Genomic DNA, 55,066 nt, shown 5'->3' on the forward strand with positions numbered 1-55,066 from the left:
CGCAACAAGATCAGCTGGGACTGCGCCGAGCAGCACGCGCCGCCGATCATCCGGCGTCTGTTGGAGGAGGGGATTCCCAAGGACATCCTGTTCAACCTCAACTTCCCGAATCTCCCGCCGGCCGAGGTCAAGGGCGTGGCGGTGACGGTGCAGGGCCGGCGCGACCAGGAACTGGTCAAGCTCGAGCCGCGCCAGGATGGCCGCGGCAACCCGTATTTCTGGATCGCCTTCCAGCGCTCGAAGCGCGACCCGGCGAACGGCACGGATCTGCGGGCGCTGGCCGAGGGCAAGATCTCGCTGACGCCTCTGGAACTCGACCTGACCCATGAACCGACACTGACCCGCTTCGCGCAGGTCTTCGCGTGATGGAGGGCGCCGGCTCGGCGGTGCTTGGCTGATGAGCTGTGACCGTCATGCCGGGCAAGCGGAGAAGCCGCCCAGCTCCGGAAATCATCGGAGGGCTCTGCGCCCTGCGATGATTTCAGGCGCTCCGCTGCGCTGCGGCCGGAATGACGGCATTTGGTTTCTGCTCGGCGAGCGACCACTCCGGTTCGGGACGGGAATGCGATGACCGAGGAGGGGGCCAGCAGCGAGAGCGAGCGCACCGTCGCCTTTCTTCTCTCGCTTCGCGCGCGCGGCGTGCGCGACCTCGCCCTGCTGCGCGCGATGGAAAAGGTGTCGCGCGAGCACTTCGCGCCGTCGCGCTTCGCCGATCTCGCGCGCCAGGACGTCTCCGTGCCCTTGCCCTGCGGCCAGACCATGACGGCGCCGCACACGGTCGCGGCCCTGCTCGGCGCGCTCGAGCTCAAGCCCGGCTGCCGGGTGCTCGAGATCGGCTCCGGCTCCGGCTATGTCGCGGCGCTGATGGGGACGATGGGCGCGCAGGTCGTCTCGCTCGAGCGCTACCGCACGCTCGCTCTCGCCGCCCATGAGCGGCTGGCCGGCGGCGGCTTTTCCGGATCGGTCGAGCTGCACCATGCCGACGGCTTCCAGCCCGATCGCGCGCTCGGCCGCTTCGATCGCATCCTCGTCAATGGCGTGATGCAGGTGTTGCCTGAGGCGCTATTGGCCCGGCTCGGGCAGGGCGGGCGCCTCGTCGCGGCGCTGCCGGGCGAGGGGGGCACCCGGCGCGTCGTGGTGACGAGCGGTGAGAACGGTTTCGAGCATGCGCTCGGCCCGGCGATCCGCCTGCCGCCGCTGGCGCCCGGCCTGGCGCTGGCGCTCTGAAGGCCGGTCGGGAAAGTAAGCCCTCAGCCTGAGGCGCCGTGCGGCAGCGTCTCGCAAGGATGCTTTGGATGGCTTTTCTGAACCTCCCGAGGCGTCCTTCGCCACTCCATCCATGCGGAACGGCTCCTCAGGATCAGGGCTGCGGGAAACTCGAACAGGCGCCGAGGCGGAGTTCGCCGGCTTCAAAATTTACGCCGGCTCCTCCTCGCGAAACGGTTTCGTAACCTAACCGCCGCTTTAATGCGGACCATAGAGTTGCGTCGTTCGCGAGTGCTGAGTCCATGCGTAAGCAAGTTGAGTTGGCAATGCCGAAGCCCCTGGTCCGCCTCGTGTCGGTCTGCGCCCTCACGGTCGCTCTCGGGGCCTGCTCGGAGGCTACGCGCTTCACCGAGGCGCCGTTCAGCAATCCCTTCAGGACCGCTCAGGCCCCGTCCGGCTACGATCCGGCCACGACCGGTTCGATCGGGCGGTCGTCTCCGCAGCCGGTTCCGTCGCGTTCCTACGAATCCGCGTCGGCCGCCCCTGCCGGAGGTGTTCGCAGCCAGCCGCTGCCGCCGCCCAGCTCGGCCGTCACCTTGCGCTCGGCTCCTGCGGCCTTGCCGTCCTCCTCTCCCGCCGTCGTCGGTTCTGCGGCGGGCTGGAGCGCCCAGGGCGGGACGCCGATCGTCCTGGCTCATGGCGAGACGCTCGATACGATCTCGGGCCGCTACGGCGTGCCGCGCTCGGCGCTGATGTCGGTCAACGGCCTGTCGAGTGCCGAGGTCACGCCTGGTACGCGCATCGTCGTCCCCGTCTACAATGCCAGCGGTAGCCAGACTGCCTCGCGTCAGCCCTTCCCGAACGAGAGCCGCAACGACGCCAACCGGTTGGCGCCGCCGCCCGCTTCGTCGCCGGCGGCGCGTCCGGTCGCCGCCATCCCCACCGCGCGTCCCGCCGCCGCCGCCCCGAAGGCAGTCAGTGCTGCCGAGGCGAAGGCGCAGGCCGCAGCCGAAGCCAGAGCAAAGGCAGCGGCCGACGCCAAGGCGATGAACGAATCGCGGGCTCGCTTCGCTGCCGAGGCCAAGGCCAAGGCGGCTGCGAAGCCGGTGGCCGAGGCCAAGCCTGCGACTCCGGCTCCCGTCGCTGCCGCCAAGCCGAAGGTCGCGACCCAGGTCGCCAGCCTGCCGGCCGAGCAGAAGCCGGTGGTCCAGTCCAGGCCGGAGCCGAAGCCGGTCGCCGAGCCGCAGACCACCGCCAGCCTGCCGCCCAAGGCGGAAGAGCAGCCTGCCGGCCCGAGTGCCGATTTCCGCTGGCCGGCCCGCGGGCGCGTCATCGCCGGCTACAATGGCAAGGGCGGCAACGAGGGCATCAACATCGCGGTGCCGGAAGGCACGCCGGTCAAGGCGGCCGAGGGTGGCGTCGTCGCCTATGCCGGCAACGAGCTCAAGGGCTACGGCAATCTCGTGCTGATCCGCCACCCGAACGGCTACGTCTCGGCCTACGCCCATAATGGCGAGATCAACGTCAAGCGTGGCGACCAAGTCAAGCGCGGCCAGGTCGTCGCCAAATCCGGCCAGTCGGGCAACGTCAACTCGCCCCAGCTGCATTTCGAGCTGCGCAAGGGTTCGACGCCGGTCGACCCGGTTCCCTACCTGAACAACTGAGCCGAATTTCACCATTCGACCGGATTCGCGAGACCCTGCCGGTCGACACGAGACGGGGCGGTCCCAGGAAAGGCCGCCCCGTTTTCTATGTGAAACACGTCATGGCCGGGCATGCTCCGGCCATCTCAGGCAGAAAGAGGCGCTTGCCCGAATCTGCCCGTCCTGAGATTCTCGGGTCTGTGCTTCGCTTCGCCCGAGAATGACGACCGCTCACCCCTCGAGCTTCTTCTCCAGCCGCCCGGCCAGGTCCTGAATGTACTGCCAGGCGGTGCGGCCGGAGCGCGAGCCGCGCGTCGTCGCCCATTCCAGCGCTTCGCGGCGCAACTGCTCAGGCTCGATCGTCAGGCCGAAATGGCTGACATAGCCGTCGATCATGGCGAGATACTCGTCCTGGCTGCATTTGTGGAAGCCGAGCCAGAGGCCGAATCGGTCGGACAGCGAGACCTTTTCCTCTACGGCCTCACCGGGATTGATCGAGGTCGAGCGCTCGTTCTCGACCATCTCGCGCGCCAGCAGGTGCCGGCGGTTCGAGGTCGCATAAAACACGACATTGGCCGGCCGGCCTTCGACGCCGCCGTCCAGCGCCGCCTTCAGCGACTTGTAGGAGGTGTCCTGTCCGTCGAAGGAGAGATCGTCGCAGAAGACGATGGCCGGATGAGGATCGGCCTTGAGCAGCCCCATCAGCACCGGCAGGCTCTCGATGTCCTCGCGATGGATCTCGATCAGCTTGAGCGGCCGCGCGCCGGCGGGCAGGCGCTGGTTGGTGTCGGCATGCACGGCCTTGACCAGCGAGGACTTGCCCATGCCGCGGGCGCCCCAGAGCAGGACATTGTTGGCGGGCAGGCCGCGGGCAAAACGCTCGGTGTTCTCGGCCAGCGTGTCGCGGACCCGGTCGACGCCGCGCAGCAGGGAGAGCGCGACCCGGTTGACCTTCGGCACCGGCGAGAGCGACTGCGTGGAAGCCTGCCAGACGAAGGCGTCGGCGGCGGTGAGGTCGGGCGCCCGCCGTGCCGGCGGGGCGAGGCGCTCCAGCGCGGCGGCGATCCGCAGCAGGGTGTCGAGGGTCTGGTCGGAGGCGATGTCGGTCATCGGAAAGGGCTTCCGCTGGTCTGGATTGTACCGAACGGTACGGTACGCTCCATAGATCGCAGCGCAAGCTCGAAATCAAGACCATTGCGCGAAGGGCAGGGACCTCATAGGTGAGGGCGGCGAAGGGGGAAAACCGTCCCCTCGCATTGATTTCAGCTCGCCGCTGACTATAGTCCGCCCGTTTTTGCAACCCCCGCGCCGGCCGGCCGAACACTCGGCCCGGCGACGTGAAGGAGCCTTCCCGTGATCACCCCCGCTTTCGCCCAGGGCCTTGGAGGCGGCGGCACCAACGACATCCTGATGTCGCTGGTCCCGTTCGTCCTGATCTTCATCATCATGTGGTTCCTGATCATCAGGCCGCAGCAGAAGCGGGTGAAGGCTCATCAGGAGATGATCAAGAACGTCCGCCGCGGCGACACGGTCATCACCTCCGGCGGCATCATCGCCAAGGTCTCCAAAGTGGTCGACGACAGCGAGATCGAGGCCGAGATCGCCGATGGCGTGCGCGTGCGCATCCTCAAGGGCATGGTCCAGGACGTTCGCTCCAAGGGCGAGCCGGTCAAGAGCTGAAGGCGCGCCGCGCGCGGCCGGAGCAGGCCATCCGAGGCGGGAGCCGGTCTGACGACCGCACCCGCCTTTAGCCTCCCAGGACCGCGCCGACGCAGAAAAGGCTTCCCAAGCAGATGCTTCGTTTCCAGGCCCGCAAGGTCATCGTCCTCCTCCTCGTCCTGCTCTTCGGCTGCGGGCTCGCATTGCCGAATCTGTTCTCGCCCGAGACCCGCAAGGCGATCGAGCAGGGCGCTCCGTCCTGGATTCCGAAGTTCCTGCTGCCGATCCATGCGGTCACGCTTGGGCTCGACCTGCAGGGCGGCTCGCACGTCCTGCTCGAGATCGACCGGGCCGATCTGATCCGCAGCCAGATCATGCAGCTGCGTGACGATGTCCGCCGCATCCTGCGCGAGGAGCGGGTCTCCTTCCAGGGCGGCATCGGCCTGACGCCGCGCGGCGTGCAGCTGCGCGTTCCGGATGCCGCCGACCGGGCCAAGCTGTTGCCGAAGTTCCGCGAGCTGGCGCAGCCGGTCGGGACCCTCGGCGCCTTCGGTCCCTCCGGCAACCAGACCATCGAGATCAGCGAGACGCCCGAGGGTGTGATCCAGCTCAACGTCACCGAGGCCGGATCGAACGAGCGCATCCGCCGCGCCGTCGAGCAGGCCATGGAAGTGCTGCGCCGGCGCGTCGACGCGCTCGGCACGACCGAACCGAACATCCAGCGCCAGGGCCTCGACCGCATCCTGGTGCAGGTCCCCGGCCTGCAGGATCCGCAGCGCCTGAAGGACATTCTCGGCCAGACGGCCAAGCTGCAGTTCCGCATGGTCGCGGATTCGCCCGGCGGCGATGTCGACATGCTGCCCTCGCAGGATGCCGGCGGACAGCCGATCCCGGTGCAGCGCCAGGTGATCGTCGAGGGCGAGGACCTGATCGACGCGCAGCCGGCCTTCGACCAGCGCACCAGCCAGCCGATCGTCAATTTCCGCTTCAACATCCGCGGCGCCCAGCGCTTCGGCCAGGCGACCACCGAGAATCTCGGTCGCGCCCTGGCGATCGTGCTCGACAACAAGGTGATCTCGGCCCCGGTCATCCAGTCGCCGATCACCGGCGGCTCCGGCCAGATCTCGGGCAACTTCACGGTCGAGGCGGTCAACAACCTCGCCATCCTGCTGCGCGCCGGCGCGCTGCCGGCGAAGATGACGATCGTCGAGGAGCGCACCGTCGGCCCCGGCCTCGGACAGGATTCGATCCAGGCCGGCAAGATGGCGACACTGATCGCGACCGTGCTGGTCATCCTCTACATGATCGGCACCTACGGCATCTTCGGAGCGATCGCGAGCGTCGCGCTGCTCGTCCATGTCTGTCTGATCTTCGGCCTGATGTCGCTGCTCGGAGCGACCATGACGCTGCCGGGCATCGCCGGCATCGTGCTCACCATCGGCACGGCGGTCGATTCGAACGTGCTGATCTATGAGCGCATGCGCGAGGAATCACATCTGGGCCGCTCTCTGGTCTCGGCGCTCGAGGCGGGGTTCACCCGCGCCTTCGCCACCATCATCGACTCGAATATGACCATGCTGATCGCGGCGGTCGCGCTGTTCTCGCTCGGCTCCGGCCCGGTGCGCGGCTTCGCGGTCGTCTTCATCCTCGGCATCCTCACCACGGTCATCACCGCGGTGACGCTGACCCGGATGATGATCGCGTTGTGGTATCGCCTGGCGCGGCCCAAGACCTTGCCGTTCTGACGCTGCTGATTCAGGAGACTTAAGAGCATGCGTCTGCTTCGCATCGTTCCGGACAATACCCGTTTCAAGATCGTCCGCTTCCGGCGGTTCTCGTATCCGTTCTCGGCGCTCTACTCGATCCTGACGCTGGTGCTCTTCGTCACCGTCGGGCTCAATTTCGGCATCGATTTCCGCGGCGGCACGCTGATGGAGATGCAGGCCAAGAACGGCAAGCCCGACATCGCCCATGTCCGCCAGACCGCGAACGCCTTCGGCTTCGGCGAGGTCGAGGTCCAGGAGTTCGGCAGCGGCGGCGAACTCTCCATGCGTTTTGCGCTGCAGCCCGGCGGCGAAGTGGCGCAGCAGGGCGTGGTGACCAAGGCGCGCGCCGCCTTCGCCCAGGACTATGATTTCCGCCGTGTCGAGACCGTCGGTCCACGTGTCTCGGGCGAGCTCGTCCAGGCCGGCACGATCGGCGTCGTGCTCGCGATCATCGGCGTGCTGGTCTATCTCTGGTTCCGCTTCGAGATGCAGCTCGCGATCGGCGCCATCGTCGGCACGATGCACGATATCGTCCTGACGCTCGGCTTCTTCCTGTTCACGCAGCTCGAATTCAACCTGACCTCGATCGCGGCGATCCTGACCATCGTCGGCTATTCGCTGAACGAGACGGTGGTGGTGTTCGACCGCACGCGCGAGCTCTTGCGCCGCTACAAGACCATGCCGGTCGAGGAGCTGCTCGATCTTTCGGTGAATTCGACCCTGTCGCGCACCGCGATCACCTCGACCACGACCGTGCTCGCGCTGATCGCGCTGGTGCTCTTCGGCGGCACGGCGATCGAGGGCTTCGCGCTCGTCATGCTGTTCGGCGTGGTGGTCTGCACCTATTCGGCGATGTTCATCTCGACGCCGGTGCTGCTCTATCTCGACGTCCGCGCCGGCCGGCTCGACCAGAGCGAGGATGCCGCGGAGGCCAAGGCCCGCGTCTGAGCGGGCTTCGCCGGGGCTCGAAAATGACGCGTTTCGACGGCTTCGTGCCCGGCAGGCACCTGATCGACGCCTTCGGCGCCGGCGGTTTCCGATTCGCCGAGATGAGCCATCGCGGCTCGATCCTGGCGACGCCGGGCGGGATCAGGATCTGGCCGGTGTTGCGCTTCGCCGAGCTGACGCTGGAGAGCCTCAAGCCTGTCTTCGACGAGGCGGAGGCGATCGACTTCCTGATCCTCGGTATCGGCCACGAGATCGCCTTCCTGCCGCCGAGCCTGCGCGATCCGCTGCGCGAGGTCGGGATCGCCGTCGAGGCGATGGCGACGCCTGCGGCGGCGCGGACCTATAATGTCCTGGTCGGCGAGGAGCGGCGCGTGGCGGCGGCGCTGATCGCGGTGGAGTGACCACGTCATGCTCGGGCTTGACCCGGGCATCTCGGGTCTGTGCTGCGCTTCGCCCGAGAATGGACGGGTGTCGATCAAATCCCATCGGCCATGCCCGGCCCGCGTAGCCAATCGGGAATGGTGGGCCTAGACTGCCGGCGACTTCGGATCGCGCTGCGGCGATCGCAGGAGGGCACATGACAACCGAAACCGAGCATCGTGCCGGCACCGCACCGGCACCGTTGTCGCAAGCCTATGCGCATTGCGCGGCGCTGTTGCGGGAGGCCGATCCCGACCGCTATCTCGCTTCGCTCTATGCGCCGGAGGCGCTGCGGCCGGGGCTGCACGCGCTCTATGCCTTCAGCCATGAGGTCGCGCGCGTGCGGGAGCTGGTCAGCGAGCCATTGCCGGGCGAAGTTCGCCTGCAATGGTGGCGCGACGTGCTGGAAGCTGGAGACAGCGGCGGAGGATCGGCACATCCGGTGGCCCAGGCGCTGCTCGACACGGTGCGGCGCTTCAGATTGCCGGTTGCGCCGCTCTCGGGGCTGATCGAGGCGCGCGTCTTCGATCTCTATGACGATCCGATGCCCTCGCTCTCGGATCTGGAAGGCTATGTCGGCGAGACCTCGAGCGCGCTGATCCGGCTCGCCTGCCTCGTGCTGGCGCAGGGGCGCGATCCTGGTGGTGCGACCGCTGCCGGCCATGCCGGCGTCGCCTATGCGCTGGCCGGGCTGATGCGTGCCTTTCCCTGGCATGCGGCGCGGGGACAGGTTTATCTGCCGGCCGACATCCTCGCCCGCAACGGCGTCACCCGCGAGGACATCGTGCGCGGGCGCGGCGGCCCCGGCGTCGACTACTCGCTGAAGGAATTGCGGGCGCTGGCGCGGATCCATCTGCGCAAGCTGAACGATCTCAGCGCGACCGTGCCGGCGGCGATCCGGCCGGCCTTCCTGCCGGTGGCGCTGGTCGAGCCCTATCTGAGGGTGATGGAGCGGCGCGGCTATGATCCCTACCGGACCATCGTCACGCTCTCGCCGCTGCGGCGGCAATGGACGCTCTGGCGCGCCTCGCGGGGGCGCTGAGGCGAAGATCGTCGCTACCTATGGTGGTTGTGCTCGCGGGAGGTAGCCATCGGCGCGCCTGCGACGCGCCGATGGCTGTAGGGTGGGCCGTTATTCGTGCACCGAGCGATTCTGGATGACCAGGATCGCGAAGATCGCCAACGCACAGCAGGCCATCAGATAGGCGGCGACATAGGTCGGCCGGCCATCGGCGGCGCCGACCAGCGCCTGGGCGATCAGCGGCGTCGGCCCGGCGACCAGCACTCCGTTGAGCTCGCGCGACATGGCGAGGCCCGAGAAGCGATAGCGCGTCGGGAACAGGTTGGTCAGGAAGGCTCCCTGCGCGCCGGCCATGGCGCCGAAGCCGATGCCGTAGCCGAGGCTGATGCCGAGCGTCGACCAGAACAGGCTGCCGGTGTCGAACATCCAGAACAGCGGATAGGCCAGCAGCAGCACGAACAGTGCGCCGCCCATATAGACCCTGGCGCTGCCGATCCTGTCGGCGAGCGTGCCCATGAAGGGCACGCCGGCAATGCCGAAGAGCGAGCCGATGGTGACGGCGATCAGCCCGTCAGTGCGGGCCATGCCGACCGTGTTGGTCATGTAGCTCAGCGAGAAGGCGCTGAGGATGTAGGCATTGGCGTTGTGGCCGGTCACCGAGAGGAAGCCGAACAGCACCTCCTTCGGGCTCTTGCGGAAGAGTTCGCCGAGCGGGACCTGCTGCTCGTGCTTCTTGGCTTCGGCGCGGGCCATGGCCTCGACATATTCCGGGGTCTCGTCGAGATGCTTGCGGATGTAAATCGCGACGAGGAAGAGTGCGCCGGAGAGCAGGAAGGGCACGCGCCAGGCCCAGCCGAGCAGCACCTCTTCCGGCAGATAGGAAATCACCAGGAAGGAGAGCGTCGCCAGCATGATGCCGACCAGCGTCGCCGCATTGGGCAGGCCGGTATAGAAGGCGCGCCGGTTCGCCGGGGCGTATTCGGCGACGAGGACGATCGCGCCGGCGAGTTCGGCGCCGGCGCCGAAGCCCTGGACCAGGCGCAGCAGCACCAGCAGGATCGGTGCGGCGATGCCGATGCTCTGATAGGTCGGCAGCAGGCCCATCGCGACGGTGGCGAGGCCCATCAGCAGGATGGTGAGGATCAGCGCCGGCTTGCGGCCGAACTTGTCGCCGATATGCGAGATCACGATGCCGCCGACCGGCCGGGCGAAATAGCCGACCGCGAAAGTCGCGAAGGCGGCGAGAAGGCCGGTGGCGGGCGACAGGTTGGGGAAGAACAGCTTGTTGATGATCAGCCCGGAGGCGGCGCCGTAAAGCGCGTAGTCATACCATTCGATGACCGTGCCGACCGTTGCGGCGGTCACGGCCTTGCGGATGTTCGCGGCGCTGGCCTGCGGCCGCGAGCTATGCGTACTAGTCATAATTTAGAGCGTCTCCAGTCCTTGGTCCTGCATTTGAAGCGGGACTGTTAGAGGCCTGGAGCAGGCGCAGCCACGGCCTCAGGGCCTGCCTGCCATGCATCGGGCGACCGCGCCGGAGGCGCTCGCGTCGCCGCCGGCGCATGCGCTGAGGAAGCCGCGAAGAGGTTCCTGGAAGCTATTGAATATCAAAGGCTTGCGAGCGCCGCTTGCGTACCTGATTCAGCTTACGGAAGGGCATGGTCAGCGCCGCCGCGCAGGGCGGCGGCGTTCACATTCGTGTGGGTGTAGCCGCTGCTACTCGGCCGCCCGCGCTTGCGTGCCCGAGATCCAGCCGTCGAGCGCGCTCTTCGCCCTTGCCGTGAGCGCCTGCTTGCGGGCGACGCTCTTGGCCGGGCCTTTCAGGCGCTTTCCGTCCGGGCCATGGCTGGCGACGCCCTCGATATGCGGGAACAGGCCGAAATTGATGTTCATCGGCTGGAAGGAGCGCGGGCCCTCGTCGATGGTGACGATATGGCCGCCGGTGATGTGGTTGACCAGCGCGCCCAGCGCCGTCGTCGCCGGCGGCGGCTCCAGTTCCCGGCCGAGCCGCTCGGCAGCGGCGAGGCGGCCGGTGAGCAGCCCGATCGCGGCGCTCTCGACATAGCCCTCGCAGCCGGTGATCTGCCCGGCGAAGCGCAGGCGCGGATCGGATTTGAGGCGCAGGGTCGGGTCGAGCAGCTTCGGCGAATTGAGATAGGTGTTGCGGTGAATGCCGCCGAGGCGCGCGAATTCGGCGTTCTGCAGGCCGGGGATCATCCGGAAGATCGAAGCCTGCTCGCCATATTTCAGCTTGGTCTGGAAGCCGCTCATGTTGAACAGCGTGCCGAGCGCATTGTCCTGGCGGAGCTGGACGACGGCGTAGGCCTTGACCGTCGGGTTGTGCTTGTTGGTCAGGCCGACCGGCTTCATCGGTCCCCAGCGCAGCGTCTCGCGGCCGCGCTCGGCCATGACCTCGATCGGCAGGCAGCCGTCGAAATAGGGCGTGCCCTCCCATTCCTTGAATTCGGTCTTCTCGGCGGCGAGCAGTGCGTCGATGAAGGCCTCGTACTGGTCGCGGTCGAGCGGGCAATTGATGTAGTCGGCTCCGGTGCCGCCGGGGCCCGGCTTGTCGTAGCGCGACTGGAACCAGGCCGTTTCCATGTCGATCGAGTCGAAATGGACGATCGGGGCGATGGCATCGAAGAAGGCGAGCTCGTTTTCGCCCGTCAACGACTTGATGCCCTCGGCCAGGGCCGGCGAGGTCAGCGGGCCGGTGGCGATGATGACCTTGTCCCATTCGGCCGGGGGCAGGCCGGCGATCTCGCCGCGGTCGATGGTGACCAGCGGATGCGCCTCGAGTGCCGCCGTCACCGCCTGCGAGAATCCGTCGCGGTCGACCGCGAGCGCACCGCCGGCCGGGACCTGATGGGCGTCGCCCTTGGCCATGATCAGCGAATCGAGTCGGCGCATCTCCCAATGCAGCTGGCCGACCGCATTGCTCGTCGAATCATCGGAGCGGAAGGAATTGGAGCAGACCAGCTCGGCCAGCCCCTCCGTCTTGTGCGCGTCGGTGCCGCGTACCGGGCGCATCTCGTGCAGGATGACGGGAACGCCGGCCTGGGCGATCTGCCAGGCGGCTTCGGAGCCGGCGAGGCCGCCGCCGACGACGTGGATGGGTGAGGTGCTCATCGCCGCGATGTGTCCGCGCGCGCGCGGAAGGTCAAGGGGCAGGAGGCGTGTCAGGCCCCAAAACGCAAAATGCCCGCTCGAAAGCGGGCATTCGCTCTTCGACCAGACCGAGGGGAGGACACGGTCCGGGAGAAATCAGGCGTCTTGTGTTCAGACCGCGGCGTGCGAGCGCGCGACGAACTGGATCTCGGAGCGCGAAAGGCCGAGATCGTCGAGCTCGCGGTCGGTCAGACGGGACAGCTCACGGACGGTCTCGCGGTAGCGAAGATAGGCGCGGATCTTGGCGGCGATCATGGTGACGAACATGGTGGTTCTCCTTGTTATTGCAGGGCTCAACCCCTGACAGCGATGAATTCGTTGTGCACTGCATATAGAGCGATCAGCCTGCTTATTGCAGGGGCTGTTCCATCAGTTCCGTTATGCTCTGGATGCATGGTGAATTAAGAGACCGTTTGGAAAGTTCCCCAGACCCGCGCAGGGCGCTTAACAATTCGGTAGGAACTGTGAAATTCGTGCCTTTAATCTGGGCAAATCGGGCGATCGGCGACGGTGCTTGAGGAAGATGCCCAAATATGCGTCGAAATGCCCGGATCTGCCATGCGATGTTGCGCCGCAATATGGCTGGGGCCGGCGCAGCCGCCGAAAGAGGGCGCTCACCATGACGGGTTTCGCATATGCGATATGGTCGCGAGGGCGCCGTTCGGCAATGTCAGGCCGGGCCTCGCAAGCGGGAGGCGAGGGCGCGGCAGGAGAGGGCGAATGGGCAGCTATGGCTATTGCGAGCGCACGGATCCGTCGTTCTGGGCCGAGCCGCTGAATGCGTGGAGCAACGGCGCCTTCCTGCTTGCGGCGCTGGCCGGTCTGATTCTGCTGTGGCGTGTGCGCCGCGCCGACTGGCCGGTCGCCATCTTGATTACCCTGGTCTTCGCCATCGCGATCGGCTCGTTCCTGTTTCACACCATGCCGCGGCGCTGGACGCTGCTTGCCGATATGGTGCCGATCCAGCTCTTCGCCTTCTTCTATTTCGGTCTGGCGCTGCGACGCTTCTTCGGGCTGGCGCCGGCGGCCGCGTTCCTCGGCACGCTCGCCTTCCTGGCCGCCTCCTCGGCGCTGGCGGCAGTTCTTGCGCTCTGGCTGCCGCCGGTCCTGCGCGGCTCGGCCGGTTATGCGGGCTTCGTGCTGGCGCTGTTCGGGGTCGCGGCGGCTCTGGCGGTGCGCGGACAGGCCGGCGCGACCGCCCGCCAGATCGGGCTGGCCGGCCTCGTCTTCGGGCTGTCGCTGACCTTCCGCTCGCTCGATGGTCTGGCTTGCCAGCACGTGCCGTTCGGGCTGCACTGGGCCTGGCATCTGCTCAATGCGACCGTGCTCTACCTGCTGCTGCGTGCGGCGCTCACGCATCGCAGCGCTTCAACTCGCATCTAGCACTGCCGCCGGTCGGGCGCTGCTCAGCGCACGACGACCACGCCGCGGCGCGCCGGCACGACGACGGTGCCGCGGCGGGCAGGGGCGACCACGACCGGGGCCGGGCGGCGGACCGCGACGGCACCGCGCGGGCCCGCGCAAGCGGCGCCGCGAACCCCGCGGGCGCAGGCCGTGGCGTCGGCCGGCGTCGAGATCGCTGGCGCCAGGGCTAAAAAGCCGCCTGTGGAGACGGTGAGCAGGACAGCGAATCTCAGAAGGCTGTGCATGGCGGCATCTCTCCGTTTCGGGGATGGTGAGCCTTGTTTCCTGCGTCGCGGCAACTGGCGGCGCTGCATCTGATGGTCTGCCCCGCTCTGGTGTTCCGCAAGGGAATTCTGTCTCGCTCAGGCTGCCGGGGCGCTTGACTATGCGTGATCTATTATATAACAAATTAATTATATAAGGAGATGGAGATGAATAGGCTCGATGCCGCCTTTTCGGCGCTCGCCGATCCGACCCGACGGGCGATCCTGGCGCGTTTGGCGCTGGGTGAGAGCACGGTGATGGAGCTCGCCCGGCCGTTCGAGATGACCCAGCCCGCGGTGTCGCGGCACCTCAAGGTGCTCGAGGAGGCGGGGCTGATCATCCGGCGCGCCGAGGGCACGAAGCGGCCCTGCAGCCTGGCGCCGACGGCGCTGAACGAGATCGACCAGTGGCTCGGAATGCTGCGCCGGGCACTGGAGGCGAATTACGACCGGCTGGACGCGGTTCTGGCCGAGATGGAGCCCGGCAAGGAGAAGGATGGCAGATGAGCAGACTGACCCTCGAGACCGAAGGCGACACCCATGTCGTCGTCACCCGCCGCTTCAGGGCTTCGCCCGAGGCGGTCTATCGCGCGCATACCGAGCCGGAGCTGATCCAGAAATGGCTGCTCGGGCCGGATGGCTGGACCATGCCGGTCTGCATCAACGAGGCGCGGGCCGGCGGCCGCATCCGCTATGAATGGAGCGACGGCAACGGCAATGGTCTCGTCCTCACCGGGGAATATGTTTCGCTCGAGCCTTTCGGCCGTATCGTCCATGTCGAGCGCTTTCACATGCCGGACCCGACGCCGGACAATCATGTCGAGACCCGCTTCGAAGCGGATGGAGCTGGCACGCTGATGACCATGCGTATGACCTTGCCGGACAGTGCGACCCGCGCCGCCATGCTGGCGACCGGTATGGAGGACGGCATGGAGGCGAGCTACGCCCGGCTTGACGCCGTGGCTGGCTGATTCTGTTCGCTTTCGGCGCGGTGTTCAGCACTTGGACGGGGCCTTTGCGGCCCTGTCCTCCTTTCGGCTGGGCCCGCAGCCCTGCGTTTCCCGCACTGCCCCAAGACGGTCCGGTCGGTTGACCCTTGGGGAGGGCGTCGACAAGCTTCCACAAAACATAGGGGGAAGCGATGTCCGACTTGGCTGCCACATTCGATCTGGAATCTCTGAAGACCCGACTCTATTCAGCCGTGCTTTCGGACGTGCTCGACCAACTCGGCTATCCGAGCCAGGCTGTGAAGCCCTTCGTTCGGCCGGTCGACGACAATGCGATCCTCTGCGGCTTCGCTCGCACCGGTCTCTACATGAAGCGCTATCACCTGCCCGAAGGGCATAATCCCTACGCGCTCGAAATGGACCTGATCGACAGCCTGAAGCCCGGTGAGATCCCGGTCCTGGCCTGCGACGGGCCGACCGACCGGATTGCGCCCTGGGGCGAATTGCTGACCACCGCCTCGATGGTGCGCAAGGCGGCGGGCTGCCTGACCGACGGGCTGGTGCGCGATGTCCGCCGCATCCGCGAACTCGGCTTCCCGCTCTTTCACGGTGGCATCGGCCCGCTCGACACCAAGGGCCGGGCCGAGATGATGGCGGCCGACGAGCCGGTCGAGGTCGCCGGCGCCCGTGTCGAGCCCGGCGATTTCATCTTCGGCGATGTCGACGGCGTCGTGATCGTGCCGCGGAAGATCGCGGCCGAGGCGGTCAAGCTTGCCCTCGAGAAGATCGAGGCCGAGGACAGCACGCGCGACGAGCTGCTGGCGGGCGCCAGCCTGCGCTCGGTGTTCGAGCGTCACGGCGTGCTCTGAACCTGCACGTCATGCTCGCCCTCGTGGCGAGCATCCATGTCTTGAGCGCCGCATGCGATCAGTGAAGGCGTGGATGGTCGGGATAGGCCCGACCATGATGGTGGCGCGGTTGACGGCCGCCCTCAGCTGCACTGATCGAGCAGGCGCGAGGCGGCGGTGATGCCGCTGAGCGAAAAGGTGTAGCTGGTGTCGTTGCCGCGGGCCGAGGTCGCCTCCAGCACCATGGACGAGCCCGCCTTCATCGCCGCGAGCAGGTCGCTCTCGCGCTCCAGCCGGTTCAGCCAGGCGCCCTTGCCGAGCGTCAGCATCTGGAATTCCGCATCGCCGATGGTGATGCGGACCACCGAATCCTTGGCGAATTCATAGCCGGTCTGGAAGCTGGTCTCGGTGTTACTTGTCTTGCCATCACTGGTCTGCACGAAGAAGAATACATCTCCATGTCTGAGTTGTTCAGGCTTTGCTGTTGTCGGAACACTCGAGATGTAGCAACGCTGGCTATTGCCGTTCTGATAGGACGCAGCGTTCCAATCCTTGAACTGCCCCATGGACTTGGCGGGGCTAGCCTGTGCCGTGCCGGCAGCGGCAAGAAGCAGGATCACCGCTGGCACCGTCAGTTTCATCATGGCCTCATCTCCTTTTCCTGCGCAAGGGATGAAACCTCGGAGATTAACGAGGCGTAAAAAAGATCGTCAAAAATGCGTGGGGTGACGATCCGCGTCAGGGGGACGGGGCGGCTGCGATGCGGGCCAGCGCGGCCTGCCACTGGTCGTCGTCGAGCACGATTCCGAAGCGGTTTTCGAGCGCCCGGCGCAGCGCGGCGTCGTCCGCGATTTGCTCCGGCAGCGAGGCTTCGCCGAGCCGGTGCTCGGTCAGCCGGCGGTCGAGCAGGGTCAGGCGGCCATGCGGCAGGATGCGGGCGGCGCGCAAGGTGAAGGTGAAGGCCGAGGCCGGATGGGTCGCGACATAATGGTTCGCCACCACCTCGTCGATCGCCGGCACCGGCTGCAGCGTGAAGCGGTAGAGCAGGCGCCATTCGCCTGATATCTCGGCGCGCAGCCACCAGTCCTCGCCGCCGCGGTCGAGCCGGTAGGGCTCGTGCGGCGTCTTCTGCGGGGCGCCTTCTGCGAGGCGCAGCGGCCCGGTCAGCGTCATGCCGCCAAAGCCGACATCGGCGATCAAATCCTCGCCCTCGCAGATGACGCGCAGCAGCTTGTGGGTGCGGGCGACCTGCGCATCCTCGGCCTGGCCCATCAGCACGCGTCCGCCGAGCGCCGTCACCGGAAAGCCGAAGGCCTCGAGCACCGCATGGAACAGGGTGTTGTGCTCGAAGCAGTAGCCGCCGCGCCGCTCGCGGACGAGCTTGGCGAAGACCTCCTTCAGCGCGATGCGCACGCCGCGGCCGGCGAGTGCGTCGAAATTCTCGAAGGGGATCGCCTGCGGGTGCAGGAAGTGCAGCCGCGCCAGGGCCACCCGGGTCGGCGCGACCTCGCCATCATAGCCGATGCGGGCGAGATAGGCGGAAAGGTCGTCCGGGGCGAGCATGGTTGCCTCAGCGCGGCGGCAGGGCGGCGTAATAGGCCGCGATCGCCGCGACCTCCTGGACCGTCATATGGCGGGCCATGAAGCGCATCTCCTTGTGCGGGCGCTTGCCGGCGCGGAAGGCCATCATCTGGTTGAACAGGTATTTCTCGTTCTGCCCGGCGAGATGCGGCACCTCGGTATCGCGCGCGATGCCGTCCTCGCCATGGCAATAGGCGCATTGCTCTATCGGCGACGAGCGCGGCTCGGCCATGGCCGGAGCGGCGCCCGTAGCCAGCACCACTGCCGCGGCCCAGCGCCGCACGCTCCGATATCGTCCCGTCAACGTTCGAATCCCCCGCTTGTCGTTGCGGCGAGATTAGACGGGCGGAGGGTAAATAAAACCGCTTCTTCGGACTGCGAGCGCGATGGCACGGCCGACAAGGCCCGGCGGGGCGGGGCGCGTTGCCCTTGACTTGATTAGGACTCCTAATAAAACTTCGACCTGCCCCGAGCTTCCGGGCCGGACCTTGCCGCATGAAGCGGCGGGCCGGCCCCAGAAGGCGGCGGGCGTCGACTGCCATCGGCGCCCGCCTGTGAGAAAACCCCGCGAAACAGGAGAAATCCCATGGCACGAGTTAATCTTGTCGATCCCGGCACCGCAAGCGGCGAGGCCGGCGGGCTGCTCAAGAGCATCGACCAGGCCTTCGGCGTGACGCCGAACATGTTCCGCGCCGTCGCCAATTCGCCGGCGGCGCTGAAGAGCATGTGGGGCTCGTTCGGCGCGCTCGGCCAGGGCCGCATCGACGCCAGGCTCGGCGAGCAGATCGCGGTGGCGATCGCCGATCGCAACGCCTGCGAATACTGCCTCTCGGCCCATACCGCGCTCGGCCGCAAGGCCGGGGCGAGCGCCGAGGAGATGGCGCAGGCCCAGGCCGGCCGCTCGGCCGATCCGAAGACGCAGGCGGCGCTCGCCTTCGCCCTCAAGGTGGTCGAGAACCGCGCCGCCGTCGCCGAGGCCGATGTCGCGGCACTGCGCCAGGCCGGCTTCGACGATGGCGCGATCGTCGAGATCCTCGCCCATGTCGCGCTCAACCTGTTTACCAACTACGTCAACGTCGCCCTCGACGTGCCGCTCGACTTCCCGGCGGTGAAGCTGCTCAAGGCGGCCTGAGCCGAAAGCGGGCTCCGGCAAGCGCCGGGGCCCGTTTTCGGCATGTGAAGCGTCGCCCTTGTCAGCCGACGTGCTTGGGCTTGACCTGAGCATGACGGGGCGGGAGCCGCGGCGCCTTTTGCCTTCTCCCGGATGGGAGAAGGTGGCGCGGAGCGCCGGATGAGGGCCTGCCGTCGCGGTAGAAGGCGCGGGGGCTCCGCTGCGGCCTCCCCACAACCGTCATGCTCGGGTTTTCGCGGAGTTTATCCTTGGGCCGACCGAAGGTCGGACCCGAGGGCTCGGCCCGAGAATGACGCATGAGCCTACCCGCCCGCAGGCCTGCCTGCGGGCGCTGAATCATACGGGGCTGGCGGAGCGCCGCGAGGCGCGTCGTGAGATCCGCTTCCGTTGAGCCAGGAAGCGGCGCGGATGAAGCCTCATCCGCACGCCCCGTGGCGCTCCGCCTTCGGCGATTTGAAAACTCCGGGCCGCGCTTCTGCGAAGCCGGCAGCGGGCTCAACCGCGAAGGTCCTTCGAAGCCAGTTCCCTTCTTCGGGCGTCGCCTCGTCGGTCCGTCGCAGCGGCTGGCGCCGCCGCTTCATCTAGCGAGCTCCTCGCGCAGGGGTCGTAATGCCCCCAGGTCGGTTCCCGAAGCCTCCCGGGAGCGGGGCGTAACCCCCGCCCGCAGGCGCCGACCCTCACCCAGCCTCTGGCATACCTCCGGACGGTCGCCCCGTATGGGTGATGGGCGAGGGGATTGTATGGGAGGTTTTGCGGGCGGGGATAAGTTCGGATTCCGTTTGGCTAGGCTTCGAATAAGCTCTCTTAGGGGGAGGGCGCGATTCGATGAGCAAAAGACTGCGGGATCCAGTGCATGGTCTTATCGTCTTTGACGAGACCGATCAGCTTGATATCGACCCTCTCGCTTGGTCTTTGATAGACACCCCAGAATTCCAACGTCTACGGCGCATCCGACAATTGGGTGTCTCGGAGTTTACATTTCCAGGCGCTGTGCATACGCGCTTTGCGCACTCTGTGGGTGTGTTTCACACCGCTCGTACACTCGTAGAGGTGATCGCTCGTGAGATGAAGCGCATTGGGCAGGGGTTTGAGCCAGAGAAGGCTCAGGTCGCCCTTGTCGCGGCTCTCCTGCATGATCTTGGACACGGTCCCTTCAGTCACACGTTTGAAGGCGTTCAGGAGTCTCGTGGCGTCAAAAAACGTCATGAGCAATGGACGGCGGATATCATTCGGAGCCAGCAAGGTCGGATACAGCCTATCCTTGAGGCTTATCGGCCGGGATTTACAGACGAGGTAGCAGGTCTTCTAGAAAAAGAAGACCCAGAAGACATTTATCATGCCGTTGTATCAAGTTCCTTTGATGCTGATCGCTTGGATTACCTCCGGCGCGACAAATTCATGACTGGAACGGGCGCCGGGGCGATCGATTTCGATTGGCTAGTCGAGAATGTTCGTGTTGCCGAGATCGAGATTGATGCTCCTGATGACAGCGATGCACAGGCGCGGCGCGTCCCCACATTCTGCTTACATAAAAAGGCCTTGCCAGCAGCAGAGCAGTTTTTGCTAGCGCGATACACGCTGCATCAGCAGGTTTATTTTCATAAAGCCACGCGTTGCGTAGAGCATATGATAGCAAAATTGCTTCGCGCCGTGGCCAAAGCTGCCTCTGGCAAGAAGGCCGACCTCAAGCGCACTGGCCTTCCAGATGGGCACCCGCTGCTGCGTTTTTTCGCAAGGGGCGGAGACACTGTCACCAACTACCTCGCGCTTGATGATACACTCGTTATTAGCGCGCTAGAATCAATGTCGTTTGCCGAGGATGGAGTCATTGCCGATACCGCCATGCGATTGCGGGAGCGGAAGCTATACAAGACCCTTGATCTGGCCGAGTTCGGAGAAAATGCGGGGGTGCAACGTTCGCGGCTGCGGCGAATTCAGAAGCAGTTTGAGGCCAAGCTTGCTTCGGAGGATGTGCTGCTGGACGAGAAGGCCACGGTTGGCATTTACGCCGAAATTGGTGGTGATGAAGAGCGAATGCACAAGAAACTTCATATCTTGGATGGAGTTGATCCGCGAGAAATCAGCGAGCTATCGCCCATGATCGAGGCGCTGGTAATGAAAAAAAAGCAGTTCACACGGCTCTATTTCCGAGAGGTTTCGGACCGTGATGACGCGCGTGGTTAGGGAGGACGCCATGGCCTATGAACCCGAAAATCGTGTCGCCGACATTATCACGGCTGCGGGTGGACGACTCGCGAGCCGCGTGCGTCTCCAAAAAATTGCATATCTTCTTGATAAGTTGGGCGCAGAAAGTGGTTTTTCCTACACCTATCATCATTACGGGCCATACTCCCGTGATCTTGACAGCGCAATCTTGGATGCAGAGGCATTCGATAAGATCGAGGAGAAGTTTGAGCGACGGAAGTCTGACGGCGCGCGCTATAGTGTCTTTCTTTCAAAGATTAGAAACGACGCATACGATTATTCGTTCCTTGCCAGGCCCGAACTTCGAGCCCGGGTGCTCGAATTGGCTTCTGTCAATGTCACAGTTCTTGAGCTTGCGGCTACAGCTCACTGGCTTTTCAAAGAGGAGAAAGTCTCCGATTGGAAAGCCGAAATTGTTCGTAGGAAAGGTTCAAAAACGGAGGGAGGGCGTCTTGACGATGCGACTCGCCTGCTTGGACGACTCGGCCTTGAACCAGCTACGGCTTAAAATCAGCGGCCGCTAGCTTTCCCAAATAGAACGGCGGAAATTACTCCGCCGCCTGTCTTGCCCCCTTGCCCTTCAACGGCCGCCGCTCCAGCACCTCCTTGAGGAAGCGCGCGGTGTGGCCCTTGCCGATGCGGACGACATCCTCCGGCGTGCCTTGCGCCACGACCTCGCCGCCGCCGTCGCCGCCTTCGGGGCCCATGTCGATGATCCAGTCGGCGGTCTTGATCACTTCGAGATTGTGCTCGATCACCACCACGGAATTGCCCTGCTCGACCAGCTCGTGCAGCACCTCCATCAGCTTGGCGACGTCGTGGAAGTGCAGGCCGGTGGTCGGCTCGTCGAGGATGTAGAGGGTGCGGCCGGTGGCGCGCTTTGAGAGCTCCTTGGAGAGCTTGACGCGCTGCGCCTCGCCGCCCGAGAGCGTCGTCGCCTGCTGGCCGACCTTGACATAGTCGAGCCCGACGCGGGCGAGCGTCACCATCTTATCGCGGATCGAGGGCACGACCTTGAACAGGTCCTTGGCCTCCTCGACCGTCATGTCGAGCACGTCGGCGATCGAGCGCTCGCGGTATTTCACCTCGAGCGTCTCGCGGTCATAGCGCTTGCCCTTGCAGACATCGCAGGTGACGTAGACGTCCGGCAGGAAGTGCATCTCGATCTTGATGACGCCGTCGCCCTGGCAGGCCTCGCAGCGGCCGCCCTTCACGTTGAAGCTGAACCTGCCTGCTTGATAGCCGCGCGCCTTGGCCTCGGGCAGGCCGGCGAACCATTCGCGGATCGGCGTGAAGGCGCCGGTATAGGTCGCCGGGTTGGAGCGCGGCGTGCGGCCGATCGGCGACTGGTCGATGTCGATGACCTTGTCGAGATGCTCCATGCCCTCGATGCGCTCATGCGGGGCAGGGTGCTCGATCGAGCCGTTGAGCTTGCGCGCGATCGCCTTGTAGAGCGTGTCGATGACCAGCGTCGACTTGCCGCCGCCCGACACGCCGGTGATGCAGGTGAACAGGCCGAGCGGGATGTCGACGTTGACGTCCTTGAGGTTGTTGCCGCGGGCGCCGACGATCTTCAGGCTCCGGCCCTTCTGCGGCTTGCGGCGCTTGCCGGGCACCGCGACGCTCATCTCGCCGGTGAGGTATTTGCCGGTGAGCGAGTTCGGGTCACTGAGGATGTCCTGCGGCGTGCCCTTGGCGATGATCTCGCCGCCATGGATGCCGGCGCCGGGGCCGACATCGACGACATAGTCGGCGGTAAGGATCGCGTCCTCGTCATGCTCGACGACGATCACGGTGTTGCCGAGGTCGCGCAGGCGGCGCAGCGTGCCGAGCAGGCGCTCATTGTCGCGCTGGTGCAGGCCGATCGAGGGCTCGTCCAGCACATAGAGCACGCCGGTTAGGCCGGAGCCGATCTGGCTGGCGAGGCGGATGCGCTGGCTCTCGCCGCCCGAAAGCGTGCCGGAGGCGCGGGCGAGGGTGAGGTATTCGAGCCCGACATCGAGCAGGAAGGTCAGCCGGTCGCGAATCTCCTTCAGGATGCGCGGGGCGATCTCGTTCTGCTTCTTCGAGAGCCGCTCGGGCAGGGCGCTGACCCAGGCGAGCGCGTCCTTGACCGAAAGCCGCGAGACCTCGCCGATATGGCGCATGTCGATCTTGACCGCCAGCGCCTCGGGCTTCAGGCGAAACCCGTTGCACGCCGCGCACGGCGTCTCCGACATGAAGCGGCCGATCTCCTCACGGGCCCAGTCGCTCTCGGTCTCCTTCCAGCGCCGCTCCATATTGGTGATCACGCCCTCGAAGGGCTTCTTCACCTCATAGGCGCGCAGGCCGTCATTATAGGCCATGCGCACGGCCTCGGTGCCGGTGCCGAACAGGATGGCGTCGCGGGCGCTCTGCGGCAGCTCACTCCAAGGCTTGGTCGTCGAGAAGCCGAAATGCTTCGCCAGCGCATCGAGCGTCTGGCCGTAATAGGGCGAGGTCGACTTGGCCCAGGGCGCGATCGCGCCCTTCTTCAGCGAGAGCGAATGGTCCGGGACTATCATCTCCGGGTCGATCCGCATCTCGTGGCCGAGGCCGTCGCAGGCCGGGCAGGCGCCGAACGGGTTGTTGAACGAGAACAGCCGCGGCTCGATCTCGGGGATGGTGAAGCCGGAGACCGGGCAGGCGAATTTCGAGGAGAAGGTGACGCGCTTGGCCTCGCCATTCTCCTCCTTCTCGTCGGCATATTCGAAGACCGCGATGCCCTCGGCGAGGTCGAGCGCCTGCTCCAGCGAGTCGGCGAGGCGGGCGCCGAGATCGGGCCGGATCACGATGCGGTCGACGACGACGTCGATGTCGTGCTTGAACTTCTTGTCGAGCGCAGGCGCGTCCGCGATCTCGTAGAACTCGCCATTGACCTTGACGCGCTGGAAGCCGCGCTTCAGCCACTCTGCCATCTCCTTGCGGAACTCGCCCTTGCGGCCGCGCACCACCGGCGCCAGCAGGTAGCCGCGCGTCTTCTCCGGCAGCTCGACCAGCCGGTCGACCATCTGCTGTACGGTCTGGCTCTCGATCGGCAGGCCGGTCGCCGGCGAATAGGGGATGCCGGCGCGCGCCCAGAGCAGGCGCATATAGTCGTGGATCTCGGTGACGGTGCCGACGGTCGAGCGCGGGTTCTTCGAGGTGGTCTTCTGCTCGATCGAGATCGCCGGCGAGAGCCCGTCGATCTGGTCGACATCGGGCTTCTGCATCATCTCGAGGAACTGGCGGGCATAGGCCGAGAGCGACTCGACATAGCGGCGCTGGCCCTCCGCATAGATCGTGTCGAAGGCGAGCGAGGATTTTCCGGAGCCGGAAAGCCCGGTGAACACCACCAGCTTGTCGCGCGGAATCGCGAGGTCGACATTCTTGAGATTGTGCTCGCGCGCGCCGCGCACGGAGATGACGCGGGCATTCCGATCGGCCGCCGAGTCCTGTGCGGACTTGCGGTCGAACATGTCTTCCAGCGTCGCGGCCTGTTCGGCGAGCGTGGTCTTGCGGGCCATGGTGGTGTCCGATTGAGCTTTAGCCGTACAGATAGGGCAATCGCCGGGCCGTGCCAGTGCAGCTGGGCGAGAGGCGGGCATGAGTAGCACGCAGCCGCCGATGTTGCTGCATTGTTCTTGTCGCGCTTGCTGACAGGCGCTGTCAGGAGCGTGGCAGGCTGCGGAAGCGTCGCCTGAGCAGGATCGCCGAGACCAGCATGGCGAGCGCCAGCGTCCCCGACAGGATCAGCGCCGCCGAGGCGCCATAGCGCTCGATCAGCAGCGCGTAGCCGAGCGGCGAGGCGGCCGAGAGGAAGAAGCCGGGCGCCAACAGCCTGCCGACATAGGCCCCATAGCTCTTCGGGTCGAACAGCATCAGCGGCAGCGTGCCGCGCGTGATCGTCAGCACGCCATTGCCGGCCCCATAGCAGAAGGCGAAGGCCAGCGCCGCGATGGCGCTGGCCCCGCCGGCGAGGCCGAGGACGAAGCAGAGCGGCAGGACGAGGCAGGCGACGAGGTTGAGGTTGAACGGACTGGTCCGCGCGCCGAACAGGACTTCGCCGAGCCGCGCCAGCGACTGGCCGATGCCGCGGGTCGAGCCGATCCAGACCGCGGCCGCGGCCGGCAGGCCGAGTCCGGCGAGGATGCCGATCATATGGGCGGACATGCCGGCATTGAGGACGCCGGCGAAGGTGACGATCAGCGCGTAGAGCAGGCCGGCGAAGCGGGTATCGGCCGGGCTGAGCGTGACGACGGTCTTTGCTGCGGCCGCGTCGGACAAGGGCCGCGCCGAGGCAGTCGGCAGCGTCAGGTGCAGTGGCAAGGTGAGCAGCGCGAAGCCGGCATAGGCGATCAGCGCGCCGCGCCAGCCGAATTGTTCGGCGAGCGCATGGCCGAGCGGCCAGAACACGGTCGAGGCCAGGCCGCCGAGCAGGGTGATCTGGGCGATCGGCCGGCGCGCGGCGCTGCCGCCGATGCGGGCCAGGGCGGCGAAGGCGGCATCGTAGAGGCTCAGCCGCATGGCGAGGCCGAGGCATATCCAGGCGGCGTAGTAGGCGGCGATCGTGTGAGCGTAGGCGAGGCCGAGGCAGCCGGCGGCGGTGAGCAGCGATCCCAGGCACATCACGGTGCGGCCGCCATGACGGTCGATCAGCCGGCCGACTGCGCCGGAGGTCAAACCCATCACCAGCAGGCCGGCAGAGAGCCCGCCATGGATGATCGCCTGCGACCAGCCAAGCTCCTTGCCGATCAGCTCACCGAAGGCGCCGACCAGATAATAGGAGACGCCCCAGGAGATGAGCTGCGCCAGCCCGAGGCAGAAGACGGTGCGGTGGGAGATCATCGTGGATTCATTGACGGCAGCAAGCAGTCGCGCTCGCCCTGGCGCGGTCATCCCGGACAAGCGGCAAAGCCGCGCCGATCCGGGATCCATGCCTGAACCTCCATCGGAAGCGCTCCGTCATGGATCCCGGATTTCCGCTTCGCTCCGTCCGGGATGACATGCACTGTCTGTGGAGAAACACTATCTCGCTCCGCCGGGCAGCGTCTGGTCTCCCGGTCCGAGGCTGCGCTGCATCAGCACGGTGTCGACCCAGCGGCCGAGCTTGAAGCCGGCCGAGCGCAAGGTGCCGACCGGCTCGAAGCCGAAGCGGCGATGCAAGCCGATCGAGCCGGCATTGCCGCTGTCGCCGATCACCGCCAGCATCTGGCGCCAGGGGCCGGCCTCGCAACGGGCGATCAGCGCGCCGAGCAGCGAACCGCCGATGCCGCGGCCGGCCTGTCCCTCTGCGACGTAGACCGAGTCCTCGATGGTGTGGCGATAGGCCGGGCGAGGGCGGTAGAGGCTGGCATAGCTGTAGCCGACGACGCGGCCATCGAGCTCGGCGGCAAGATAAGGCAGGCCGAGCCCGAGCACCGCCTGCCGGCGCGCCAGCATCTCCTCGATGCTCGGCGGCGTCTCCTCGAAGCTGGCAAGGCCGTGCAGGACATGGTGGCTGTAGATCGCCTGGATCGCGGCCATATCCGCCTCCTGCGCGTCGCGGACGAGGATGGGCGGCGCGGTGTGGTCGGCGAACTCGGAGATCGTCATCGCAATCGTTCCGACCCCGCAGGGCCGCCTTTCCGTCTGGTCGGGGCGCTCGGTCAGCGCCTCCTGTCGCGTCACGCCGATATCGGCGTGCCCTTGAGCCCTCATCCTGAGGAGCCGCGGTAGCGGCGTCTCGAAGGATGCACCAGACGGCCTCGGAGCCTCCTGAAGCATCCTTCGAGACGCAGCCTGTGGCTGCTCCTCAGGATGAGGGCTCAAGGGCACGCCAGAAATCTCTTGTTGGCAGCTTCATCGTTGCTGTTCCCGCGGCCGCCGTTCTCGCGCCGACCAAGCCACCTTGCGCTTTGCCGTCTCATAAATGAAGCTTCTCGAAGTTATGCAGAGCATGAGAAATTCTTTGAGATGCGCGATCTTCGCCTCGACCAGCTCGACAGCTTCCGCCAGGTGATCGCGCTCGGCAGCTTCTCGGCCGCGGCCGAGAAGCTTGGCCTGAGCCAGCCGGCCGTCAGCCTACAGATCCGCGAGCTTGAGCGGCGGCTCGGCGTGACCCTGATCGAGCGGGTCGGGCGTCGGGCGCAGCCGACCGCGGCGGGAGCCGAGCTGCTCGACCATGCCGGCCGGATCGCGGCGGCGGTCGCGGCGGCGCAGGAGGCTATGGCACGGCACGCAACCGGGGCGATGGGCCGGGTGCGGATCGGCACCGGCGCCACCGCCTGCATCTTCCTGCTGCCGCCGCTATTGCGAGATCTGCGCCAGCGCCACCCGACGCTGGAGATCACGGTCAGCACCGGCAACACCTCGGACATCGTCAAGGCGATCGAGGACAACCAGATCGATATCGGCCTGGTCTCGCTGCCGGCCGCTGGCCGCAGCCTCGACGTGACGCCGCTGCTGGAAGACGAATTCGCCGTGATCGCCCCGCCGGGCATGGAGTTGCCGGCGCGTTTGACGCCGGAGGCGCTGGCGCGGCTGCCGGTGCTGCTGTTCGAGCCGGGCGGCATCACCAGGCGCATCGCCGATGAATGGTTCGCCCGCGCCGGGGTGACGCTGAAGCCGGTGATGTCGCTCGGCAGCGTCGAGGCGATCAAGCGGCTGGTCGGTGCCGGCCTCGGCTGCGCCGTGCTGCCGGGCATGGCGGTGCGCGGCGAAAGCGAGGGGCTGGTGGTGCGCTCGCTGTCGCCGCGGGTGCACCGCACGCTCGGCCTCGTCCTGCGCAAGGACAAGCCGCTGCATCGCGGCCTGCGCGAGACGCTGAAGGCCTTGCGGGCGCTGGGCACGCCCGGCTGAGGGCCCTTCGGAACCGAGGCGTTCATCCTGAGCGCTTCGCCATCGCATTGTCGTCCCGGACGTAGCGAAGCGGAGATCCGGGACCCATGCCTGAACCTTTATCGGTGAAGTTCAGGCATGGGTCCCGGGTCTCCCTTCGGTCGCCCGGGACGACTCGATCTTATGTTGGACGACAAGATCCCATGCTGGTGGCCAGCGGCCGCCACCGCTGCTGACAGGCCCGGTCGGCGGGGCGGTCCATGCCATCACCCGTTTGCGCAGTGCCCAAGGCGGGAAGTGGCGCTAATGTCGTCGCCTGCCGGGCGGAACATTTCGCTCGCTTTCGCGCTTCGTGGACATGCCCAACCGTCAGGTGCCCGGACCGGGGCACAGCAGCCAGCGGGGGATCGTCATGATGAAAGCCGTTCTGCGCACTGCAACTCTGCTGCTTGGTCTCGGGCTGGCCGCGCCCGTTCTCTCCTGCGAGCTCGACAGGCCGCTGAAGATCGCCGGGCTCGACTACGATTCCGCCGCCTTCCACACCGCGGTGGCGCGGGCGGTGGTCGAGAAGGGGTTTGGCTGCAAGGTCGAGCGCGTGCCGGGCGTGGTCGCGCCGCTGGTCAACGGGCTGGCGCGCGGCGATGTCGACGTGATCATGGAGATCTGGCTGGCGAACCCGGTCGAGGCCTGGACCAGGGCGGAGGCCTCCGGCAAGGTGATCCCGCTCGGCACGACCTTTCCCGACGCCAATGAGGGCTGGTACGTGCCGCGCTATCTCGTCGAGGGCGCGGATGCCAAGGCGAAGGACCTGAAGACCGTCGCCGATCTCAAGCGCCACAAGGCGCTGTTCCCCGACCGGGAGGAGCCGGGCAAGGGGCGCTTCTACAATTGCGTCGCCGGCTGGGTCTGCGAGGGCATCAACACCAAGAAGCTTACCGCCTATGGGCTGGCGGACGACTATAACAATGTCCGTGGCGGCTCGGGCGAGGCGCTGGTCGCGGCGATCGAGGCGAACCTGAAGCGCAGGCAGCCGGTGCTGTTCTACTATTGGAGCCCGAGCTGGCTGATCGGCGCCTATGATCTGGTCAAGCTCGGGGAGCCGGCCTTCGACCCGGCGATCTGGGCCGAGCTGAAGGCGAGCGACAAGCCGACCAGGGCGACCGCCTACCCGGTCAGCAAGGTGGTGATCGGCGCCAATCTCGCCTTCACCCAGTCGGCGCCGCAGCTGACGAGCTTCTTCAAGAATTACGGCATCAGCAGCGCGCTGACCTCGCAGATGCTGGGCGAGGCCCGCAAGGCCGGGATCACACCGGAGGAGCAGGCGCTGCGCTTCCTCAAGGACCGGCCGGATGACTGGCGCCATTGGCTCACCGCCGAGGTCGCTGCGAAGGTTCAGGCCGGCTTGTGAGCGCTGGCCTGCTGCCTGATCTCGGCAAGCCGCTCCAGGGCGTCGTCAACCGGCTGGTCGATGCGCTGGTCACCGGTTCCGGCGACAAGCTCGATGCCGTTTCGGACGGGCTGACAGCGCCGGTCAGGCTGCTCGAAAGCGCGCTCGCGCAGGTGCCGCCGGAGGCTGGCATCGTCCTGGTCGGGCTCGCGGCCTGGCTCGCGACCCGCCGGATCGCCTTCGCGGCTGGCATGGCCACGCTCGTGCTGATGCTCGCTCTGCTCGGGGTCTGGCCGGCCGCGATGCAGTCGCTGGCGCTGATCGTCGTCGCCGTCGTGCTGGTCGTGCTGCTTGGGCTGCCGCTCGGTGTCGTAGCGGCGAGGACGCCACGGATCTCGCGGGCGCTGACGCCGCTCTACGATTTGATGCAGACCGTGCCGAGCTTCGTCTATCTCATCCCCGTCGCTATGCTCCTCGGGCTCGGCCGTGCGCCTGCCCTGGTCGCGACCCTGATCTATGCCCTGCCGCCCTTTGCCCGCCTGACCGAACTCGGCCTGCGCGAGGTCGACGGGCGCGCCGTCGAGGCGGCGCGGGCGCTGGGTCTGAGCGCAAGGCAGAGCCTCTGGCTGATCGAATTGCCGCTCGCCCGCCCGGCGATCCTGCAAGGGCTCAACCAGGCGATCATGATGGCGCTGGCCATGGTGGTCGTGGCCTCGATGATCGGCGCCAAGGGGTTGGGCGAGACCGTTCTCCTCGGTCTGCAGCGCGCCGATCCCGGGCTCGGCTTCGTCGGCGGGCTCGGCATCGTGCTGCTGGCGGTGCTGCTCGACCGGCTCGCCCAGGCGATCTTTCGCGCACAGCGTTCGCCGCGCCGGCCCGGCGTGCCCTGAGGCTGCTGATACTGGCCGTTAGGGAGCCGGTTGCGCTTGCCCCGGCGCTTCGGCAGCTTGCCGGCCGCGACGATAGTGGAGAGACGCGCCATGTACGGTCTGATCGGACGGATGCTGGCCAAGCCCGGCGAACGCGAGGCGCTGATCGGCCATGTCCTCGGCAGCAGCGCGGCGATGCCCGGCTGCCTGAGCTATGTCGTCGCCCGCGATCCCGCCAATCCCGACGCGATCTGGGTGACCGAGGTCTGGGATCGGCAGGAAAGCCATGCCGCCTCGCTGCACCTGCCGGCCGTGCAGGCGGCGATCGCCAAGGCCCGCCCGCTGATCGCCGGCTTCGACAATCACACCGTGACCGAGCCGGTGGGTGGGCATGGCTTGGCGCCGGGCTGAGTGTCGGCTTGGACTTGTCTTTCCGCTCTCTCCAGACGTCATTCCGGAGCGGCTCCGTTTCGATGTGACGGCAGTAGCGGGCCGGGCATGACCAGTGCGGCTTCCGCTGGCGGATTGCACGGGCTAAGAGCCTCGCAACGCAGCCGAACGGCGAGGGCGAGCCTGTCATGACCGATTCCGAAGTCCGCAAACTCACCATCGTGCCCTTCGCCGGGGCACTGCGCGGCAAGGTGACGCCGCCGGGCTCGAAGTCGATCACCAACCGGGCGCTGCTCGTCGCGGCGCTGGCCAAGGGCACCAGCCGGCTTTCGGGTGCGCTGAAGAGCGACGACACACGCTATATGGCGCAGGCGCTGCGGGCGATGGGCATCACCGTCGAGGAGCCGGACGCGACCAGCTTCGTCGTCACCGGCGATGGCCGTTTGCGGGCTCCTGCGGCGCCGCTCTTCCTCGGCAATGCCGGCACGGCGACGCGCTTCCTCACCGCCGCGGCGGCGCTGGTCGAGGGGCAGGTCGCGGTCGATGGCGACGAGCATATGCGCAAGCGGCCGATCGCGCCGCTGGTCACGGCTTTGCGCACGCTCGGCGTCGCGGTCGAGGCGCCGAGCGGCTGCCCGCCGGTGACCGTTGCGGGGCAGGGCGGCTTTGCCGGCGGCCGCGTCGAGGTCGATGCCGGGCTTTCCAGCCAATATGTCTCGGCGCTGCTGATGGCCGGCGCCTGCGCGCGCGGGCCGGTCGAGGTCGCGCTCAGCGGTTTGGGAGACAGCCAGGAGATCGGTGCCCGCGGCTATGTCGACCTGACGCTCGCGACGATGGCGGCCTTCGGCGCCAAGGTTTCGCAGCCGGATCCCGCGACCTGGCGGATCGAGCCGACCGGCTACCGCGCCGCCGATTATCTGATCGAGCCCGACGCCTCGGCCGCGACCTATCTCTGGGCGGCTGAAGTGCTCACCGGCGGCAAGATCGACCTCGGCGTGCCGGCGGCCGCCTTCACCCAGCCCGATGCCAAGGCGCATGCGCTGATCGCCGCCTTCCCGAACCTGCCGGCCGAGATCGACGGCGCGCAGATGCAGGATGCGGTGCCGACGCTCGCCGTGCTCGCCGCCTTCAACAAAACGCCGGTGCGCTTCACCGGCATCGCCAATCTGCGCGTCAAGGAATGCGACCGGGTTTTTGCGCTGTCGCAGGGCCTGTCGCGGATCCGGCCGGGGCTCGGCGTCGAGGAGGGCGATGATCTCCTCGTCGCTTCCGATCCCGGTCTCGCCGGGCAGACGCTGCCGGCCGAGATCGACACCTTCGCCGATCATCGCATCGCGATGAGCTTCGCGCTGGCGGGGCTGAAGATCGGCGGCATCACCATCCTCGATCCGGCCTGCGTCGGGAAGACCTATCCGGACTATTGGCGGGCGCTCGCCGCGCTCGGCGTGACCTTCGAGGGCGAGGCGCCCTGAGCGTCAGTTCCCACGTAGGCTGCTGTCTGAAATCTGGTCGAGTCGTAGCGGAACGAAGGCGGTTGGCGGGCCGCCTCCGGGCCTGTCCCGAGGCGTGGAATGTCGCCGCAGCGAAGGTGCGCGCTTGCCAGCCGGGCGCTATGACGGCAATCTCAGCGCGACGATACCTTCAGCGGGCCTATGCCGAAGCAGTTCCTCTTCGCGCAACAGGACATGGGAAGTCCGGAAACATGAGCATGGACGATAGCAATGCCGGCGCCGGCAAATGTGGCGCGGCCGCCTTGCGCGAGCCTCGGATCGGCGGGCTCGACCGCCGGTCGTTTCTGGCCGGCTCGGCCGCCGGTCTCGGCGCGCTGGCGCTGGGCGGCTGCGCGACATCCGACGGCATGAGCCTCGCCGAGGCGCAGAAGCTCTACGGGCCGGTGCCGGAAGAGAAGTTCCCGGTTCCGGCGATCGACGTCAGCAAGGTCGATCCGAAGTACTTCCGGCGGACGGTCGCCTATGACAGCAAGGAGCCGGCCGGTACGATCGTCGTCGATCCCGCCAATTACTATGTCTATCGCGTCGCGGGCGACGGCACCGCGACCCGCTATGGCGCCAATGTCGGCCGCGACGGCTTCCGCTGGAACGGCAACGCCTATGTCGGGCGCAAATCCGAATGGCCGACCTGGACGCCGCCCAGGGAGATGATCAAGCGCCAGCCCGAGGTGGCGAAATATGCCCGCGGCATGCCGGGCGGTCTCGAAAACCCGCTCGGCGCGCGCACGCTCCATCTCTACCAGAACGGCGCCTACACGCTCTACACGATCTATGCGTCCCTCGACGCCGAATCGATCGGCAACGGCATCACCAGCGGCTGCGTCGGCCTGCTGACGCAGGACATGATGCACCTCTACGCTCAGACCCCGGTCAAGACGAAGGTGGTCGTGCTCCCGGCATAGGCGAGAGCTGACGAAACAGCTGCGACGATGTGAGGTAATGCGCCGCCGCTTCCCGGAAGCGGCGGCGTTGTCGTTCTGGCCGCGCTCGACGGGTGGAGCGCAACGAGAAGCGGTCCCGGCCAGCCTGTTCCGCAGGGCTACCTCCGAAGAGCCATGGCCTTGGGCGAGTCTCGCCGCCAACATGGCAACCTCAAGCTGCGTATGTGCCGGGCGCCTGCCGCGCCGAGGTTGGGGCTTTCGCCGGAATGAGCATGGACGGCAAGTTCAGATATTTCCTGTGCCGCCACGCGCATGATCCCGTCGAGATCAATCTGTCGGATTATGTCGACCCGTTCGCCGATGTCTTCCTGACCTACTGGGTCGGCGTCCTGAAGGTGCTCGAGCCCCTCCTCGAGGCCGATGGCCTGATCTTCTACATCGTCTGGGGCACGGAGACGGTACGGGAGCTGCCGAGCTATGGGAGGAACGTCGTAGTCCTGCTCCTGATGGAGGAGTTCTGCGAGATCCCGCCCTATTTCGACAAGGTGCGCTACGTCTTCAAGACGCATGGCTTCTTCCCCTATGTGAACACGCTTCAGATCGGCGCCGGCCTGGCGCTGTTGGCGAAGACGGTCCGGGACGCGGTGCGCTGGGCCTGGAGCAGCGGGCTGCTGGCGCTCCGGCACAAGGATGCGATCGCCCGAGAGGAGGGCGGCATGACCGTTCCCCTCGGCTACGCCAGACAGACGGACCTGCCCGGCAAGCCCTTCGCCGAGCGCCGCTACGCCGTCTCCTTCATCGGCAGCGTCAAGCAGCGCGCCTATCATCCGCTCTCGATCCGGGCGCTGCTGGGAACGCCGAAGGACATTGCGCGCTCGCGCATGCTCGAGGAGTTGCAGCGGCTCGCCGCGGCAATGCCGGGCGAGGTGTTCTGGGCCGACACCGGCTCCTACATGAATGGGATCCTCTCCGACGGGGTCCGCTATTCCGAGCTGATGGCCGATTCCAAGATCTGCCTCGCGCCCCGCGGTTCCTCGACGGAGACTTTCCGGCTGTTCGAGGGCATGCGCCAGGGCTGCGTCGTGATCTGCGACCGGGTGCCCCGGCACTGGTTCTTCGCGGACTGCCCCTTCATCCAGCTCGACGACTGGTCCGAGCTCGGCCCTTGCGTGAACGGCCTGCTCGCCGACCCGGAGCGCCTCGCCGAACTGCACAGGAGCGCGCTCGACTGGTGGCGGCGGCGCTGCTCACCCGAGGCGCTCGCTGGCGTCATGGCGGAGCGGCTTTCACGATTGGCGCGGGCCGAGGGCGGAGCGAAGCTCGCCGCTGCAGGGCCGGAGCCGCGGGTCCGGACGGCGGAAGGTGCCGAGAGTTGGCGAGTGGCCCCGGCCGTGCGATCGTCGCGCGCTGGGGGGTGAACAGGCGAGGGCGCTATGGATACGGACCCGGTGGCCAAGGACCGCGTCACGCAGATGCTCAGGAAGCATCTGGAGCTCGCGCAGGAACAGCTCGACATGGCCGAGCGCGGCGTCCTTCTGTCGATCGATGGTGCGCCGGAGGGCGTCAACCTGACCAGGGAAGCCCTGGCGATCCGCGTCGAGCAGCTGCAGGGCGCGCTGGATCGGCAGCGAGGACGCGGTTGAAGTCTTCGGCGGCGGCTCGGAAGCTCTATTTGCCCGGGCTTCGATTTGCTCTCAGGTCCAGCGAACGGCCGATCTCGGCGGCAATGGTGCTGTAGTCGAGCGGGCCGGCATCGTCGCGCAGCGCCTGGCGCAGGAAGCGTATCGGAAAGCGGATTGCCTCCTGATTGGCATCGGAGAGCTCCGTCGCCCGGGCGGAGGCGCCCTGGTCGGCACGATCGAGCGCCGCCTCGATCTGGCTGCTGTCCAGCTGGCCTTTTCGCTTCAACTCTCCGAAGAGGGCAGCGGCCGCGAGCAAAAGACCTTCGAGTTGGAGATTTGCAGTGTTCATCCTGAACTCCGAATGATCGCCGGACCGAGGATTGCCGATGAACTCTAAATCTCCGGGCTGAAGCGCGCCAGATCGTCGCGCGTCCGTTCGGCCGCCCGACGATATTATCGCATCGGCCCCTGTTGCGCCCAAGCCGATGCGGGCGCCGATGCCGCGGCGGATTTCAGGCCTGGGGAACGGACGGACCGGTTGCGAATCTCCGGGGACAACTCGGGATTTTATGCTTGAACAAAACGGGAACATCATTGATAAAGCGATGATGGATCGCTAGGGTCCGCTTCCGGTCGATCGGCCGGTTCGTGATGAAGTGCGCAGGAAAACGGAGCCTGTCATGGCTGGTAGCGTCAACAAGGTCATTCTGGTCGGCAATCTCGGGCGCGACCCCGAGGTGCGGCGCCTCGGAAGTGGCGAGCCGGTCGTCAATCTGCGCATCGCCACCTCGGAAACCTGGCGCGACAAGCAGTCGGGTGAGCGCAAGGAGCGCACCGAGTGGCATTCGGTGGTGATCTTCAACGAGAACCTCGCCAAGGTCGCCGAGCAATATCTGAAGAAGGGCTCGAAGGTTTACATCGAGGGCCAGCTGCAGACCCGTAAATGGCAGGACCAGCAGGGCGTCGAGAAGTACACGACCGAGATCGTGCTGCAGCGCTTCCGCGGCGAACTCACCATTCTCGACAGCCGCGGCCAGGGCGGCTCGGATGAATATGGCGAGGGCGGCGGCGGTTCCTTCGAGGATCGCTCCTCCGGCGGCGGCTCCTTCGGCCGCCAGAGCCCGATGGGCGGCAGCGGCGGCGGCTCGCGCCAGCCGGCGATGTCCGGCGGCGGTTCGGGCGGCGGCTCCTCGCGCTCGTCGAGCCATCTCGACGACGACATCCCGTTCTAGTTTCTCGCTGTTTGGGGGCGACGTTGTCGCTCTGTGGTTAAGGGAGGCGTCTCGCAGGAGGCGCCTCTTTTCGTATGCTGCGAGATGAGGCGCGAGCAGGGGCGAGAAGCGAGGCATGCTGAGACTGGACCATCTCACCGTGATCGCGCCGACGCTCGCGGAGGGCGTCGCGCATGTCCGCGCCTGTCTCGATCTCGATGTCCCCTTCGGCTAGCACCATCGCTACATGGGCACGCATAATCACCTGCTTCAGCTTGGCGACGGCGTTTATCTGGAGATCGTGGCGCTGGATCCCGAGAGTGAGGCGCCCAACCAGGCGCGCTGGTTCGGCCTCGACGATCAAAGGCAGGTGAGGGCCGACTGGGAGGAGGGGCGACGCCTGCGCGGCTGGGTGGCACGGACCGATGCGATCGATACCGTGCTCGCAGGCCGCGGCGGCGTCTTCGGCCGCAAGGTCGCGCTTCCGGCGAACGGCCCGGCCTTCGATTTCGCCATTCCCGACGACGGTGCGCTGCCGCTCGACGGGGCGGTGCCTTCCGTGATCGACAGGCGCGGCAAGCCGCGCTCGATGGCGGCGATCGCCGATCTCGGGGCACGCCTGCGCGGCTTCTGCCTCGCGCATCCGGAGCCGGGTCCGATCGCCGCGCTCTATCGCGAACTGGCGGTCGAAGGCGCTCCCGCGCTGATCCTGGGGCCAAGGCTGCGCTATCATGCGCAGATCGAGACGCAGGCCGGGCTGCGGCAGCTGAGCTGAGTGCGCCTGCCCGCGGACCGCGGGGCCGCTGCCCGCCAGCGGCGATGGACAAAGCCGGCGAAATGGCCAATCTCCTCGGTATCGCCACGCTGTCCTGCGAAACCAAGCCATCATGACCATTCACGATCCCGCCGTTCCCGCGCTCTCCGTATGGGTCGCGCTGGAGAGCCCCACCCATCACGTGCCCGGCGTCAACGGCATGATGGACCTCGTCGCCAGGGAGGTCGAAGGCCTGCCGATCGCCGTCGAGCGCATTCCCGGCCGTGACGGGCTCGGCGACAGCCTGGTGCTGCGCGCCGGCGTCGACAATGGCGAGAAGGCGCTCGCGCTGATGTCGCATCTCGACACGGTCCACCCGGTCGGCACCAGCGCCAAGGACCTGCCGGTCCGGGTCGAGGGCGACCGACTCTACGGCCCTGGCGTCTACGATATGAAGGGCGGTGCCTGGCTGGCGCTTCAGGCCTTCAAGGACGCCGCCAAGGCCGGCGCTACCCGCCGGCCGATGGTCTTCCTGTTCACGCCGGACGAGGAGATCGGTTCGCCGACGACGCGCGGGCTGATCGAGGATATCGGGCGCCGGTCGATGGCGGTTCTGGTCACCGAGCCGGCACGCGAGGGCGGCAAGATCGTCACGGCGCGCAAGGGCGTCGGCCGCTTCGAGGTGAAGATCGAGGGGCGCCCGGCCCATTCGGGCTCGCGCCATGCCGATGGCCGCAACGCGATCCGCGAGGCGGCGCATCAGATCCTCGCCGTCGAAGGCATGACCGACTATTCGCGCGGCATCACCACGACGGTCGCGCTAGTCGGCGGCGGCACCGCGGCGAATGTCGTGCCGCAGCATGCCTGGTTCAGCGTCGATTGCCGCGTCACCACCGTCGCCGACGGTGCGCTGATGGAACAGCGCATCCTCGGCCTCAAGCCGCATGACCCAGATGTGAAGGTCACGGTCAGCGGCGGCATGAACCGCCCGCCCTATGAGAAGAGCGCCGAGGTCAGCGCGCTCTTCGAGAAGGCACGGGCGATCGCTGCCGCAAACGGCTTCGACCTGCAGGACTGCCCGATGACCGGCGGCGGCTCCGACGGCAATTTCACCGCGGCGCTCGGCGTCCCGACGCTGGACGGGCTCGGCATCGATGGCGACGGCGCTCACACCCTGCAGGAATACGGGCTGATCCCGTCGATCGCTCCGCGCCGGGCGCTGATCAAGGGGCTGCTCGAGACGCTATAGCACTCCGCGTCATGGTCGGGCTTGTCCCGACCATCCACGTCTTCCTTCCTGCAATGCGCTGTTCAAGACGTGGATGCTCGCCACAGGGGCGAGCATGACGGGGGGCAAGCCCCCTTCCGTTAGCCGGCCAAATCCGCTCTGATCCGCTTCATGGCCGAGAAGCCGGCCGGAGCAAGGGAGCGCGGCATGAAGGGCTGGATCGCGGGCGTGCTGGGTGTCGTCGGGATGATGGTCACGGGAATGGTGGACGCTCAGGAATTGCTGGTCGAGAAGAAGGTCTTCGACCTGCCGAGCTTCACCACGCAGGGCGGGCGCACGCTGAAGAAAGTCAAGGTCGGCTGGGAGAGCTATGGCACGCTCAACGCCGACAAATCGAACGCGATCCTGATCTGCCATTTCTTCTCGGGGAATTCGCACGCCGCCGGCAAATATGCGGCCTCGGATGCGGCGCCCGGCTATTGGGACGCGATCATCGGCCCGGGCAAGGCGATCGATACCGACAAATATTTCGTCATCGCCTCCGACACGCTGGTCAATCTCAATACCGGCGATCCGAAGACCACGACCACCGGCCCGGCCTCGATCGATCCCGACACCGGAAAACCCTATGCGCTCGACTTCCCGGTCGTGACGATCGGCGATTTCGTCAATGTCCAGAAGGCCCTGGTCGAGAGTCTCGGCATCAGGAAGCTGGTCATGGTCGCCGGCCCGTCGATGGGCGCGCTGCAGACCAATGAATGGGCGGCGAGCCATCCCGACATGGTCGGCAAGGCGATGGCGGTGATCGGTGCGGCCGAAGCCGACGCGCAGCTCATCGCCTGGCTCGATGTCTGGGCGGCGCCGATCCTGGTCGATCCGAACTGGAACAAGGGCGATTATTACGGCAGGACGCCGCCCAATGCCGGCCTCGCCAAGGCGCTGACCGTCGTCACCCTGCAAGCCAATCACAGCGACTGGACCAACGGCACCTTCGGCCGCCGCCCGGCCAAGGAGGGCGAGGATCCGGCCAAGGCGCTCGGCAACAAGTTCCAGGTCCAGAGCGTGCTCGACAATGCCGGCGAGGCGCGCGCGAAAGTCTCCGACGCCAACCATTTCCTCTATCTGGTCAAGGCGAACCAGCTCTATGCCGCCGGCGGCAAGTCGCTTGCGGATGGGATGAGCCGGATCAGGGCGCCGCTGCTGATCGTCAGCCAGCCGAAGGATCTGGTCTTCCCCGACGAAATGATCCAGCGCAGCGTCGCCGAAGCGAAAAAGGCCGGGCGCGACGTAACCCACGTCACGATCAACGGCAGCCGCGGCCATCTCGACGGAGTGATCTCGATGAAGCAGGCCGAAGAGGCAGTGAAGGCCTTTCTGGAGAAATAGGCCGGCGCGCGCCCGCATCGATCCGCTGCGAGCCGCCCAAACCCGCGGCTGAGCCGGTCAGAGCGTCAGGCACCCCCGGCCGATCCTGCCTCAGCCGGCCCTGATCACCGCGCGCATGCCGTCGATGACGAACTGCACCGCGAGTGCTGCGAGGATGACGCCGAGCAGGCGCGTCAGCACGACATTGCCGGTGACCCCGAGCAGACGCGCGATCGGCACGGCCAGCAGGAAGGTGGCGAGGCAGGAGAGGATGACGAGCCCGCAGATCACGGCGAGGGAGGTGAGCATCGCGATGTCGCCGCCGGCGCGGCCTGCGAGCAGCATGACCGCGGTGAGGGCACCAGGGCCTGCCATTAGCGGGATCGCCAGCGGGAAGGCGGCGACATTGCGGATATGGTCCTGGGTGATCGCGGTCTCGGCCGTCGCCTGTTTGCGCTCGTTGCGGCGCTCGAACACCATCTCGAAGGAGATCCAGAACAGCAGCAGCCCGCCGGCGATGCGGAAGGCCGGCAGAGAGACGCCGAGGGCCTTCAACACGATGTCTCCGACCAGCCCGAAGAAGGCCAGGATGCCGAAGGCGATCAGGCAGGCGCGCACCGCGACTTGGCGGCGCTCGTCATTGGTCATGCCGCGCGTCAGCGACAGGAAGATCGGCGCGAGCCCCGGCGGATCGAGCGTGACCAGCAGCGTGACCAGGGCGGAAGTGAGATATTCGAGGAACATGCGGGGAGCTTACGCATGGCGCAACGCCGGCGTCACGCGCGAAACATGGCGAGATTGCGGCCCGGTTGCCGAACCGATTCAAGAATGGCGCGTAAAGCACTGAAAGATCAGAGGCTTATTTTCACCCCATCGAATCGTGTTTCGCTGGCCTCGAAGCGTGGAATCGGGTAGCCAGAAAGCTGAAAAACTGGGTTGAATCGGGGCTTTTCCCTTGAGCGAAGACAACGACGACAAGCGCGACGACGGCCCGCAGTTCGGCGGCGAGATCAAGCCGATCGCGATCACCGACGAGATGAAGAAGAGCTATCTCGATTACGCGATGAGCGTGATCGTGAGCCGCGCTCTGCCCGATGTCCGCGACGGCCTGAAGCCGGTGCACCGGCGCATTCTGTTCTCGATGCACGAGAACAAGAACCTGCCCGAGCGGCCCTACACCAAATGCGCCCGCATCGTCGGCGACACGATGGGTAAATACCATCCGCACGGCAACCTCGCGGTCTATGACGCGCTGGTGCGCATGGCGCAGGACTTCTCGCTGCGCCTGCCGCTGATCGACGGCCAGGGCAATTTCGGCTCGATGGACGGCGACAGCCCGGCGGCCGATCGCTACACCGAGGCGAGGCTCGACAAGGCGGCGATGCCGCTGCTCGAGGATCTCGACCTCGACACGGTCAACTTCCAGCCGAACTATGACGGCAAGGAACATGAGCCGACGGTCCTGCCGGCGCGCTATCCGAACCTCCTGGTCAACGGCGCCGGCGGCATCGCGGTCGGCATGGCGACGAACATCCCGCCGCATAATCTCGGCGAGGTCATCGACGCCTGCATCGCGCTGATCGACAATCCCGAGATCACGATCGATGAGCTGATCGAGATCGTGCCTGGCCCGGACTTCCCGACCGGCGCCTCGATCATGGGCCGCAGCGGTATCCATTCGGCCTATCACACCGGCCGCGGCTCGATCGTGATGCGCTCGAAGACGCATATCGAGGAGCTGCGCAAGGAGCGCGAGGCGATCGTCGTCACCGAGGTTCCCTATCAGGTGAACAAGGCCTCGATGGTCGAGAAGATCGCCGATCTCGTCCGTGAGAAGCGGATCGAGGGCATCTCCGATCTGCGCGACGAGTCGAGCCGCGAGGGCGTGCGCGTCGTCATCGAGATCAAGCGCGACGCCGTCGCCGACGTGGTGCTGAACCAGCTCTACCGCTTCACCCCGCTACAGACCTCGTTCGGCGCCAACATGGTGGCGCTGAATGGCGGGCGGCCGGAGGTGCTGAACCTCCGCGACTTCATCTCCGCCTTCGTCGAGTTCCGCGAAGAGGTCGTCTCGCGGCGCACGCGCTATCTGCTCAACAAGGCCCGCGAGCGCGCCCATGTGCTCTGCGGCCTCGCCACCGCCGTCGCCAATATCGACGAAGTCATCCGCCTGATCCGCACGGCGCCGACGCCGTCGGCGGCGCATGAGGCGCTGATGGCGCGCGACTGGCCGGCCGACGACATCGCGCCGCTGATCGCGCTGGTCGACGATCCGCGCCATCCGATGAATCCGGACGGCACCTACCGGCTCTCCGACGCACAGGCCAAGGCGATCCTCGAGCTGCGCCTCGCTCGCCTGACCGCCCTCGGCCGCGACGAGATCGGCGACGAGCTCGAAAAGCTCGCCAAGGAGATCGCCGACTATCTCGACATCCTGCGCTCGCGCCAGCGCATCCAGGAGATCATCAAGACCGAGCTCTCCGAGGTGAAGGCCGCCTTCGCCACGCCGCGCCGGACCGAGATCATGGACTGGGGCTCGGATCTCGATGACGAGGACCTGATCGCCCGCGAGGACATGGTCGTCACCGTCAGCCATGCCGGCTACATCAAGCGCGTGCCGCTCTCGACCTATCGGGCGCAGAAGCGCGGCGGCAAGGGCCGCTCGGGCATGGCGACGCGCGAGGAGGATTTCGTCACCCGCCTGTTCGTGGCCGACACGCATACGCCGATCATCTTCTTCTCCTCGCTGGGCCAGGCCTATAAGGAGAAGGTCTGGCGCCTGCCGCTCTCGGCGCCGAATGCGCGCGGCAAGTTCCTCAACAACATGCTGCCGCTGGACAAGGACGAGCGCATCACCACGGTGATGCCGCTGCCGGAGGACGAGGAGAGCTGGAGCCGTCTCGACGTGATGTTCGCGACGAAGACCGGCAATGTCCGCCGCAACAAGCTCTCCGACTTCGTTCAGGTCAACCGCAACGGCAAGATCGCGATGAAGCTCGACGAGGGCGACGCCATCGTCGACGTGCAGATCTGCTCCGAGCATGACGACGTGCTGCTGACGACGGCGGAGGGCCAGTGCATCCGCTTCGCGGTGCCGGAGGTGCGCGTCTTCAAGGGCCGTGACTCGACCGGCGTGCGCGGCATCAACCTCGCCAAGGGCGACGAGGTGATCTCGCTCGCGATCCTGCACCATCTCGATGCGACCGCCGATGAGCGCGCCGCCTATCTCAAGCTCGCTTCGGCGGCGCGCCGCGCCGTGACCGGCGATGGCGAGGAGGCGGCGGTGCCTGCGGCCGAGGCCGAGGAAGCGGCCGGCGATATCGAACTCGGCCAGGAGAAATATGCCGAGATGGGCGCCTCCGAGCAGTTCATCCTGACCGTTTCGGAAAACGGCTACGGCAAGCGCTCCTCGTCCTTCGAGTATCGGGTCACCGGGCGCGGCGGCAAGGGCATCGTCGCCATGGTGGTGAACGAGCGCAATGGCCGGTTGGTCGGCTCCTTCCCGGTCGAGGATCGCGACGAGATCATGCTGATCTCCGATGGCGGCCAGACCATCCGGATGCCGGTGGAAGGCGACAAGCCGATCCGCATCGCCGGCCGCTCGACGCAGGGCGTCACCATCTTCAACACCGCCGAAGGCGAGAAGGTGGTCTCGGTCGAGCGTATCGGTGACAGCGGCGAGAGCGAAGGCGAGGGCGAAGCCGGTGACACCGGCGTGGCTGAGGGTGGGGAGCCCGGCGCCGAAGCCTGAACCGGGACACGACCGGGCCAAAATCGCGACAAGTCCGGGATCGCCCCGCATCCGTCGATGCGGGGCGATTTCTTTTTGGGTTGCCTGCGGGCAGTTCGGCGGTTGCCGCAGCAGCGCTGCGGAAAGGGCGGAATTCAGAAAACGGAAGGACGCACTCGCTGCTGCGATCCTCCACCGCGGTGGCGAGAGGCGGTGGCGATTTCGGGCGGCGTCAGCGCCCCAGAGGGGAGATCGAGCCCGTCGGGTGGAACGCGGCCTCGAAAGTCGGCGTGAACACCGCGTCGTTGAACGGGCCGCGAATCTCGAGCGGTGTGCGGGCCGAGCCGTTGGCCGCACTCAGCAGGCCGGTGAGTTCCAGCCAGCGGCGCCCGAGATCGGCGCTGCCGCTGAGCGACAGCGTGAAACCCGGGCCGGTCATCTGTCCCTCGGTCAGGGTGAGGACGCCGCGGTTCGCCAGGGCGGCGAACTGGGCGGTCTCGAAGCTGGTCTTGCCATGGCGCCATTCGCGTGCGGCCGGAGGCTTTTCGGTGCGGCGCAACAGCTCGGCGAAGGCGACCCCCTTGAACTCGCCCTGGCGCAGGCTCGCATTGGCACGGCCGGTCAGGGAGCCGACGACCTGCTCGAGGCTGTCGCCGGTACCGTCGAGCGCGATCTGGCCGGTGGCGAAGCCGGTAAGGCCGCCGAGCAGTTCGGGCAGGTCGGCGCCGGCCTGGCCGAGGTTGACGCGGTCGAGCCCGGCCTGGAGCTTGACCTCGGCGCCTGACGGAACCGCGGTCGCCAGCAGCTTGGCACGCGCGACTCCGCCATAGGCGGAGGCGCGCAGGATGGCAGCCTCGAAGCGCCCCTTGCGGACCATGAGCTGCGCGGCGAGCTCGCCGAGCCGGGCCGAGCCGAGCCGGGCAGCATCGAGCGAGACGCGCAGATCGACGTCATGGGCCGTCCAGCTGTCGAATTCGAGCGGGGTCTCGCCCGGCTCGCCGGTTCCGGGCGGCTTCTGATAGCCGCCCTGGCGGAACAGGCGCGCGAGATCGAAATCGGCACCGGCCAGCGTTCCCGACAGCACCCGGCGCGCGCCGCCGCCGTCAATCTTCAGCGCGCCCTCGAGCTGGTCGCCATCGAGCTTGGTGATGACGTTGCTGAGCGAGATGTTGTCGCCGGCGAGCTGCGCTTCGGCGGTGAGCTCCACCTGCCGGACCAGGGTGGCGATACGGGGGCGCGGGCCGATCCAGGCGAGCGCATCGGGCAGCGAGCGGCTGGTGAACTCGACCTGGCCGGTCGTGACGCCCTGCGCGGCGGAACGCGCGCCGTTGAGGCGGAAGCCCAGCAGATCGGAGGAGACCGCCAGGGCGATCCGCGAGCGCTCGCCCGTCACCGGCCAAAGCAGATTGACCTTGGTGGGCTCGCCGCGCCAGGTGAAGCTGCCGGCGAAGGCGATGGGCTCGGCTTCCTCGCGTTCCTCGATGACGAGGTTGACGTCGCGCAAGGTGGTCAGGATCGTGTTCCCCGAGCGCGCCATCAGGCTGCCGGAGCTTATCACGAGCCGGGTTTCGCCCGTGAGGGCGGCGAGATAGGCGAGCGGCGGCGCGACCCAGTTGCCGTAATTCTCGGGCTCACCGGGGACGGCGATGTCGATCTCGGGCCCGATCAGGTCGACGCGGTCGAAGTCGAGCTGGCCGCCGACCAGCGAGAGCAGGCGGGCGCGGGCGCGCAGCCTGAGCGCCGTCCCGGACAGGGTTCCGTCGGCCGCGCCGAAGCTGACTTCCGAGAGGCTGACGCGCGGCATCGGCAGAAAGGCGATCTCGGCGCGCTTCAGCGAGGTCACCTTCAGGCCGACGCGCTTCTCGATACCCGCGACGACATGCCGCTCGACCAGCGCCTGTGCCAGTCCCCAGGATTTCAACCCGAGCGCGATCAGGATCGCGACGGCCGCCAGGCCGAGAATGGAGTTGCGTCGTGACATGGGCCTCGATCTGCACTGCGGCTGCCGTTTCGGGCCACGGTGCGAGGGGATAATCGCAAGCGAATCGGCGTCGAACGGGCCGTAACGGCGCTCGCGCGGCAACGGGTTTATTCCGACCGCTCGGGAATGTCGAGTTGCCGGCCCGGAATCAGCTTCCCGCGGCCAGCTTCTCGCCATTGCCGGCGCGCGCCAGCATGATCGCGGGATAGATGCCGATCAGCACGATCAGGAGCGCCGCGAGCGCGCCATCCTCGAAGACGCCGCGCGAGGCGTGACCGTAGACCTGGGTCGCCAGCGTTTCGAAATTGAGCGGCCGCAGGAGCAGCGTCATCGGCAGCTCCTTCATGCAGTCGACGAAGACCAGGAGCGCCGCGGCGGCGATCGCCGGACGGGTCAGCGGCCAGTGCAGCCGGCGCAGCAATTCGCGCCTTCCGGCGCCGAGAGAGCGGGCGGCGTCGTCGATGCGCGGCGAGATGCGGGCGAGCCCGCTTTGCGTGCCCGCCAGCGCGATCGACAGGAAGCGGACGAGATAGGCGATCACCAGCGCCGCGCCGGAGCCGAGCAGCAGCAGGCCGGGGCTGGCGCCGAAAACGGCCCGGCTGGCATCGGCGACGAGATTGTCGAAGGCGGCGAGGGGGACGAGCAGGCCGAGCGCCAGCACGGTTCCGGGCAGGGCGTAGCCGAGCGAGGCCAGCCTGGCGACGGCCGGAAGCCAGGGCTCGCGCCCGAGCCTGACCGCGGCCGCGACGCCGACCCCGACGGCGACGACGATGGCCGTTGCGGCGGCCGAGATCGCGAGCGTGTTGGCGAGCGAGCGCAACATCGCCGCATCGGCCTGGGCGATCAGGTCGCGCCGCAGGAATTCGCCGAAGAGAAAGGCGAGGGGCAGGATCGCGCCGAGTAGGACCGGCAGCGCGCAGGCTGCGCTCGCCGCCCAGGCGGCGCTGCGCGGCAACGGGCTGCGGCCGACCGGTCGCAGGCGCTTCACCGGCAGGGAGAAGCGCCTGGCGCCGCGGCTTTGCATCTCGACCAGGATCAGCCCGACGACGACGAGCAGCATGACGCAGGCGATCTGCGCGGCGCCGGGCAGCGACGAGCGGTTGAGCCAGGTCGTGTAGACCGAGAGCGTCAGCGAGCGGACGCCGAGATACTCGCTGGCACCGATATCGTTGAGGGTTTCGAGCAGAGCGAGCGTAAGCCCCGCCGCCAGGGCCGGCCGGGCCATGGGCAGGGCGACGCGCCGGAACAGCGTCCAGCGCGAGGCGCCGAGGGTACGCGCCGATTCGACGATGGCGGCGCTCTGCATGCCGAACAGCGCCCGGACGCTGAGATAGACGTAAGGGTAGAGCACGAGGCCGAGGATCAGGATCGCGCCGGTGAGGTTGCGCGGGTCGGGGAACCAGTAGTCGCGCAGCGAGCGGTAGCCTGTCAGCGCCCGGAAGAGGCTCTGCAGCGGGCCCTGGAATCCGAGGATTTCGACGTAGACATAGGCGGTGATGTAGGTCGGCATCGCCAGCGGCAGCACCAGCAGCCATTCCAGGCTCTTCCGTCCGGGGAATTCGTGCTGGGTCACCAGCCAGGCGGTGCCGACGCCGACAATGCCGCAAAAGACGGCGACGCCGGCGAGCAGCAGCAAGGTGTCGCCGAGAGCCGCCGGCAGGACATTGGCGGTCAGATGCGGCCAGACCGCCAGGGCCTCGCGCGACAGGGCGGTGAGGCCGAGCGAGAGAACCGGCAGAGCGACCAGCGCCGCGGCGAGCGCGGCGAGCAGGGCAAGACGCGTCGACGGCCGCCACAGATGTGACGGCCGTCCATTGGCGGGGCTGATGACAGCCTGACTCAATTGTCGAAGCCGACCTTGTCGACCAGTTCGGAAGCTGCCTTGCGGTTCTTGGCGACGTCGCCGAGCGGAGTCGTGTCGGGCGTCAGGGCGCCGAGCAGCTTGACCGAGGCGGCTTCCTTGACGTCGGCATTGACCGGGTACTCGAAATTGCCGTCGGCATAGAGATGCTGGGCCTTCTCGCCGAGCATGTACTCGACCAGCTTGACCGCGTTCTCCTTGTTCGGCGCATTCTTGGCGATCGCCGCGGCCGAGACGTTCACATGGGTGCCGCCGCCGGCGAAGCTGCTCTTCAGCGGCTTGATCGCCTCGTACCAGCCCTTCTGCTCGTTCTTCGCCTGGCTCATCAGTCCGATATAGTAGGTGTTGATGATGGCGATGTCGCACTGGCCGGAGAGAATGTCACGCGCGACGTCGCGGTCGCCGCCGCCGGGCTTGCGGGCGACATTGGCCTTCAGGGCCTTGAGATAGGCCTCGGTCTTCTCGGCGCCGTTGCGGGCGAGATAGGCGGCGAAGAAGGCGTTGTTGTAGGGGTGCTGGCCGGCACGGATGCAGAACTTGCCCTTCCACTTGGGGTCGGCGAGCTCCTCATAGGTGATCGCATCCTGCTTCACCCGGTCCTTCGAGGCGACGACGATGCGGGCGCGCTGGGTCAGCGTGACCCAGTTGTTGCCCGGGCCGCGCAGCGCGGCCGGCACGGTCTTGTCGACGAGCGCCGACTGGATCGGCTGGGTGATGCCGGCATCGGCGGCTTCGTTGATCTGGCCGACATCGACCAGCAGCATCACGTCGGCCGGGCTGTTGGCGCCCTCGGCCTTGATGCGCTCCTGCAGGCCGTCCTTCAGGAAGACGGCGTTGACCTTGATGCCGGTATCCTTGGTGAAGGCCTCGATCACCGGGTTGAGCAGGGCCGGCTCACGCGTGGTGTAGAGGTTGACGCTCTGTGCGAAAGCCGGGCCGGCGAGCAGGCAGGAAGTCAGCGCTGCGGCATAGAGGCGGGACTTTACGGACATGCTTCACTCCTGGTGCGGGCCCGAATGGCCTCGGGTGTCGGCAATGCAGGTAGAGCGCCAGCCGCAGGTGGTCAAGGAAATATGTAGCTTTATCAATGGGTTATATCAATTCTAAACTGGCTCCATTTTGGATTAATTCTAAGAATGAGACTGAGGATTCGGCATGGCCGGGCTGCGGCGCGGGGGAAAGTGGCCACCCCTGGGATGCCTCGGTGCATGCAAGAAGACGGCGCTGTAAACATTGCGCCAGTCGTTAAAATTCGTGACATTTCTACAACAATTGTTCGGATTGCAGCGGCGGCAAAGCTGAGCGCGGCAATTGCCGCGATGCCGCCACAAAGCGCTCCCAGCAAATGAACCTGCCAATTCGTCGCGGTATGGAAGATTTGAGATTGATTTTCCGGGTTTCCGGAAAGGGTTTCAGGCTTCCTGCAGGCGGAGGGGGTGGCGTTGCGTCCCGCGATGGCCGCGTGGCACATCGGGTCGCGCAGAAGGCGCGGCTTGCGGTCAGGAAGACAGAGTACGATGGACGGACGCGTTTTCGATAAGTCTAAGCTCCCCAGCCGGCATGTCAGCGTCGGCCCGGCCCGTGCTCCGCACCGTTCCTATTATTACGCCATGGGCATGACCGCGCGGCAGATCGCGCAGCCCTTCGTCGGCGTCGCCTCCTGCTGGAACGAGGCCGCGCCCTGCAACATCGCGCTGATGCGCCAGGCCCAGGCTGTCAAGAAGGGCGTCGCCTCGGCCAGCGGCACGCCCCGCGAATTCTGCACCATCACGGTCACCGACGGCATCGCCATGGGCCATCAGGGCATGAAGTCCTCGCTGGCCTCGCGCGAGGTCATCGCGGACTCGGTCGAGCTCACCATGCGCGGCCATTGCTATGACGCGCTCGTCGGGCTCGCCGGCTGCGACAAATCGCTGCCGGGCATGATGATGGCGATGGTGCGCCTCAACGTGCCCTCGATCTTCATCTATGGCGGCTCGATCCTGCCCGGCAGCTTCAAGGGCAAGCCGGTGACGATCCAGGACGTGTTCGAGGCGGTCGGCAAGCATTCGGTCGGCGCCATGTCGGACGAGGATCTCAAGGAGTTGGAGGAGGTGGCCTGCCCGTCCTCCGGCTCCTGCGGCGCCCAGTTCACCGCCAACACCATGGCGACGGTCGCCGAGGCGATCGGCCTGGCGCTGCCCTATAGCTGCGGCGCGCCGGCGCCCTACGACGTCCGCGACACCTTCTGCTACACCGCCGGCGAGATGGTGATGGAGCTGATCGCCCGGAACATCCGGCCGCGCGACATCGTCACCCGCAAGGCGCTCGAAAATGCCGCCATGGTCGTCGCGGCCTCCGGCGGCTCGACCAATGGCGCGCTCCATCTGCCGGCGATCGCGCATGAATGCGGCATAGATTTCGATCTCTTCGCCGTGGCCGAGATCTTCAAGAAGACGCCCTACATCGCCGATCTGAAGCCGGGCGGGAAATATGTCGCCAAGGACATGTTCGAGGTCGGCGGCATTCCGCTGCTGATGAAGACCCTGCTCGACCACGGCTATCTGCATGGCGACTGCATGACGGTCACCGGCCGCACCATCGCCGAAAACCTCGCCTCGGTGAAATGGAATGACGAGCAGGACGTGATCCGTCCGGCCAACAAGCCGCTTTCCGACAATGGCGGAGTCGTCGGCCTGGTCGGCAATCTCGCGCCCGAAGGTGCGATCGTGAAGATCGCCGGCATGCCGGCCGAGAGCCTGGTCTTCAGCGGCCCGGCGCGCTGTTTCGACTGCGAGGAGGACGCGTTCAAATGCGTCGCCAACCGCGAATACAAGGTCGGTGACGTGCTGGTGATCCGCTATGAGGGCCCCAAGGGCGGCCCCGGCATGCGCGAGATGCTGGCGACGACCGCGGCGCTCTACGGCCAGGGCATGGGCGACAAGGTTGCGCTGATCACCGACGGGCGATTCTCGGGCGCGACGCGCGGTTTCTGCGTCGGCCATGTCGGCCCGGAGGCGGCTGTCGGCGGGCCGATCGGCCTGATCCGCGACGGCGACATCATCGAGCTCGACGCCATCACAGGAAAGCTCGCAGTCCGCCTTTCTGATGCCGAACTTGAGGAGCGTCGTAAGGCCTGGAAGCCGCGCGGGACCGACTACAACTCCGGCGCGCTCTGGAAATACGCGCAGACCGTCGGCTCCGCCAAGGGAGGGGCCGTCACCCACCCCGGAGGGGCGGCCGAGACCCATTGCTATGCGGATATCTGAAACCATCCTAGCCGGAGCCCTGTTCGTCCTGGGCTGCCAGCCGGTCGCCTGGGCGCAGGAGCTGAACGGGCAGCGCGGGCTGGTCCCGCCGCGTCCGATCCCCGGCATCGCCCTGCCTGAGCCGGAGGATGGCGCGGTCGGCGAGCCGTCTCCGCTCGCCGGCGGGCGGGCCATCGCGCCAGCGCCGAGCGGGCCGGTCGCCCACACCGCCCTGCCGCTCGCACCCTTCAGCAGTGCACGCGACGCGCTGAAGGCCTGGATGCGCGATTCCTCGGCCGGCGACCAGGCCGGCGCAGTGCGCGCGCTCGAATTCGCCGCCTCGCGCGGGCATCTCGCGGCGCAGTTCAAGCTCGGCCGCGTCTATGCCAGTGGCGACGGCGTTCCGGTCAATGATCTCAAGGCTTTCGAATATTTCTCGAAGATCGCGGATGAGAATGCCGACCAGATCCCCGGCACCTCCGATGCGCGCATCGTCGCCAGCGCCTTCGTCGCGCTCGGCGGTTATTTCCTCGACGGCATCAAGGGCACCTATGTGAAGCCCAATGCCGACCGCGCCTTCGACATGTTCCACTATGCCGCCTCCTATTTCGGCGACTCGGACGGCCAGTACAATCTTGCGCGGCTCTATCTGAATGGCACCGGCGCGCAGCGCGATCCGCGCCAGGCGGCGCGCTGGATGAAGCTCGCCGCCGAGAAGGGCCATGCCCCGGCGCGCGCGGTTTTCGGCGATATGCTGCTGCGCGGCGGCGATGGCGTCCCGCGCCATCCGATCCTCGGCCTGATGTGGCTGGCACTGGCCCGCGAGGGCGCCGACGCGACCCGCGAGGGCTGGATCGTCGAGCGTTGTGATGCCGCCTTCGGAGCTGCGAGCCCCGCCGACCGGACAGCGGCGCTCGCTCTGGTCGAACGCCAGCAGGTGGCTGGGCGCGGCGCGCGGCGCTGAGGCCTGCATCCAGCGGCGCGCTGGTCGCCTCAGCGCGAATCCCGATCGGAGCGGCGTCTTCGGACGGGAAGGGATGTGTTCTCCCCGGCATGCGGCCGGCTCGCCCTGATGACGATGTCCCTGTCCTGAGCGCGGCGATCTATGCGCCGAAGGTATCCATCAGGATGAAGGTGCCATCCTGTCTTTGATGGCGGTTGATCAGGGGCACCAACCGGGTGAAGTGCTCCGTCCGGCAATGGGCGTCGAGTGCGGCGCGGTCCGGCCATTCCTCGACGAAGATGAAATGGCCCGGGTCCTTCCGGTCGACGAAAAGCTCATAGCCGAGGCATAGCGGCTCAGCCCGCGTCTTCTCGACGAGTTCACGATAAAGCGGGGCGACGAGTTCCAGCGCGTCCAGCCGGATGAAGTCCTGGGCTATCACCTTCAGCACGCGCTTGCCCCCGATGGTTATGGCGAGAGCGGCAGTGCCGGTCAGTTCAGCTCGATCAGCACCGGAACATGGTCGGAGGCTTTTTCCCAGCCGCGGACATGCTTGGCTATGGAGACGCCGGCGAGCCGGTCCGCCGCCTGCGGCGAGAGCAGGAGATGGTCGATGCGGATGCCATTGTTCCGCTGCCAGGCGCCAGCCTGATAGTCCCAGAAGGTGTAGAGTCCGGGCGCATCGGTCGAGGCACGCAGGGCCTCGGTGAAGCCGAGATTGACGAGCTTGCGGAAGGCGGTGCGGGTCGGCGGCAGGAACAGCGCATCGCCGGCCCAGGCGGCGGGATCGCGCGCATCGCGCGGCTCGGGGATGACATTGTAGTCGCCGGCGAGCACCAGCGGTTCCTCATGGGCGAGCAGGCCGCGTGCATGCACGGTGAGGCGCTCCATCCAGGCGAGCTTGTAGGGATATTTCTCGGTGTTGGGCGGGTTGCCGTTCGGCAGGTATATCGAGGCGAGCCGGACGACGCCGTCGCCATGCGGCAGGACGCCTTCGAGATAGCGCGCCTGTTCGTCGCCATCATTGCCCGGCAGGCCGCGCCGGATATCCTCGAGCGTGCTGCGCGAGAGGATGGCGACGCCGTTGAAGGCCTTCTGGCCGTGGGTCGTGACCTGCCAGCCGGCCTCCTCGATCTCGGCCCGCGGAAAGTCGCCATCGACGCATTTCAGCTCCTGCAGGCAGAGCGCATCGGGCTCGGCCTCCTTCAGGAAGGCGAGCAGGTGCTGAAGCCGCTGGCGGACCGAGTTGACGTTCCAGGTGGCGATACGCACGGGCTGACTCCGGATTCTCAGGGCTCGCCACCATAAGGACCCCAGCGGGCGCCAAGGCAAGTCAGCAGGCGCGTCAGGGAGCGAGCGCGGCGCGCGGCTCCCGACCCGTTGCGGACCTTTCCTGAGCGTGACACGGTAGCGTTATGACGACGCACACCCGAGCTGATCTAGACCGGCTATCGGCGCTGGCCCGACGTGAGTTTTCGCACGCTCACATGTCAGACACGAAGTGGAGGAGGCTCTTCACGGCTATGGACGAGGCCGGTGTCGATCTCGAACAGATGATCGTGAAGTTTATCCATGTGCCCGAGCCAAAGGTCATGTACTTCCCCTCGATTAACGCGCTCTATCAGCCCTATCCCTGGATAGACAGCTTTGATTTCGGCCCTATTGAGCTTCGCTCAATCGAATGGATGGACATTCCCGCCGTTGCTCGCTTCCCGCGTCTAAACAATGTTCCGGCTCTCGAGACTGCTCAGAACTTGGCGGCAGCAGAAGCCGTTCTCCTGCATCTCAACTGCAATTTCGCAGCCACTCCCGGTGGCCTAAGGGTTATCGGCTATAGCCGATAGGTTCCGCTTTCGACCCATCTCGGACATGCGCAGCCCAAGGCGCTCCGCTTTGGCCATAACGAAAAAGGCCTCCCCATGCGGGAAGGCCTCGATGCGAACCGGAGCTGCGCCTGGCGCTTACGGGCAGGCGCGGACCACGCCGCCGGTGCCGATATAGGTGCCGGTCTCGGGGTCGTAGGTGCGGAAGCGGCGCGAGCAATAGGCGATCGCGTCGGCGTCCGGCGTGGCGTAGACCGGGCCGCGATAGGGCGGGGGCACTGGCTCGGCATAGACCGGGCCGGGTGCGAGCAGGGCACCGGCGGCCAGGGCACCGATCGCGCCAGCCGCGATGCCGGCACCGACCGCGGCGCCACGATTATAGCGATAGCCGCCATAATAGCCGCCGCGGTAACCGTAGCGCGGACCGTAATAGCGGCGATACTGCACGGTCTCGACGAGGCCCGCATCGGCGGCCGCGGTGACGGCGGCAGTTGCGGGCGCCAGCGGCGCTGCATTGGCCGGGGCGGCGAGAACGAACGCGCCTGCGGCAGCGGCTGCGATCATGGTCGTCCTGAACATCGAAAAACTCCTTTCCTCTCCAACGCGAGAGGAACGCTGACTGTTCCCCCAGGGCTGCCGCCACTATCGGCGGCGGCGACGTGTAGCCGAATGCACTAATCGTCAAAAGCGGCGAAAGTTCAACGTTCTCGATGAATATTCGGTATTTTTGCTTGCGAAAATCGCGGGAACTCACCATTTCGCGCTGCACAAGGCGCTTGGCGTCCGATTCCCCCAGAGGCCCGAACCCGACATGTCGCACCCCGTCGAACCCACCGGCGCGCTGCCGGCCGCCACGCTGAAGCCGCTGCCGATGATCATCTTCGCCTCGCGCTGGCTGCAGGTGCCGCTCTATCTCGGCCTGATCGTGGCACAGTGCGTCTATGTCTTCCTGTTCCTGAAGGAACTCTGGCACCTCGTCACCCATTCCTTCGACTTCAGCGAGCAGCAGATCATGCTGGTCGTGCTCGGCCTGATCGATGTGGTGATGATCTCGAATCTGCTGATCATGGTGATCGTCGGCGGCTACGAGACCTTCGTCTCGCGGCTGAAGCTGCAGGGCCATCCCGACCAGCCGGAATGGCTCAGCCACGTCAACGCCTCGATCCTCAAGATCAAGCTGGCCATGGCGATCATCGGCATCTCGTCGATCCACCTGCTGCGGACCTTCATCGAGGCCGGCAATATCGGCATCGCCGGGCGCACCGCGAACTACACCGAGACCGGCGTGCTGCTGCAGACGCTGATCCATGTCGTCTTCATCTTCTCGGCGATCGGCATCGCCTGGGTCGACAAGATGACGATCGGCAACGGCAAGGGACATTGATTTGACGCGCGTCAGGCTCGGGCTCGACCCGCGTATCTCTGGCCGTAAAGGGCGCTGACTGGAGCCTTCTCGTCATGGGATTCTCGGCCCTCCGCTACGCTGCGGCCGAGAATGACGTAACTACCCCCGCGCCCGGCGCGGCGGCAGGCCCTTGATCTGCGGCGAGGCGAGGCCGGGGGCGGTCTCGACGCCAAGCGTCGGCAGGGCCAGCGTGCGCTGGCCGCGGAAGTCGACATGGCAGACGAGGAGCCCGCGCTCTTCGATATAGCCGAGCAGGCGGCGGGCGCGGCTCGGCGAATGGCTGCCATAGGCCTCGGCCAGCTCGGCGTCGGAGGGGCTGGGGACGCCCTCGATCGCGCTGCGGGCAATGAACAGGAAGAGCCCGTGCAGGTCCTCCGGCAGCGTCTCGGCGGCGGTGAGCGCCTTCTCCCAGGCGTCGGAGGACAGCACCGCCTCGCTCGCCCCGGCGCGGGCGACGGCGAGCCGCTTGCGGAAGGCCTCCAGCCCGGTTTCGGGGCCGCTGACGCGGCGCATGCGGCAGCGCACGGTGAAATCCTGGTAGAGCACGGCGACCGGCCGGTCGCGCGCCTCGGTATCGTCGAGCAGCTCGTTCAGGATCTCGACGAGCGCCGCCTCGCGCTCCTCCGGTTCCATCTCGATCTCGGGCTCCGGGGGCGGCATGGGCGGCTGGTGCGTCTCGATCCGCCGGATGATCTCGGGGGCGACGGCCGGGCGCGGGCGCGGCTGGCGCGGCCAGGGAGCAGGGGCGACCTCGTCCTCGCCAGCGGTGAAGATCAGCTTGCTGGCATCCTCCGGCGCCTGCTCGGGCAGCGGCAGCAGGCTGGGCGCCCCACCGCGGTCGACCGAGGCGACGGAGCCGATCCGCACCGGCAGGGGGCGGCGCGACAGGGCCGGGCCGAGCGCGACGAACTGGCCGCGTTCGAGATCGCGGAACATCTCGGCCTGGCGCCGGTCCATGCCGAGCAGGTCGGCGGCGCGCTGCATGTCGATGTCGAGGAAGGTGCGGCCCATCAGGAAGTTCGAGGCCTCGGCCGCGACGTTCTTGGCGAGCTTGGCGAGGCGCTGGGTCGCGATCACGCCGGCCAGCCCGCGCTTGCGACCACGGCACATCAGATTGGTCATGGCGCCGAGCGAGAGGCGGCGCGCCTCGTCGGAGGCTTCGCCGGCCATCACCGGCGCGAAGAGCTGCGCCTCGTCGACGACGACCAGCATCGGATACCAGCAGGAGCGGTCGACATCGAACAGCCCGCCAAGGAAGGCGGCGGTGGCGCGCAATTGCTCGTCGGCGTCGAGCTCCTCGAGATTGAGCACGACCGAGACGCGGTGCTGGCGCACGCGCAGCGCGATTCGCTGCAGCTCCGGCGGGCTCGCCGTGCCGTCGACGACGACATGGCCGAACTGGTCGGCCAGCGAGACGAAGTCGCCTTCGGGGTCGATCACCGCCTGCTGCACCAGGGGCGCGCTCTGCTCGAGCAGGCGGCGCAGCAGATGCGATTTTCCCGAGCCGGAATTGCCCTGGACCAGCAGCCGGGTCGCCAGCAGTTCGGCGAGATCGAGCTCAGCGGGCTCGCCGCTGCGCGTCGAACCCATGTCGATGCCAGTCTTCATGCCGGGAGATATGCTACCTTCGATCCACGCTGGCCAGCCCCGCCAGCAAGGCGCGGGCCGCGCGCCCGTCTAGCATGGCAAGCGGTCGCTGGGGGACGATCCCGCCCGGCATCCACAGCAAATGGCCTCAGCGCGGGCAGCCATGGGTGCGCTCGACGCGCTGGATGTCGGCGATCTGCCGGCGCTGACTCGTCGAGAGCGGCACGTCCTCGACATTGTCATAGACACAGCCGGCATTGCCGA

The 55,066-nt window shown here is 66.8% G+C and carries 54 protein-coding genes (2 of these 54 running past the window's edge); 33 read left to right on the plus strand and 21 right to left on the minus strand.

Annotation, left to right across the window (positions count from 1 at the left end; all coding sequences use genetic code 11):
* The 3 genes from surE to ACWGRX_RS00575 all read left to right on the plus strand — a co-directional run.
* Nucleotides 1–366, plus strand: partial view of a 5'/3'-nucleotidase SurE gene (surE, locus tag ACWGRX_RS00565; protein WP_452115990.1) — the final stretch only. 396 nt of this gene lie to the left of the window's left edge; only the last 366 of its 762 coding nucleotides appear in the window; the start codon falls outside the window, past its left edge; the stop codon is at nucleotides 364–366.
* Nucleotides 367–567: 201 nt separating this feature from the next.
* Complete coding sequence (locus ACWGRX_RS00570; RefSeq protein WP_291638724.1) at nucleotides 568–1,227, plus strand: protein-L-isoaspartate O-methyltransferase family protein; 660 nt, start codon at nucleotides 568–570, stop codon at nucleotides 1,225–1,227.
* Nucleotides 1,228–1,532: 305 nt separating this feature from the next.
* Nucleotides 1,533–2,870, plus strand: coding sequence for a peptidoglycan DD-metalloendopeptidase family protein (locus tag ACWGRX_RS00575; protein ID WP_452115991.1), 1,338 nt, complete (start codon nucleotides 1,533–1,535; stop codon nucleotides 2,868–2,870).
* A 210-nt stretch (nucleotides 2,871–3,080) separates the two neighbouring features.
* On the opposite strand, the gene ACWGRX_RS00580 is transcribed toward ACWGRX_RS00575, so the two are convergent.
* Nucleotides 3,081–3,959: an ATP-binding protein gene (locus ACWGRX_RS00580; RefSeq protein WP_452115992.1), complete on the minus strand. Its 879-nt coding sequence runs from the start codon at nucleotides 3,957–3,959 to the stop codon at nucleotides 3,081–3,083.
* A gap of 300 nt (nucleotides 3,960–4,259) precedes the next feature.
* Here ACWGRX_RS00580 and yajC point away from each other — a divergent pair, with 300 nt between their 5' ends.
* The 5 genes from yajC (at nucleotide 4,260) to ACWGRX_RS00605 (ending at nucleotide 8,684) form a co-directional block, all read left to right on the plus strand.
* Nucleotides 4,260–4,529 carry a preprotein translocase subunit YajC gene (gene yajC, locus ACWGRX_RS00585; protein ID WP_291638739.1) on the plus strand — a complete coding sequence of 90 codons (270 nt, stop codon included), beginning with the start codon at nucleotides 4,260–4,262 and terminating at the stop codon, nucleotides 4,527–4,529.
* 113 nt (nucleotides 4,530–4,642) lie between these two features.
* Complete coding sequence (gene secD, locus ACWGRX_RS00590) at nucleotides 4,643–6,253, plus strand: protein translocase subunit SecD (RefSeq protein ID WP_452115993.1); 1,611 nt, start codon at nucleotides 4,643–4,645, stop codon at nucleotides 6,251–6,253.
* A 27-nt stretch (nucleotides 6,254–6,280) separates the two neighbouring features.
* Nucleotides 6,281–7,222, plus strand: a complete 942-nt coding sequence (gene secF, locus ACWGRX_RS00595; protein ID WP_291638728.1) for a protein translocase subunit SecF — start codon at nucleotides 6,281–6,283, stop codon at nucleotides 7,220–7,222.
* 23 nt (nucleotides 7,223–7,245) lie between these two features.
* Nucleotides 7,246–7,623 (plus strand): Mth938-like domain-containing protein, encoded by a 378-nt coding sequence (locus tag ACWGRX_RS00600; protein ID WP_452115994.1) that lies wholly within the window; start codon nucleotides 7,246–7,248, stop codon nucleotides 7,621–7,623.
* Between the two features lie 176 nt (nucleotides 7,624–7,799).
* Nucleotides 7,800–8,684, plus strand: a complete 885-nt coding sequence (locus ACWGRX_RS00605) for a phytoene/squalene synthase family protein (protein WP_452115995.1) — start codon at nucleotides 7,800–7,802, stop codon at nucleotides 8,682–8,684.
* 90 nt (nucleotides 8,685–8,774) lie between these two features.
* Here ACWGRX_RS00605 and ACWGRX_RS00610 read toward each other — a convergent pair whose 3' ends face one another.
* The 3 genes from ACWGRX_RS00610 to ACWGRX_RS00620 form a co-directional block, all read right to left on the minus strand.
* Nucleotides 8,775–10,085 (minus strand): MFS transporter, encoded by a 1,311-nt coding sequence (locus ACWGRX_RS00610; RefSeq protein WP_291638731.1) that lies wholly within the window; start codon nucleotides 10,083–10,085, stop codon nucleotides 8,775–8,777.
* Nucleotides 10,086–10,379: 294 nt separating this feature from the next.
* Nucleotides 10,380–11,792: a methylenetetrahydrofolate--tRNA-(uracil(54)-C(5))-methyltransferase (FADH(2)-oxidizing) TrmFO gene (gene trmFO / locus ACWGRX_RS00615; RefSeq protein ID WP_452115996.1), complete on the minus strand. Its 1,413-nt coding sequence runs from the start codon at nucleotides 11,790–11,792 to the stop codon at nucleotides 10,380–10,382.
* A 150-nt stretch (nucleotides 11,793–11,942) separates the two neighbouring features.
* Nucleotides 11,943–12,098 carry a DUF1127 domain-containing protein gene (locus ACWGRX_RS00620; RefSeq protein WP_083533033.1) on the minus strand — a complete coding sequence of 52 codons (156 nt, stop codon included), beginning with the start codon at nucleotides 12,096–12,098 and terminating at the stop codon, nucleotides 11,943–11,945.
* A 453-nt stretch (nucleotides 12,099–12,551) separates the two neighbouring features.
* Here ACWGRX_RS00620 and ACWGRX_RS00625 point away from each other — a divergent pair, with 453 nt between their 5' ends.
* Complete coding sequence (locus ACWGRX_RS00625) at nucleotides 12,552–13,214, plus strand: ceramidase domain-containing protein (RefSeq protein WP_452115997.1); 663 nt, start codon at nucleotides 12,552–12,554, stop codon at nucleotides 13,212–13,214.
* A gap of 23 nt (nucleotides 13,215–13,237) precedes the next feature.
* On the opposite strand, the gene ACWGRX_RS00630 is transcribed toward ACWGRX_RS00625, so the two are convergent.
* The gene (locus ACWGRX_RS00630; protein ID WP_452115998.1) at nucleotides 13,238–13,480 is read right to left on the minus strand and encodes a hypothetical protein; all 243 of its coding nucleotides are present in this window, start codon (nucleotides 13,478–13,480) and stop codon (nucleotides 13,238–13,240) included.
* A gap of 186 nt (nucleotides 13,481–13,666) precedes the next feature.
* On the opposite strand from ACWGRX_RS00630, the gene ACWGRX_RS00635 reads away from it, so the two are divergent.
* The 3 genes from ACWGRX_RS00635 (at nucleotide 13,667) to ACWGRX_RS00645 (ending at nucleotide 15,314) form a co-directional block, all read left to right on the plus strand.
* Entirely contained in the window at nucleotides 13,667–14,005 is a 339-nt protein-coding gene (locus ACWGRX_RS00635; RefSeq protein ID WP_452115999.1) for an ArsR/SmtB family transcription factor, read from the plus strand.
* Nucleotides 14,002–14,469: an SRPBCC domain-containing protein gene (locus ACWGRX_RS00640; RefSeq protein ID WP_452116000.1), complete on the plus strand. Its 468-nt coding sequence runs from the start codon at nucleotides 14,002–14,004 to the stop codon at nucleotides 14,467–14,469. The genes ACWGRX_RS00635 and ACWGRX_RS00640 overlap by 4 nt, the downstream gene beginning before the upstream one ends.
* A gap of 170 nt (nucleotides 14,470–14,639) precedes the next feature.
* On the plus strand, nucleotides 14,640–15,314 hold the full coding sequence (locus ACWGRX_RS00645) for an RraA family protein (protein WP_452116001.1): 675 nt from the start codon (nucleotides 14,640–14,642) through the stop codon (nucleotides 15,312–15,314).
* Nucleotides 15,315–15,436: 122 nt separating this feature from the next.
* On the opposite strand, the gene ACWGRX_RS00650 is transcribed toward ACWGRX_RS00645, so the two are convergent.
* The 3 genes from ACWGRX_RS00650 to ACWGRX_RS00660 form a co-directional block, all read right to left on the minus strand.
* The gene (locus ACWGRX_RS00650) at nucleotides 15,437–15,937 is read right to left on the minus strand and encodes an invasion associated locus B family protein (protein WP_452116002.1); all 501 of its coding nucleotides are present in this window, start codon (nucleotides 15,935–15,937) and stop codon (nucleotides 15,437–15,439) included.
* Between the two features lie 94 nt (nucleotides 15,938–16,031).
* Nucleotides 16,032–16,856 (minus strand): arylamine N-acetyltransferase family protein, encoded by an 825-nt coding sequence (locus ACWGRX_RS00655; protein WP_452116003.1) that lies wholly within the window; start codon nucleotides 16,854–16,856, stop codon nucleotides 16,032–16,034.
* Between the two features lie 7 nt (nucleotides 16,857–16,863).
* A complete protein-coding gene (locus ACWGRX_RS00660) occupies nucleotides 16,864–17,157 on the minus strand; it encodes a c-type cytochrome (RefSeq protein WP_452116004.1) in 294 nt (97 codons plus the stop codon).
* A gap of 303 nt (nucleotides 17,158–17,460) precedes the next feature.
* On the opposite strand from ACWGRX_RS00660, the gene ACWGRX_RS00665 reads away from it, so the two are divergent.
* The 3 genes from ACWGRX_RS00665 (at nucleotide 17,461) to ACWGRX_RS00675 (ending at nucleotide 20,719) form a co-directional block, all read left to right on the plus strand.
* Nucleotides 17,461–18,006 carry a carboxymuconolactone decarboxylase family protein gene (locus ACWGRX_RS00665; RefSeq protein ID WP_452116005.1) on the plus strand — a complete coding sequence of 182 codons (546 nt, stop codon included), beginning with the start codon at nucleotides 17,461–17,463 and terminating at the stop codon, nucleotides 18,004–18,006.
* A gap of 825 nt (nucleotides 18,007–18,831) precedes the next feature.
* The gene (locus ACWGRX_RS00670) at nucleotides 18,832–20,190 is read left to right on the plus strand and encodes an HD domain-containing protein (protein ID WP_452116006.1); all 1,359 of its coding nucleotides are present in this window, start codon (nucleotides 18,832–18,834) and stop codon (nucleotides 20,188–20,190) included.
* Nucleotides 20,191–20,200: 10 nt separating this feature from the next.
* Complete coding sequence (locus ACWGRX_RS00675) at nucleotides 20,201–20,719, plus strand: hypothetical protein (RefSeq protein WP_452116007.1); 519 nt, start codon at nucleotides 20,201–20,203, stop codon at nucleotides 20,717–20,719.
* A 40-nt stretch (nucleotides 20,720–20,759) separates the two neighbouring features.
* Here the strand turns inward: ACWGRX_RS00675 and uvrA are convergent, their stop codons facing one another.
* From uvrA to ACWGRX_RS00690, 3 genes are all read right to left on the minus strand, one after another.
* Nucleotides 20,760–23,735 (minus strand): excinuclease ABC subunit UvrA, encoded by a 2,976-nt coding sequence (gene uvrA, locus ACWGRX_RS00680; protein ID WP_452116008.1) that lies wholly within the window; start codon nucleotides 23,733–23,735, stop codon nucleotides 20,760–20,762.
* A 142-nt stretch (nucleotides 23,736–23,877) separates the two neighbouring features.
* On the minus strand, nucleotides 23,878–25,056 hold the full coding sequence (locus tag ACWGRX_RS00685; RefSeq protein WP_452116009.1) for an MFS transporter: 1,179 nt from the start codon (nucleotides 25,054–25,056) through the stop codon (nucleotides 23,878–23,880).
* Nucleotides 25,057–25,236: 180 nt separating this feature from the next.
* Nucleotides 25,237–25,803 carry a GNAT family N-acetyltransferase gene (locus tag ACWGRX_RS00690; RefSeq protein ID WP_452116010.1) on the minus strand — a complete coding sequence of 189 codons (567 nt, stop codon included), beginning with the start codon at nucleotides 25,801–25,803 and terminating at the stop codon, nucleotides 25,237–25,239.
* A gap of 360 nt (nucleotides 25,804–26,163) precedes the next feature.
* Between ACWGRX_RS00690 and ACWGRX_RS00695 the strand changes: the two genes are divergently transcribed.
* The 8 genes from ACWGRX_RS00695 (at nucleotide 26,164) to ACWGRX_RS00730 (ending at nucleotide 33,708) form a co-directional block, all read left to right on the plus strand.
* Nucleotides 26,164–27,048, plus strand: a complete 885-nt coding sequence (locus tag ACWGRX_RS00695) for a LysR family transcriptional regulator (protein WP_452116011.1) — start codon at nucleotides 26,164–26,166, stop codon at nucleotides 27,046–27,048.
* Nucleotides 27,049–27,442: 394 nt separating this feature from the next.
* Nucleotides 27,443–28,435, plus strand: coding sequence for an ABC transporter substrate-binding protein (locus ACWGRX_RS00700; RefSeq protein WP_452116012.1), 993 nt, complete (start codon nucleotides 27,443–27,445; stop codon nucleotides 28,433–28,435).
* Nucleotides 28,432–29,304 (plus strand): ABC transporter permease, encoded by an 873-nt coding sequence (locus tag ACWGRX_RS00705; protein WP_452116013.1) that lies wholly within the window; start codon nucleotides 28,432–28,434, stop codon nucleotides 29,302–29,304. The genes ACWGRX_RS00700 and ACWGRX_RS00705 overlap by 4 nt, the downstream gene beginning before the upstream one ends.
* 90 nt (nucleotides 29,305–29,394) lie before the next feature.
* Nucleotides 29,395–29,694, plus strand: coding sequence for a putative quinol monooxygenase (locus ACWGRX_RS00710; protein ID WP_452116014.1), 300 nt, complete (start codon nucleotides 29,395–29,397; stop codon nucleotides 29,692–29,694).
* A gap of 167 nt (nucleotides 29,695–29,861) precedes the next feature.
* The gene (locus tag ACWGRX_RS00715; protein ID WP_452116015.1) at nucleotides 29,862–31,145 is read left to right on the plus strand and encodes a 3-phosphoshikimate 1-carboxyvinyltransferase; all 1,284 of its coding nucleotides are present in this window, start codon (nucleotides 29,862–29,864) and stop codon (nucleotides 31,143–31,145) included.
* A gap of 230 nt (nucleotides 31,146–31,375) precedes the next feature.
* Entirely contained in the window at nucleotides 31,376–32,086 is a 711-nt protein-coding gene (locus tag ACWGRX_RS00720; protein ID WP_452116016.1) for a L,D-transpeptidase, read from the plus strand.
* Nucleotides 32,087–32,337: 251 nt separating this feature from the next.
* Nucleotides 32,338–33,483: a glycosyltransferase family 47 protein gene (locus ACWGRX_RS00725; protein ID WP_452116017.1), complete on the plus strand. Its 1,146-nt coding sequence runs from the start codon at nucleotides 32,338–32,340 to the stop codon at nucleotides 33,481–33,483.
* A gap of 30 nt (nucleotides 33,484–33,513) precedes the next feature.
* Nucleotides 33,514–33,708 carry a hypothetical protein gene (locus ACWGRX_RS00730; protein WP_452116018.1) on the plus strand — a complete coding sequence of 65 codons (195 nt, stop codon included), beginning with the start codon at nucleotides 33,514–33,516 and terminating at the stop codon, nucleotides 33,706–33,708.
* Between the two features lie 25 nt (nucleotides 33,709–33,733).
* On the opposite strand, the gene ACWGRX_RS00735 is transcribed toward ACWGRX_RS00730, so the two are convergent.
* Nucleotides 33,734–34,036, minus strand: a complete 303-nt coding sequence (locus tag ACWGRX_RS00735; RefSeq protein WP_291649784.1) for a hypothetical protein — start codon at nucleotides 34,034–34,036, stop codon at nucleotides 33,734–33,736.
* A 331-nt stretch (nucleotides 34,037–34,367) separates the two neighbouring features.
* Between ACWGRX_RS00735 and ssb the strand changes: the two genes are divergently transcribed.
* The 4 genes from ssb (at nucleotide 34,368) to ACWGRX_RS00755 (ending at nucleotide 38,266) form a co-directional block, all read left to right on the plus strand.
* Nucleotides 34,368–34,919 (plus strand): single-stranded DNA-binding protein, encoded by a 552-nt coding sequence (ssb, locus tag ACWGRX_RS00740; protein WP_291649786.1) that lies wholly within the window; start codon nucleotides 34,368–34,370, stop codon nucleotides 34,917–34,919.
* Between the two features lie 226 nt (nucleotides 34,920–35,145).
* The gene (locus ACWGRX_RS00745) at nucleotides 35,146–35,673 is read left to right on the plus strand and encodes a VOC family protein (protein WP_452116019.1); all 528 of its coding nucleotides are present in this window, start codon (nucleotides 35,146–35,148) and stop codon (nucleotides 35,671–35,673) included.
* Between the two features lie 112 nt (nucleotides 35,674–35,785).
* Nucleotides 35,786–36,901, plus strand: a complete 1,116-nt coding sequence (locus ACWGRX_RS00750) for a M20 family metallopeptidase (RefSeq protein ID WP_452116020.1) — start codon at nucleotides 35,786–35,788, stop codon at nucleotides 36,899–36,901.
* A 150-nt stretch (nucleotides 36,902–37,051) separates the two neighbouring features.
* Nucleotides 37,052–38,266: an E22 family MetX-like putative esterase gene (locus ACWGRX_RS00755; RefSeq protein ID WP_452116021.1), complete on the plus strand. Its 1,215-nt coding sequence runs from the start codon at nucleotides 37,052–37,054 to the stop codon at nucleotides 38,264–38,266.
* 90 nt (nucleotides 38,267–38,356) lie between these two features.
* On the opposite strand, the gene ACWGRX_RS00760 is transcribed toward ACWGRX_RS00755, so the two are convergent.
* Complete coding sequence (locus ACWGRX_RS00760) at nucleotides 38,357–38,989, minus strand: MarC family protein (RefSeq protein WP_291637878.1); 633 nt, start codon at nucleotides 38,987–38,989, stop codon at nucleotides 38,357–38,359.
* A gap of 211 nt (nucleotides 38,990–39,200) precedes the next feature.
* On the opposite strand from ACWGRX_RS00760, the gene gyrA reads away from it, so the two are divergent.
* Nucleotides 39,201–41,996, plus strand: coding sequence for a DNA gyrase subunit A (gyrA, locus tag ACWGRX_RS00765; RefSeq protein ID WP_291637880.1), 2,796 nt, complete (start codon nucleotides 39,201–39,203; stop codon nucleotides 41,994–41,996).
* Between the two features lie 211 nt (nucleotides 41,997–42,207).
* On the opposite strand, the gene ACWGRX_RS00770 is transcribed toward gyrA, so the two are convergent.
* From ACWGRX_RS00770 to ACWGRX_RS00780, 3 genes are all read right to left on the minus strand, one after another.
* Nucleotides 42,208–43,956, minus strand: a complete 1,749-nt coding sequence (locus tag ACWGRX_RS00770; protein ID WP_452116022.1) for an AsmA family protein — start codon at nucleotides 43,954–43,956, stop codon at nucleotides 42,208–42,210.
* 148 nt (nucleotides 43,957–44,104) lie between these two features.
* Nucleotides 44,105–45,799, minus strand: coding sequence for an ABC transporter permease (locus ACWGRX_RS00775; protein WP_452116023.1), 1,695 nt, complete (start codon nucleotides 45,797–45,799; stop codon nucleotides 44,105–44,107).
* Nucleotides 45,796–46,809 (minus strand): extracellular solute-binding protein, encoded by a 1,014-nt coding sequence (locus tag ACWGRX_RS00780; protein ID WP_291637886.1) that lies wholly within the window; start codon nucleotides 46,807–46,809, stop codon nucleotides 45,796–45,798. The genes ACWGRX_RS00775 and ACWGRX_RS00780 overlap by 4 nt, the downstream gene beginning before the upstream one ends.
* Nucleotides 46,810–47,025: 216 nt before the next feature.
* Here ACWGRX_RS00780 and ACWGRX_RS00785 point away from each other — a divergent pair, with 216 nt between their 5' ends.
* From ACWGRX_RS00785 to ACWGRX_RS00795, 3 genes are all read left to right on the plus strand, one after another.
* Nucleotides 47,026–47,166, plus strand: coding sequence for a hypothetical protein (locus tag ACWGRX_RS00785; RefSeq protein ID WP_452116024.1), 141 nt, complete (start codon nucleotides 47,026–47,028; stop codon nucleotides 47,164–47,166).
* 168 nt (nucleotides 47,167–47,334) lie between these two features.
* Nucleotides 47,335–49,065 (plus strand): dihydroxy-acid dehydratase, encoded by a 1,731-nt coding sequence (gene ilvD, locus ACWGRX_RS00790; protein ID WP_291637889.1) that lies wholly within the window; start codon nucleotides 47,335–47,337, stop codon nucleotides 49,063–49,065.
* Entirely contained in the window at nucleotides 49,052–50,008 is a 957-nt protein-coding gene (locus tag ACWGRX_RS00795) for a tetratricopeptide repeat protein (RefSeq protein ID WP_291637891.1), read from the plus strand. Before ilvD ends, ACWGRX_RS00795 begins: the two co-directional genes overlap by 14 nt.
* A gap of 139 nt (nucleotides 50,009–50,147) precedes the next feature.
* Here the strand turns inward: ACWGRX_RS00795 and ACWGRX_RS00800 are convergent, their stop codons facing one another.
* Together ACWGRX_RS00800 and xth are read right to left on the minus strand one after the other, a co-directional pair.
* On the minus strand, nucleotides 50,148–50,438 hold the full coding sequence (locus tag ACWGRX_RS00800) for a putative quinol monooxygenase (protein WP_452116025.1): 291 nt from the start codon (nucleotides 50,436–50,438) through the stop codon (nucleotides 50,148–50,150).
* A gap of 41 nt (nucleotides 50,439–50,479) precedes the next feature.
* Nucleotides 50,480–51,259 (minus strand): exodeoxyribonuclease III, encoded by a 780-nt coding sequence (xth, locus tag ACWGRX_RS00805; protein ID WP_452116026.1) that lies wholly within the window; start codon nucleotides 51,257–51,259, stop codon nucleotides 50,480–50,482.
* A 143-nt stretch (nucleotides 51,260–51,402) separates the two neighbouring features.
* Between xth and ACWGRX_RS00810 the strand changes: the two genes are divergently transcribed.
* Complete coding sequence (locus ACWGRX_RS00810) at nucleotides 51,403–51,831, plus strand: DUF6678 family protein (protein WP_452116027.1); 429 nt, start codon at nucleotides 51,403–51,405, stop codon at nucleotides 51,829–51,831.
* 117 nt (nucleotides 51,832–51,948) lie between these two features.
* Here ACWGRX_RS00810 and ACWGRX_RS00815 read toward each other — a convergent pair whose 3' ends face one another.
* A complete protein-coding gene (locus ACWGRX_RS00815; protein ID WP_452116028.1) occupies nucleotides 51,949–52,389 on the minus strand; it encodes a BA14K family protein in 441 nt (146 codons plus the stop codon).
* A 232-nt stretch (nucleotides 52,390–52,621) separates the two neighbouring features.
* Between ACWGRX_RS00815 and ACWGRX_RS00820 the strand changes: the two genes are divergently transcribed.
* Nucleotides 52,622–53,194, plus strand: coding sequence for a TIGR00645 family protein (locus tag ACWGRX_RS00820; RefSeq protein WP_452116029.1), 573 nt, complete (start codon nucleotides 52,622–52,624; stop codon nucleotides 53,192–53,194).
* A gap of 120 nt (nucleotides 53,195–53,314) precedes the next feature.
* Here the strand turns inward: ACWGRX_RS00820 and ACWGRX_RS00825 are convergent, their stop codons facing one another.
* Nucleotides 53,315–54,823: a helicase HerA domain-containing protein gene (locus ACWGRX_RS00825; RefSeq protein ID WP_452116030.1), complete on the minus strand. Its 1,509-nt coding sequence runs from the start codon at nucleotides 54,821–54,823 to the stop codon at nucleotides 53,315–53,317.
* A gap of 127 nt (nucleotides 54,824–54,950) precedes the next feature.
* Nucleotides 54,951–55,066, minus strand: partial view of a YARHG domain-containing protein gene (locus ACWGRX_RS00830; RefSeq protein WP_452116031.1) — the final stretch only. It continues 166 nt past the right edge of the window; the window shows 116 of its 282 coding nt (coding positions 167–282); the start codon falls outside the window, past its right edge — the gene reads right to left on this strand; it ends in the stop codon at nucleotides 54,951–54,953.

It is taken from the genome of Allobosea sp. NPDC055594, from assembly GCF_053618995.1.

Coding starts and splice junctions, on each gene's coding strand:
- ACWGRX_RS00685 (WP_452116009.1), bottom strand. CDS start 25,056: ATGATCTCCCACCGCACCGTCTTCTGCCTCGGGCTGGCGCAGCTCATC.
- ACWGRX_RS00600 (WP_452115994.1), top strand. CDS start 7,246: ATGACGCGTTTCGACGGCTTCGTGCCCGGCAGGCACCTGATCGACGCC.
- ACWGRX_RS00745 (WP_452116019.1), top strand. CDS start 35,146: ATGGGCACGCATAATCACCTGCTTCAGCTTGGCGACGGCGTTTATCTG.
- ACWGRX_RS00620 (WP_083533033.1), bottom strand. CDS start 12,098: ATGTTCGTCACCATGATCGCCGCCAAGATCCGCGCCTATCTTCGCTAC.
- ACWGRX_RS00645 (WP_452116001.1), top strand. CDS start 14,640: ATGTCCGACTTGGCTGCCACATTCGATCTGGAATCTCTGAAGACCCGA.
- uvrA (WP_452116008.1), bottom strand. CDS start 23,735: ATGGCCCGCAAGACCACGCTCGCCGAACAGGCCGCGACGCTGGAAGAC.
- ACWGRX_RS00755 (WP_452116021.1), top strand. CDS start 37,052: ATGGCCGAGAAGCCGGCCGGAGCAAGGGAGCGCGGCATGAAGGGCTGG.
- ACWGRX_RS00750 (WP_452116020.1), top strand. CDS start 35,786: ATGACCATTCACGATCCCGCCGTTCCCGCGCTCTCCGTATGGGTCGCG.
- ACWGRX_RS00655 (WP_452116003.1), bottom strand. CDS start 16,856: ATGCTCGCCCCGGACGACCTTTCCGCCTATCTCGCCCGCATCGGCTAT.
- ACWGRX_RS00665 (WP_452116005.1), top strand. CDS start 17,461: ATGGCACGAGTTAATCTTGTCGATCCCGGCACCGCAAGCGGCGAGGCC.
- ACWGRX_RS00700 (WP_452116012.1), top strand. CDS start 27,443: ATGAAAGCCGTTCTGCGCACTGCAACTCTGCTGCTTGGTCTCGGGCTG.
- ACWGRX_RS00815 (WP_452116028.1), bottom strand. CDS start 52,389: ATGTTCAGGACGACCATGATCGCAGCCGCTGCCGCAGGCGCGTTCGTT.
- ACWGRX_RS00625 (WP_452115997.1), top strand. CDS start 12,552: ATGGGCAGCTATGGCTATTGCGAGCGCACGGATCCGTCGTTCTGGGCC.
- secD (WP_452115993.1), top strand. CDS start 4,643: ATGCTTCGTTTCCAGGCCCGCAAGGTCATCGTCCTCCTCCTCGTCCTG.
- ACWGRX_RS00570 (WP_291638724.1), top strand. CDS start 568: ATGACCGAGGAGGGGGCCAGCAGCGAGAGCGAGCGCACCGTCGCCTTT.
- secF (WP_291638728.1), top strand. CDS start 6,281: ATGCGTCTGCTTCGCATCGTTCCGGACAATACCCGTTTCAAGATCGTC.
- ACWGRX_RS00770 (WP_452116022.1), bottom strand. CDS start 43,956: ATGTCACGACGCAACTCCATTCTCGGCCTGGCGGCCGTCGCGATCCTG.
- ACWGRX_RS00635 (WP_452115999.1), top strand. CDS start 13,667: ATGAATAGGCTCGATGCCGCCTTTTCGGCGCTCGCCGATCCGACCCGA.
- ACWGRX_RS00695 (WP_452116011.1), top strand. CDS start 26,164: ATGCGCGATCTTCGCCTCGACCAGCTCGACAGCTTCCGCCAGGTGATC.
- ssb (WP_291649786.1), top strand. CDS start 34,368: ATGGCTGGTAGCGTCAACAAGGTCATTCTGGTCGGCAATCTCGGGCGC.
- ACWGRX_RS00610 (WP_291638731.1), bottom strand. CDS start 10,085: ATGACTAGTACGCATAGCTCGCGGCCGCAGGCCAGCGCCGCGAACATC.
- ACWGRX_RS00810 (WP_452116027.1), top strand. CDS start 51,403: ATGACGACGCACACCCGAGCTGATCTAGACCGGCTATCGGCGCTGGCC.
- ACWGRX_RS00690 (WP_452116010.1), bottom strand. CDS start 25,803: ATGACGATCTCCGAGTTCGCCGACCACACCGCGCCGCCCATCCTCGTC.
- ACWGRX_RS00785 (WP_452116024.1), top strand. CDS start 47,026: ATGCAAGAAGACGGCGCTGTAAACATTGCGCCAGTCGTTAAAATTCGT.
- ACWGRX_RS00675 (WP_452116007.1), top strand. CDS start 20,201: ATGGCCTATGAACCCGAAAATCGTGTCGCCGACATTATCACGGCTGCG.
- ACWGRX_RS00780 (WP_291637886.1), bottom strand. CDS start 46,809: ATGTCCGTAAAGTCCCGCCTCTATGCCGCAGCGCTGACTTCCTGCCTG.
- ACWGRX_RS00605 (WP_452115995.1), top strand. CDS start 7,800: ATGACAACCGAAACCGAGCATCGTGCCGGCACCGCACCGGCACCGTTG.
- ACWGRX_RS00575 (WP_452115991.1), top strand. CDS start 1,533: ATGCCGAAGCCCCTGGTCCGCCTCGTGTCGGTCTGCGCCCTCACGGTC.
- ACWGRX_RS00720 (WP_452116016.1), top strand. CDS start 31,376: ATGAGCATGGACGATAGCAATGCCGGCGCCGGCAAATGTGGCGCGGCC.
- ACWGRX_RS00760 (WP_291637878.1), bottom strand. CDS start 38,989: ATGTTCCTCGAATATCTCACTTCCGCCCTGGTCACGCTGCTGGTCACG.
- ACWGRX_RS00735 (WP_291649784.1), bottom strand. CDS start 34,036: ATGAACACTGCAAATCTCCAACTCGAAGGTCTTTTGCTCGCGGCCGCT.
- ilvD (WP_291637889.1), top strand. CDS start 47,335: ATGGACGGACGCGTTTTCGATAAGTCTAAGCTCCCCAGCCGGCATGTC.
- ACWGRX_RS00795 (WP_291637891.1), top strand. CDS start 49,052: ATGCGGATATCTGAAACCATCCTAGCCGGAGCCCTGTTCGTCCTGGGC.
- ACWGRX_RS00725 (WP_452116017.1), top strand. CDS start 32,338: ATGGACGGCAAGTTCAGATATTTCCTGTGCCGCCACGCGCATGATCCC.
- ACWGRX_RS00820 (WP_452116029.1), top strand. CDS start 52,622: ATGTCGCACCCCGTCGAACCCACCGGCGCGCTGCCGGCCGCCACGCTG.
- ACWGRX_RS00630 (WP_452115998.1), bottom strand. CDS start 13,480: ATGCACAGCCTTCTGAGATTCGCTGTCCTGCTCACCGTCTCCACAGGC.
- yajC (WP_291638739.1), top strand. CDS start 4,260: ATGTCGCTGGTCCCGTTCGTCCTGATCTTCATCATCATGTGGTTCCTG.
- ACWGRX_RS00580 (WP_452115992.1), bottom strand. CDS start 3,959: ATGACCGACATCGCCTCCGACCAGACCCTCGACACCCTGCTGCGGATC.
- trmFO (WP_452115996.1), bottom strand. CDS start 11,792: ATGAGCACCTCACCCATCCACGTCGTCGGCGGCGGCCTCGCCGGCTCC.
- ACWGRX_RS00825 (WP_452116030.1), bottom strand. CDS start 54,823: ATGAAGACTGGCATCGACATGGGTTCGACGCGCAGCGGCGAGCCCGCT.
- ACWGRX_RS00640 (WP_452116000.1), top strand. CDS start 14,002: ATGAGCAGACTGACCCTCGAGACCGAAGGCGACACCCATGTCGTCGTC.
- ACWGRX_RS00710 (WP_452116014.1), top strand. CDS start 29,395: ATGTACGGTCTGATCGGACGGATGCTGGCCAAGCCCGGCGAACGCGAG.
- ACWGRX_RS00715 (WP_452116015.1), top strand. CDS start 29,862: ATGACCGATTCCGAAGTCCGCAAACTCACCATCGTGCCCTTCGCCGGG.
- ACWGRX_RS00650 (WP_452116002.1), bottom strand. CDS start 15,937: ATGATGAAACTGACGGTGCCAGCGGTGATCCTGCTTCTTGCCGCTGCC.
- ACWGRX_RS00670 (WP_452116006.1), top strand. CDS start 18,832: ATGAGCAAAAGACTGCGGGATCCAGTGCATGGTCTTATCGTCTTTGAC.